The organism is Pseudobacillus wudalianchiensis (assembly GCF_001685015.1).
Lineage (GTDB): Bacteria > Bacillota > Bacilli > Bacillales > Domibacillaceae > Pseudobacillus > Pseudobacillus wudalianchiensis.
The window spans coordinates 55,192-112,395 of record NZ_MAYT01000031.1; the positions used below are offsets into that span (position 1 = coordinate 55,192).

58 protein-coding genes and 1 pseudogene (2 of these 59 cut by a window edge) are annotated in these 57,204 nt (G+C 42.7%); 45 read left to right on the plus strand and 14 right to left on the minus strand.

The genetic code is table 11. The annotated features are described in order from the left end of the window. The 14 genes from A8F95_RS19685 to A8F95_RS19750 form a co-directional block, all read left to right on the plus strand. Positions 1-175: the 3' portion of a DUF6366 family protein gene (locus A8F95_RS19685; RefSeq protein ID WP_065412111.1), read on the plus strand. The gene continues 41 nt to the left of window position 1, outside the view; the window shows 175 of its 216 coding nt (coding positions 42-216); its start codon lies beyond the left edge, outside the window; the stop codon is at positions 173-175. Between the two features lie 253 nt (positions 176-428). Continuing rightward, on the plus strand, positions 429-722 hold the full coding sequence (locus tag A8F95_RS19690; protein WP_065412112.1) for an SAV0927 family protein: 294 nt from the start codon (positions 429-431) through the stop codon (positions 720-722). Positions 723-910: 188 nt separating this feature from the next. Further along, positions 911-2,125, plus strand: coding sequence for an MFS transporter (locus A8F95_RS19695; RefSeq protein WP_065412113.1), 1,215 nt, complete (start codon positions 911-913; stop codon positions 2,123-2,125). 66 nt (positions 2,126-2,191) lie between these two features. Then, positions 2,192-4,123, plus strand: a complete 1,932-nt coding sequence (locus A8F95_RS19700) for a sigma 54-interacting transcriptional regulator (RefSeq protein WP_065412114.1) — start codon at positions 2,192-2,194, stop codon at positions 4,121-4,123. Between the two features lie 202 nt (positions 4,124-4,325). Next, the gene (locus A8F95_RS19705; RefSeq protein WP_065412115.1) at positions 4,326-5,300 is read left to right on the plus strand and encodes a hydroxyacid dehydrogenase; all 975 of its coding nucleotides are present in this window, start codon (positions 4,326-4,328) and stop codon (positions 5,298-5,300) included. A gap of 65 nt (positions 5,301-5,365) precedes the next feature. Beyond that, positions 5,366-5,554 carry a DUF3311 domain-containing protein gene (locus A8F95_RS19710; RefSeq protein ID WP_065412116.1) on the plus strand — a complete coding sequence of 63 codons (189 nt, stop codon included), beginning with the start codon at positions 5,366-5,368 and terminating at the stop codon, positions 5,552-5,554. Between the two features lies 1 nt (position 5,555). Continuing rightward, entirely contained in the window at positions 5,556-7,040 is a 1,485-nt protein-coding gene (locus A8F95_RS19715) for a sodium:solute symporter family protein (RefSeq protein WP_065412117.1), read from the plus strand. A gap of 60 nt (positions 7,041-7,100) precedes the next feature. Further along, a complete protein-coding gene (locus A8F95_RS19720) occupies positions 7,101-8,765 on the plus strand; it encodes a thiamine pyrophosphate-dependent enzyme (protein WP_065412118.1) in 1,665 nt (554 codons plus the stop codon). Between the two features lie 68 nt (positions 8,766-8,833). Beyond that, entirely contained in the window at positions 8,834-10,012 is a 1,179-nt protein-coding gene (locus A8F95_RS19725) for a Glu/Leu/Phe/Val family dehydrogenase (protein ID WP_065412119.1), read from the plus strand. A 91-nt stretch (positions 10,013-10,103) separates the two neighbouring features. Further along, on the plus strand, positions 10,104-11,537 hold the full coding sequence (locus tag A8F95_RS19730) for an amino acid permease (RefSeq protein WP_065412120.1): 1,434 nt from the start codon (positions 10,104-10,106) through the stop codon (positions 11,535-11,537). Between the two features lie 107 nt (positions 11,538-11,644). Next, complete coding sequence (locus A8F95_RS19735; protein ID WP_065412121.1) at positions 11,645-13,087, plus strand: aldehyde dehydrogenase family protein; 1,443 nt, start codon at positions 11,645-11,647, stop codon at positions 13,085-13,087. Positions 13,088-13,144: 57 nt separating this feature from the next. Then, entirely contained in the window at positions 13,145-14,182 is a 1,038-nt protein-coding gene (locus A8F95_RS19740; RefSeq protein WP_065412122.1) for an aromatic ring-hydroxylating oxygenase subunit alpha, read from the plus strand. Between the two features lie 48 nt (positions 14,183-14,230). Further along, a complete protein-coding gene (locus A8F95_RS19745) occupies positions 14,231-15,244 on the plus strand; it encodes an NAD(P)/FAD-dependent oxidoreductase (protein WP_065412123.1) in 1,014 nt (337 codons plus the stop codon). A 284-nt stretch (positions 15,245-15,528) separates the two neighbouring features. Next, positions 15,529-17,121: a long-chain-fatty-acid--CoA ligase gene (locus tag A8F95_RS19750; protein WP_065412124.1), complete on the plus strand. Its 1,593-nt coding sequence runs from the start codon at positions 15,529-15,531 to the stop codon at positions 17,119-17,121. A 57-nt stretch (positions 17,122-17,178) separates the two neighbouring features. On the opposite strand, the gene A8F95_RS19755 is transcribed toward A8F95_RS19750, so the two are convergent. Next, on the minus strand, positions 17,179-18,558 hold the full coding sequence (locus A8F95_RS19755) for an Asp-tRNA(Asn)/Glu-tRNA(Gln) amidotransferase GatCAB subunit A (RefSeq protein WP_065412125.1): 1,380 nt from the start codon (positions 18,556-18,558) through the stop codon (positions 17,179-17,181). Between the two features lie 169 nt (positions 18,559-18,727). Between A8F95_RS19755 and A8F95_RS19760 the strand changes: the two genes are divergently transcribed. The 4 genes from A8F95_RS19760 (at position 18,728) to A8F95_RS19775 (ending at position 21,026) form a co-directional block, all read left to right on the plus strand. After that, the gene (locus A8F95_RS19760) at positions 18,728-19,228 is read left to right on the plus strand and encodes a flavin reductase family protein (protein WP_065412126.1); all 501 of its coding nucleotides are present in this window, start codon (positions 18,728-18,730) and stop codon (positions 19,226-19,228) included. 136 nt (positions 19,229-19,364) lie between these two features. Beyond that, complete coding sequence (locus tag A8F95_RS19765; RefSeq protein WP_065412127.1) at positions 19,365-19,808, plus strand: MarR family winged helix-turn-helix transcriptional regulator; 444 nt, start codon at positions 19,365-19,367, stop codon at positions 19,806-19,808. A gap of 71 nt (positions 19,809-19,879) precedes the next feature. Next, complete coding sequence (locus tag A8F95_RS19770) at positions 19,880-20,281, plus strand: DoxX family protein (protein WP_065412128.1); 402 nt, start codon at positions 19,880-19,882, stop codon at positions 20,279-20,281. 40 nt (positions 20,282-20,321) lie between these two features. Then, complete coding sequence (locus A8F95_RS19775; protein ID WP_065412129.1) at positions 20,322-21,026, plus strand: pirin family protein; 705 nt, start codon at positions 20,322-20,324, stop codon at positions 21,024-21,026. Between the two features lie 217 nt (positions 21,027-21,243). Here the strand turns inward: A8F95_RS19775 and A8F95_RS19780 are convergent, their stop codons facing one another. Next, positions 21,244-22,428, minus strand: coding sequence for an MFS transporter (locus A8F95_RS19780; protein WP_065412130.1), 1,185 nt, complete (start codon positions 22,426-22,428; stop codon positions 21,244-21,246). A 121-nt stretch (positions 22,429-22,549) separates the two neighbouring features. Here A8F95_RS19780 and A8F95_RS19785 point away from each other — a divergent pair, with 121 nt between their 5' ends. Continuing rightward, on the plus strand, positions 22,550-23,434 hold the full coding sequence (locus tag A8F95_RS19785) for a LysR family transcriptional regulator (RefSeq protein ID WP_065412131.1): 885 nt from the start codon (positions 22,550-22,552) through the stop codon (positions 23,432-23,434). Here A8F95_RS19785 and A8F95_RS23260 read toward each other — a convergent pair. Further along, positions 23,431-23,553, minus strand: coding sequence for a hypothetical protein (locus A8F95_RS23260; RefSeq protein WP_281181801.1), 123 nt, complete (start codon positions 23,551-23,553; stop codon positions 23,431-23,433). The two genes, A8F95_RS19785 and A8F95_RS23260, sit on opposite strands and share 4 nt — an antisense overlap. A gap of 99 nt (positions 23,554-23,652) precedes the next feature. On the opposite strand from A8F95_RS23260, the gene A8F95_RS19790 reads away from it, so the two are divergent. After that, entirely contained in the window at positions 23,653-24,345 is a 693-nt protein-coding gene (locus A8F95_RS19790; RefSeq protein WP_065412132.1) for a FadR/GntR family transcriptional regulator, read from the plus strand. A 2-nt stretch (positions 24,346-24,347) separates the two neighbouring features. Beyond that, positions 24,348-25,574, plus strand: coding sequence for a CynX/NimT family MFS transporter (locus tag A8F95_RS19795; protein ID WP_425415036.1), 1,227 nt, complete (start codon positions 24,348-24,350; stop codon positions 25,572-25,574). Between the two features lie 40 nt (positions 25,575-25,614). Here A8F95_RS19795 and A8F95_RS19800 read toward each other — a convergent pair whose 3' ends face one another. Further along, complete coding sequence (locus A8F95_RS19800) at positions 25,615-26,838, minus strand: MFS transporter (RefSeq protein ID WP_065412133.1); 1,224 nt, start codon at positions 26,836-26,838, stop codon at positions 25,615-25,617. Between the two features lie 206 nt (positions 26,839-27,044). Between A8F95_RS19800 and A8F95_RS19805 the strand changes: the two genes are divergently transcribed. From A8F95_RS19805 to A8F95_RS19815, 3 genes are all read left to right on the plus strand, one after another. Beyond that, a complete protein-coding gene (locus A8F95_RS19805) occupies positions 27,045-27,371 on the plus strand; it encodes a PadR family transcriptional regulator (RefSeq protein WP_065412134.1) in 327 nt (108 codons plus the stop codon). Positions 27,372-27,387: 16 nt separating this feature from the next. Then, on the plus strand, positions 27,388-28,251 hold the full coding sequence (locus A8F95_RS19810) for a permease prefix domain 1-containing protein (RefSeq protein ID WP_065412135.1): 864 nt from the start codon (positions 27,388-27,390) through the stop codon (positions 28,249-28,251). Between the two features lie 169 nt (positions 28,252-28,420). Next, positions 28,421-29,233, plus strand: a complete 813-nt coding sequence (locus tag A8F95_RS19815) for a YitT family protein (protein ID WP_065412136.1) — start codon at positions 28,421-28,423, stop codon at positions 29,231-29,233. 71 nt (positions 29,234-29,304) lie between these two features. Here A8F95_RS19815 and A8F95_RS19820 read toward each other — a convergent pair whose 3' ends face one another. Beyond that, the gene (locus tag A8F95_RS19820) at positions 29,305-30,690 is read right to left on the minus strand and encodes a sigma-54 interaction domain-containing protein (RefSeq protein ID WP_065412137.1); all 1,386 of its coding nucleotides are present in this window, start codon (positions 30,688-30,690) and stop codon (positions 29,305-29,307) included. 238 nt (positions 30,691-30,928) lie between these two features. Here A8F95_RS19820 and A8F95_RS19825 point away from each other — a divergent pair, with 238 nt between their 5' ends. The 6 genes from A8F95_RS19825 to A8F95_RS19850 all read left to right on the plus strand — a co-directional run bounded on the left by A8F95_RS19825 (position 30,929) and on the right by A8F95_RS19850 (position 37,687). Further along, positions 30,929-31,954 (plus strand): NAD(P)/FAD-dependent oxidoreductase, encoded by a 1,026-nt coding sequence (locus tag A8F95_RS19825; RefSeq protein ID WP_425415037.1) that lies wholly within the window; start codon positions 30,929-30,931, stop codon positions 31,952-31,954. A 60-nt stretch (positions 31,955-32,014) separates the two neighbouring features. Beyond that, complete coding sequence (locus A8F95_RS19830; RefSeq protein WP_065412139.1) at positions 32,015-32,263, plus strand: ferredoxin; 249 nt, start codon at positions 32,015-32,017, stop codon at positions 32,261-32,263. Between the two features lie 83 nt (positions 32,264-32,346). Further along, the gene (locus A8F95_RS19835; RefSeq protein WP_065412140.1) at positions 32,347-33,429 is read left to right on the plus strand and encodes an aromatic ring-hydroxylating oxygenase subunit alpha; all 1,083 of its coding nucleotides are present in this window, start codon (positions 32,347-32,349) and stop codon (positions 33,427-33,429) included. Next, positions 33,422-34,873, plus strand: a complete 1,452-nt coding sequence (locus tag A8F95_RS19840) for an aldehyde dehydrogenase family protein (RefSeq protein WP_077247469.1) — start codon at positions 33,422-33,424, stop codon at positions 34,871-34,873. The genes A8F95_RS19835 and A8F95_RS19840 overlap by 8 nt, the downstream gene beginning before the upstream one ends. Positions 34,874-34,889: 16 nt before the next feature. Then, positions 34,890-35,963, plus strand: coding sequence for a tartrate dehydrogenase (locus A8F95_RS19845; RefSeq protein WP_065412142.1), 1,074 nt, complete (start codon positions 34,890-34,892; stop codon positions 35,961-35,963). A 179-nt stretch (positions 35,964-36,142) separates the two neighbouring features. Continuing rightward, positions 36,143-37,687, plus strand: coding sequence for a BCCT family transporter (locus A8F95_RS19850; protein ID WP_065412143.1), 1,545 nt, complete (start codon positions 36,143-36,145; stop codon positions 37,685-37,687). A gap of 62 nt (positions 37,688-37,749) precedes the next feature. On the opposite strand, the gene A8F95_RS19855 is transcribed toward A8F95_RS19850, so the two are convergent. Both A8F95_RS19855 and A8F95_RS19860 read right to left on the minus strand, forming a co-directional pair. Beyond that, positions 37,750-38,091 carry a DMT family transporter gene (locus A8F95_RS19855; RefSeq protein ID WP_065412144.1) on the minus strand — a complete coding sequence of 114 codons (342 nt, stop codon included), beginning with the start codon at positions 38,089-38,091 and terminating at the stop codon, positions 37,750-37,752. Between the two features lie 11 nt (positions 38,092-38,102). After that, positions 38,103-38,417: a DMT family transporter gene (locus A8F95_RS19860; protein WP_049664236.1), complete on the minus strand. Its 315-nt coding sequence runs from the start codon at positions 38,415-38,417 to the stop codon at positions 38,103-38,105. Positions 38,418-38,591: 174 nt separating this feature from the next. On the opposite strand from A8F95_RS19860, the gene A8F95_RS19865 reads away from it, so the two are divergent. Then, entirely contained in the window at positions 38,592-39,671 is a 1,080-nt protein-coding gene (locus tag A8F95_RS19865; protein ID WP_065412145.1) for a hypothetical protein, read from the plus strand. 77 nt (positions 39,672-39,748) lie between these two features. On the opposite strand, the gene A8F95_RS19870 is transcribed toward A8F95_RS19865, so the two are convergent. Continuing rightward, entirely contained in the window at positions 39,749-40,636 is an 888-nt protein-coding gene (locus A8F95_RS19870) for a LysR family transcriptional regulator (protein ID WP_065412146.1), read from the minus strand. Between the two features lie 224 nt (positions 40,637-40,860). On the opposite strand from A8F95_RS19870, the gene hpaI reads away from it, so the two are divergent. From hpaI to A8F95_RS19920, 11 genes are all read left to right on the plus strand, one after another. Then, the gene (gene hpaI / locus A8F95_RS19875; RefSeq protein ID WP_065412147.1) at positions 40,861-41,787 is read left to right on the plus strand and encodes a 2,4-dihydroxyhept-2-ene-1,7-dioic acid aldolase; all 927 of its coding nucleotides are present in this window, start codon (positions 40,861-40,863) and stop codon (positions 41,785-41,787) included. A gap of 68 nt (positions 41,788-41,855) precedes the next feature. Continuing rightward, the gene (gene hpaE / locus A8F95_RS19880; protein WP_065412148.1) at positions 41,856-43,370 is read left to right on the plus strand and encodes a 5-carboxymethyl-2-hydroxymuconate semialdehyde dehydrogenase; all 1,515 of its coding nucleotides are present in this window, start codon (positions 41,856-41,858) and stop codon (positions 43,368-43,370) included. Between the two features lie 193 nt (positions 43,371-43,563). Next, on the plus strand, positions 43,564-45,033 hold the full coding sequence (gene hpaB, locus A8F95_RS19885) for a 4-hydroxyphenylacetate 3-monooxygenase, oxygenase component (RefSeq protein ID WP_049664218.1): 1,470 nt from the start codon (positions 43,564-43,566) through the stop codon (positions 45,031-45,033). Between the two features lie 177 nt (positions 45,034-45,210). Next, entirely contained in the window at positions 45,211-46,194 is a 984-nt protein-coding gene (hpaD, locus tag A8F95_RS19890; RefSeq protein ID WP_065412149.1) for a 3,4-dihydroxyphenylacetate 2,3-dioxygenase, read from the plus strand. A gap of 20 nt (positions 46,195-46,214) precedes the next feature. Beyond that, entirely contained in the window at positions 46,215-46,688 is a 474-nt protein-coding gene (locus A8F95_RS19895; protein WP_049664212.1) for a flavin reductase family protein, read from the plus strand. A gap of 26 nt (positions 46,689-46,714) precedes the next feature. Further along, positions 46,715-47,611: a riboflavin kinase gene (locus A8F95_RS19900; RefSeq protein WP_065412150.1), complete on the plus strand. Its 897-nt coding sequence runs from the start codon at positions 46,715-46,717 to the stop codon at positions 47,609-47,611. A gap of 154 nt (positions 47,612-47,765) precedes the next feature. Then, entirely contained in the window at positions 47,766-48,557 is a 792-nt protein-coding gene (locus A8F95_RS19905; protein WP_065412151.1) for a fumarylacetoacetate hydrolase family protein, read from the plus strand. Then, positions 48,554-49,348 (plus strand): fumarylacetoacetate hydrolase family protein, encoded by a 795-nt coding sequence (locus A8F95_RS19910; protein ID WP_065412152.1) that lies wholly within the window; start codon positions 48,554-48,556, stop codon positions 49,346-49,348. Before A8F95_RS19905 ends, A8F95_RS19910 begins: the two co-directional genes overlap by 4 nt. A 15-nt stretch (positions 49,349-49,363) precedes the next feature. Further along, positions 49,364-49,765, plus strand: coding sequence for a 5-carboxymethyl-2-hydroxymuconate Delta-isomerase (locus tag A8F95_RS19915; RefSeq protein WP_065412153.1), 402 nt, complete (start codon positions 49,364-49,366; stop codon positions 49,763-49,765). Positions 49,766-49,983: 218 nt separating this feature from the next. Next, complete coding sequence (locus A8F95_RS23340; protein WP_331457005.1) at positions 49,984-50,097, plus strand: symporter small accessory protein; 114 nt, start codon at positions 49,984-49,986, stop codon at positions 50,095-50,097. A 5-nt stretch (positions 50,098-50,102) separates the two neighbouring features. Continuing rightward, complete coding sequence (locus A8F95_RS19920; RefSeq protein ID WP_065412154.1) at positions 50,103-51,680, plus strand: sodium:solute symporter family protein; 1,578 nt, start codon at positions 50,103-50,105, stop codon at positions 51,678-51,680. 348 nt (positions 51,681-52,028) lie between these two features. Here the strand turns inward: A8F95_RS19920 and A8F95_RS19925 are convergent, their stop codons facing one another. Continuing rightward, complete coding sequence (locus A8F95_RS19925) at positions 52,029-52,544, minus strand: hypothetical protein (RefSeq protein WP_065412155.1); 516 nt, start codon at positions 52,542-52,544, stop codon at positions 52,029-52,031. 308 nt (positions 52,545-52,852) lie between these two features. On the opposite strand from A8F95_RS19925, the gene A8F95_RS22740 reads away from it, so the two are divergent. Then, complete coding sequence (locus A8F95_RS22740) at positions 52,853-53,026, plus strand: hypothetical protein (protein WP_176713770.1); 174 nt, start codon at positions 52,853-52,855, stop codon at positions 53,024-53,026. A gap of 99 nt (positions 53,027-53,125) precedes the next feature. Here A8F95_RS22740 and gsiB read toward each other — a convergent pair whose 3' ends face one another. Beyond that, positions 53,126-53,524 (minus strand): glucose starvation-inducible protein GsiB, encoded by a 399-nt coding sequence (gsiB, locus tag A8F95_RS19930; RefSeq protein ID WP_065412156.1) that lies wholly within the window; start codon positions 53,522-53,524, stop codon positions 53,126-53,128. Positions 53,525-53,621: 97 nt separating this feature from the next. After that, positions 53,622-53,828: pseudogene (locus A8F95_RS19935) on the minus strand (KGG domain-containing protein); the annotation flags it as partial. Between the two features lie 269 nt (positions 53,829-54,097). On the opposite strand from A8F95_RS19935, the gene A8F95_RS19940 reads away from it, so the two are divergent. Continuing rightward, on the plus strand, positions 54,098-55,561 hold the full coding sequence (locus A8F95_RS19940; RefSeq protein ID WP_065412158.1) for a potassium/proton antiporter: 1,464 nt from the start codon (positions 54,098-54,100) through the stop codon (positions 55,559-55,561). Positions 55,562-55,616: 55 nt separating this feature from the next. Here A8F95_RS19940 and A8F95_RS19945 read toward each other — a convergent pair whose 3' ends face one another. The 3 genes from A8F95_RS19945 to A8F95_RS19955 are packed head-to-tail and all read right to left on the minus strand — an operon-like array spanning position 55,617 to position 56,270. Continuing rightward, positions 55,617-55,757 (minus strand): YvrJ family protein, encoded by a 141-nt coding sequence (locus tag A8F95_RS19945; RefSeq protein WP_049664186.1) that lies wholly within the window; start codon positions 55,755-55,757, stop codon positions 55,617-55,619. 60 nt (positions 55,758-55,817) lie between these two features. Then, on the minus strand, positions 55,818-56,036 hold the full coding sequence (locus tag A8F95_RS19950) for a DUF2922 domain-containing protein (RefSeq protein WP_065412159.1): 219 nt from the start codon (positions 56,034-56,036) through the stop codon (positions 55,818-55,820). Between the two features lie 18 nt (positions 56,037-56,054). Beyond that, on the minus strand, positions 56,055-56,270 hold the full coding sequence (locus tag A8F95_RS19955; protein WP_049664179.1) for a DUF1659 domain-containing protein: 216 nt from the start codon (positions 56,268-56,270) through the stop codon (positions 56,055-56,057). 193 nt (positions 56,271-56,463) lie between these two features. Between A8F95_RS19955 and A8F95_RS21845 the strand changes: the two genes are divergently transcribed. After that, on the plus strand, positions 56,464-57,204 hold the 5' portion of the coding sequence (locus A8F95_RS21845) for a polysaccharide deacetylase family protein (protein ID WP_077247470.1). It continues 402 nt past the right edge of the window; 741 of the gene's 1,143 nt are visible here — the first part of the coding sequence; the start codon lies at positions 56,464-56,466; the stop codon falls past the right edge of the window.

Here is a 57,204-nt window from a genome sequence, read left to right on the forward strand (position 1 = left end):
ACTCAGACAAGAAGAATTAAAAAGAAATCCGGCTGGAAATCTGCATGATTCGTTTAATAGGGCTCATGCCGGAAGCCTTGCTGATTTAGTCGGCAGTTTAGGCTGGAAAGGCACTGGCATACTTATTCTCGTTATTATAATAGGGTTTCTCATCGCAGCTATAGTTATAAAGTAAGAAGATTTCTTTTTGAGGTTTTTACTAGCCGTCATTTTCTAGAGGGAAAGTGTCAATAATTTGAACATTCTAATAATTGATTGACCTGCTCAGAAGCCTCTTATAAAATGAGTACATATTAAATGAAACTGATCAATCTATGGGACTTCCCACAAGAAGCCGTTAGTAGATAAATGCCAGTTAACGCCAGTAATCAAAAGGCTGTTAACTGGCTCTTTTGGTTGCTGGAAAAATAAGAGAAAGGGATGATAGAATGGGGATTACTTTGTTAATGGATGAAAGAGAACTGCAATCGAGCCGGTACGTCTGTATCGTGACAGATCATGAGCTATACAATTTAGCGATCATTCATACAAGTCAGTTTTGCGGTAAAAGCCTAGTGTTTTCCATTTTGAATGCACAAATGGTGTTAATGTCTCAAGAGGACATCGAAGATACAGCCTATTGGATGGAGAAATTAGGCGTTGTTAAGGAAGATATTGAGGAAATTCAAGCCTTCTTTTATACGGTATTGGGAAAGAGTGAATCTGTCAGCGTTTATAATTAATAAATTTGTCAGCTGAAGTTTAATGAGAGGCCTGCGCAGCAAAGTGGTTGTATCCACGACTAGCTGCTCAGGCTTTTTTTGGTTTTAGACCATGATCTGATAACAAATTGCTATTAGACATAGAGCCTTATTGACTTTTATAATGAAATTGAAATATTTAAAAAATTACATAATAAAAGGGGGATCCGATGGAGCAGTTAGCAGCAAAAACAGAAATCGCAGTCGCGGAGAAAAAATATTCGCTGATGACATTCGTCTTTTTTTGCAGTGGGTTATTCATCGTTTCGGCTTTATTTTCAACTATTCCGTTAAGTCCAGTATTCATGGGGGAGTTTCAACTTACGGCCGAAACAGCGGCTTTAGCGACAAGTATTTGTTCATTTTGCTATGCGTTAGGAACTGTTTTTTTCGCGCCGCTTTCTGATCGGTACGGCCGTAAGCGTGTCATTCTATTCGGGTTGTTTGCGTTAACTGTTATTTCACCACTGATTGGCTTTTTGAAGAGTTATGAGGCTATTCTGCTGCTTCGAGGCATTCAAGGATTTGTTGCTGCTTCGTTTGCTCCAACAGCGCTTACCTTTATCACTGAATTATATCCTCCTAACAAGCGAGTAACGGCTATTGGTTTTATTAGCGCCGGCTTTTTGATGGCGGGAATAATCGGCCAGGTGTATAGCAGCGTGATTAATGATTTCCTCGGTTGGAAGTATGTGTTTTACATGCTGGGCCTTGTGTATTTAGTGATAGCGATCGGATTTAATGCTGTGATTCCAAGAGGTACACTTCCCGCTTCTGGAGAAAAGAGATCTGTCTTAGGGGCTTTTACTATTGTGTTGTCTCAACATTTCTTTCTCTTTTGCTATTTTATTACAATTTTACTGTTATTAAGCTTCGTGGGAACGTATACAACACTTGAAAATTATTTGCGTGACATCTATACACTTGAAGCGCCCCAAATCTTGCTCGTCCGCTCGGCTGGAATTATTGGTATGCTGCTGGCGCCGTTCGGAGGACGGCTCGCTTCCCGCTTTGGTACTTTTCCGTTAATGCGCGCTGGGCTTGCTGCAGCAGCCATTGGACTTTTCTGTATCGGCATTTCGGGAAATATCGTTGTGATGACAGTGATGAGTGTCGTCTTTACAGCTGGGATTTCTGTTACTGTTCCCTCGTTAGTTTCCTTGCTTGGCCAGTTTGGAGGGAGAGAAAAGGCATCGGCGATGTCATTGTATTCTTTCTTCTTATTTATTGGATCGACGCTTGGACCAGTGCTGGCTGTTTTCTTTATGAAAACAGGAAGTTATGTGCTGGCGTTCGAAGTGATTGCCGCTTTATTAGCGATCGGTTTTTTCGTTACGTTTCCCCTTGCGAAACAGGCGGCAGAGCGTTCTGAAGGATCATTTTAGAAAAATAAACCGTTCCGCGCAGGCTGATCATTGTGCCTGCGCGACGTTTTTTTAGGGGTGAATGTTTTGATTAAAATAAAGCTTGTTGTGCCGCGTAAAGGCTACATTAAACATGCCTTTGAGCGGTTTGAAGAATTCAATCGATTAGAGGAAAGAGAAGAGCATCATCATGAAGAAACCGTAGAATTTGAGTTAGAGGAGGTAGTAGTCGCTGCTGATAAGGTTGCCAAATTAGAATTGGATGCGGATGTCATCATCTCAAGAGGGTTGATGACAAAGCTTTTAAAAGAGCACAATGAATTTATGCCAATCGTTGATATCCCAGTACAAGGAATTGATCTGATCCGTTGTTTATCCGATTGTAAAGCACGCTTCGGAAGAAAAAAAGTAGCGGTGATTGGCGCACTCAATATGATTTATGGAGTGGAAAACTTGGCGGATATTGTTGATTTGCCTATTCAATCTTACATTTTAGAGGATATAGAAAAGTCGGCGAGCTTAGTAGATTTAGCTGCTAGTGAAGGATGTGAAATCGTCGTCAGCGGATTGAGTACGACAGAATATGCCGAGGCTACCGGCTTGGGAGCAGCTATTGTAGAAACAGGAAAAGAATCTTTTCGGCAGGCTTTAATTGAAGCGAAAAGGCTCGCGCTCGTTAGTTTAAGAGAACAGGAAAAAGCCGAGCGATATCAGACGATTTTGAACCATGCGTACGAAGGGGTCATTGCTATTGATTTAAAAGGGCAAATCTCGGTGTTTAACACTGCAGCTCGGGAGATTTTATCTATCTCGCAGAAAAGTCTAATTGACCATTCTATCTATGAAGTTTTGCAGAAGGGGAAATTTCGGGATTTGTTGCTGAGTGAAGGCGACTATCGGGAGGAGATCGTTTCTTACCAGTCTATTCAGCTTTCCGTCAAGAAAGTCAGCAATTTTTTAAAAGGGAAGAAAGTCGGGAATATGATGGCCTTTCAAGATGTGACAGGCATTCAAGAGATGGAAGGAAAGATCCGTAAAAAAATTCATTCCCGCGGACATGTGGCGAAGTATACATTTGAAGATATCCTGTTCCGCAGCACTGAAATTGAAAAAACGATTGAGACAGCGAAGCGCTATAGCGAAGTGGATTCCAATATTTTAATTATTGGGGAAACCGGAACCGGGAAAGAAATATTCGCGCAGAGCATTCACAACCACAGCAAGCGGAGAAACAATCCATTTGTCGCCATTAACTGTGCTGCTCTTCCTGAAGATTTATTGGAAAGTGAGCTGTTTGGTTACGCAGAAGGAGCGTTTACAGGAGCGATGAAAGGCGGGAAACAAGGGTTTTTTGAGCTGGCCCATCGCGGAACTATCTTTTTAGATGAAATTGGCGAGATCTCAGCTAAACTCCAAAGCCGGCTGCTCCGTGTGCTTCAAGAAAGGGAAATTATGCGCATTGGAGACGACAAGATTATTCCAGTCGATGTGAGGATTATTGCTGCCACAAATAAAAATTTGATCCATATGGTCAAGAAGGGAGATTTCCGGGAAGATCTTTATTACCGTTTAAGTGTGTTAGACCTTCATTTACCGCCTCTTCGGGAACGGAGGGCGGATATCCCTGTATTAGTGAATGCTTTTATTAGCAAGGCGTTTCCTGGACAAAGCCAGGTGATGATTACAGATGCAGCCAGTCAAAAATTAAGTGAAGCGAGCTGGGAGGGGAATGTACGTCAATTACAAAACTTTTGCGAGCGATTAACCGTTCTTTGTAAAGGAAGAGTGATTGACGTCTATGATATTGAGAAATATTTGCTGGGTGTACAGGAGGAAAGAGCCCACCCATCACAACAGGAAAAAGAGACAGTGGCGAGGGGATCGCACATATCCGAAAGGGAGCGGATTTTACAAGTTTTAAAGAGCTGTCATTATAGCAAAGGAAAAGCAGCAGATGAGCTGGGAATGAGCCGGACGACGCTATGGAGAAAGATAAAGGAATGGGGAATTGAAACATAATGAAACAATTTGGAACATTTTGTTTCATAGAGAAACAAAATGTTAACGATTTGTGTCTGATAAAAAGGGCTGAAAACGGCTTTTTAACGAATAAAAAGACATTTTTTAATATTGGCACAACTCTTGCAAATATATCATCAAAAGGATAAGGTAGACTTTCCTGAAGAATGAAATATCATTTTAAGACGAAAGAGGGGACAACGTGAGCTACCTGGTATATATTCCTCAAGATATTGAGCAAGAGGGAAAAGATTATCTATTAGAAAGAGGCTACAACCTAAAAATAGGCTCTGATTTGTCTCAGGAAATTCTAATGAAGGAAGTTAAGGATTGTGATGCTATCTTAACAAGGTCAATCGCTGTCATCAATGAAGCAGTAATCCAGGCAGGCAGAAACATAAAAGTGATTGCTAAGTATGGAGTAGGCTTAGACAATATTAATGTGAAGGCGGCTACAGAAAGCGGCATTTATGTAACGAATACTCCACAGGCAAATGCAAACGCTGTCGCGGAACATGTGATGGCTTTCATCCTAGCATTGTCTAAACAGCTTATCGCAGCTGATAAAGAGCTAAGAGGTGGAAACTATGGAGCTCGCCATCAACTTCCTAGTATGGATTTGGAAGGAAAGACGTTGGGCGTGATCGGCCTCGGGAGAATCGGTACACTGTTAGCACAAAAGGCAGCCAGAGGATTTGGGATGAATGTGATTGGCTATGATCCTTATTTAACGACAAGCCCGAGTGACGCTTTGGAAATCGTAACAGATATAGAATGGCTGTTCCGGAATGCCGATGTTGTGAGTCTCCATTTGCCGTTAACTGAAGCAACAAAAGGAACAATAGGAAGCCGGGAATTTTCCTGGATGAAAAAGTCGGCGTATTTTGTTAACGCTTCCAGAGGAGGAATCGTAAAGGAGGCCGACTTAATAGAAGCTTTGAAAGCAGGTGAAATTGCTGGAGCGGGAATCGATGTCTTTGAAGCAGAGCCGCCTCAGCGGGATAACCCTCTCTTTCAATTAGACAATGTGATCGTTAGCCCACATAGTGCAGCTTTAACGAAAGAGGCCTCCGTACGGATGGCAGTTCATGCTGCGATGCAGGTCGATCAAGCATTGAGAGGGGAGCATCCAGAATGGGCTGTGAATGATGTGCTGAATAGGAAAGTCTCTATTTAATAAAAAAGCGGAATCCTATTCTTTGAGAAGTAAACAAGTTTTAAAAAAACAAGGATGGTGAATGGATGAAAAAATTAGCGTTTGTGACCAGCATAATACCAGCGCTCGGCTCGCTTGTTGTCATTAATCGTGTAGAGCCCTATGTTCTTGGTATGCCATTTGTACTTTTTTGGGCGATTTGCTGGGTTTGCCTGACATCTTTGTTTCTGATCATTACAAACAAAATAGATCCTGCCAATAGGGAGGAGGAATAAGATGAATTCGGCCCTTCTTGTTATTCTTTTCTTTCTAGTATTGTGTATTTGGCTGGGACTTCAAGCGCGCAAAGGCAAAGATATGAGTTTAGAGCAATGGGCTGTCGGCGGGCGCGGTTTTGGAGGTGTGCTTGTCTTCTTCTTAATCGCCGGTGAGATGTTTACTACTTACACCTTTTTAGGAGCAAGCGGCGGTGCTTACCGGTCAGGTATTCCCCCTGCTTTATACGCTTTCAATTGTTTTTACTTTGTAATTGCATACTGGCTGCTGCCACCAATATGGAAGTATGCCAAAGCGAACAATGTCATTTCTCAATCTGATTTTTATGATAAGAAGTATAATAGCCCGGCGTTAGGAGTTCTAGTGGCCATTATTAGCGTTGTTTCTATTATTCCCTACTTGATCATGCAGCTGAAAGGGTTAGGAATTATTGTGGCAGAAACCTCGTATGGCACGATCTCTCCGAGCATGGCCATTGTGGTCGGTGTCATTGCCATTACCATTTACGTAACGGCTTCAGGTATGCATGGGGTAGCGTGGACAGCTATTATTAAGGATATTATGATTTTAGCAGTTGTCGTCTTTATGGGAATTTATTTTCCGCTTCATTATTACGGCGGCATGCAGCCGATGTTTGAATCTATCAATGCAGCTAAAGAAGGGTTCCTGATTTTTCCTAAAGAAGGACTGAGTATTTCCTGGTTTGTTTCTGCTACGATTATGACTGCACTGGCATTCTATATGTTTCCTCATATGCTGGCAGGAGTTTTCTCAGCGAAAAGTCCGAAATCGCTTCGCTGGAATGCGGGAATTATGCCAATTTATCAAGTTATTATTGTTTTTTCATTATTTATTGGCTTTTCGGCGGTTCTTCAAGTCCCTAATTTGCAAGGAGCAGATACAGACTTAGCGTTGTTTAAGATGGCAAAAATGTCATTTGACCCTTGGTTCGTAGGTGTTATTGGTGCCTCAGGAGCAATGGCTGCACTCATACCGAGTTCATTGGTACTAACGGCGATCGCTACTATTCTTTCTAAAAATATATACAAAGTGTGGAAGCCAAACACGTCAGATGATCAATTAGCAAGGTTAAGTAGAGTATTAGTTCCTGTTATTGCTTTAGTGGTCCTTTATTTTACATTTAATGGTGGTAATTCAATTTTTACTCTATATCTAATGGCTTACAGCTTCATGGCACAGTTGTTCCCGGCCCTGTTTTTCAGCCTGTGGAAGAAGAATCCAGTTACTGTGCAAGGTGCTTTTGCCGGAATGATTGTCGGGATTTTAATGGTTGTCTACTCTACGATTTCAGGAACAACACTCGCTACGCTATTCCCATCATTCCCGCAAGTAATTAAAGATCTCGATGTTGGCTTAGCAGTCTTGCTCGTTAATGTTGCCGTGACACTCAGTGTAAGTGTCATTACTAGAAAACCGGGTGTTAAGGGAGAAGAAAAAAACGAATGGACTGATTTAGCAAACTAACAAAATAGATTTTAAGATTAACAATATAACTTACTAGAGATAGAAACAGGAGGAGTACTTATGAAAGTTAGTGGAGGCAAAGCCGTTGTAGATGTCATGGTGAAAGAGGGGGTGAAGAAAGCGTTTTGTGTACCGGGAGAAAGTTATCTGGGTGTTATGGATGCCTTGTATCAGCACCCTCAGATTGAGTTGATCTCGACCCGTCATGAAGGAGGAGCCTCTTTTATGGCAGAAGGGTATGCAAAAGCGTCAGGCGAAGTCGGTGTTTGTATGGCAACGAGAGGTGTAGGGGCTACAAACTTGGCGATCGGTATTCATACGGCTGCGCAAGATTCTACTCCACTCGTAGCGCTCATTGGCCAGGTGGAACGTCCTTTTAAAGAAAAGGAAGCCTTTCAGGAGGTAGACCTTGCCGGATTTTTTAGTCACTTATGTAAATGGACGGTAGAGATTGACCGAGTTGAAAGAATTCCGGAATTGCTCCACCGGGCGTTTCATATTGCTCGCTCAGGCAGACCAGGTCCTGTTTTAGTGGCGCTGCCGCATGACATGCTGGAGGACGAAGCGGTAATGGCTGAGTATGCGCCATACATTTCAAGCCGTCCGCGTGCCCACAGGGAAGATGCTGAACGAGTAGTGGAAGAAATCCAAAAAGCCAAGCGGCCAGTGCTAATTGCAGGCGGCGGCGTAATCCATGCGAAAGCACAGCCGTTGCTTGTCCAGTTCGCTGAGAAAATGAGCCTGCCTGTTGTGACTGCTTTCCGCCGGTTCGATGCTTTCCCTAATACACACGCTTGTTATGCCGGCTGGCTCGGTTTTGGAACTCCTCGCGGTTTGCTTGATGAGATTAAAGAGGCAGATGTGGTGGTTGCTTTAGGGACGAGGTTTTCTCAAGTAGGAACACAGGATTATACTTTGCTCTCTGAACAGACAAAGTTAATTCATATCGATATTTGTCCTGATATTTTCGGAAAAGTCTATGCTCCTTCCCTTGCCATTGAAGCAGATGCTAAAAGCTTCCTAGAGCTGGCAGTAGAAGCTGCAGGTTCACAATCTATTCATACAGGTAAAGAGAGAACAGAAGAGTTACACAGAAAATATACGGAATTTTCTGAAACGAAATCAGACTATACAGAAGAGTTCACCGATATGGATGGATTCATGCATGATATTGTTGCACAGCTTCCAAAGAACACCATCATTACAAATGATGCCGGTAACTTCTTCGGCTGGCTATCTCGCTATTATCGATTTGAACAAGAAAACACTTATGTAGGGCCAACATCAGGAGCAATGGGATACGGACTGCCTGCAGCGATCGGGGCAAAACTTGCTCATCCTGATCGTCCAGTTGTTTCTTTTTCAGGAGACGGCGGCTTCATGATGACGATGCAAGAGATTGAAACAGCTGTACGGTATAAAGTGCCAGTTATTGCGATTGTCGTAAATAACAACATTTACGGAACGATTCGCGCTCATCAGGAAATACATTTCCCGGATCGAATGATTGGGACTGACTTAACAAATCCAGACTTTGCTGAGATGGCTCGTTTGTTTGGAGCTCACGGAGAAAGAGTCGAACGAAACGCTGAATTTGTGCCAGCGCTGCAGCGAGCAATCGCTTCAGGACTGCCGGCTCTCATTGAAGTAGTCACAAATCCTGAAATTATTTCTGTAAGCCAAGATAAGACGAAAGTACAAGGAAGACTCGTATCCAGTAAGTAATATTCATCGTAGGTATACCTTTAAAAAACAATCAATCTATTTTAAGAAGATCTTTAGGAGGTTTCATCATGTCAAAACCATATTTAGTCGTAGAGTGGAATGATACAGAAACAGATGCACAAGGCTGGCTTGTTGTTCATAATTTCGTGAAAGGCTATACAGGCGGCGGTACAAGAATGCACCCTTCCGTAACAAAAGAGGAAGTTGAAAGATTGGCTGAGGCAATGGCTTACAAGTATGTAGCCTGCGAGTGCGGTACGACTGGCGGTTGTAAAGCAGGTATCGCTTATGATTACAAAGCACCGGACGCTTACGCTGTGTTAAGAAGATTCTTAATTGCGATGATGCCCTATATTGATATCGGTGTGTCCTTGGGCAGTGATTTAGGCACGAAATATGAAGATGTCCTAAAAGTATTCAATGAATTTGGAATTGATATTCCGTTGACTAAATCAATGAAACAAAATCCAGCCGTTTTACAAGGAATAAAGGATTTTGATGAACTGTTGTCTACAAGAATTGACGGCTTGCTTTTAAATGATGTAGTCACAGGTTATGGGGTAGCCTTTTCAGCGGATGAAGCTTGGAAGTTCAAAAGTGGAAAAGAAGGAGCGAAGGTGGTCATTCAAGGCTTCGGCTGTGTAGGAGCAAGTTGTGCGTTGAAAATGTCTCAATTAGGCTACAAAGTTGTCGGAATCTCTGATGCTAACCTATTGGTAACGTGTGAAGAAGGGTTAGATATCCAAAAGCTGATTGACCATAAAAATGTATACGGAGAGATGGATCCAGCCTACTTTGAGCCTCACTACAAGGTAAGACCAAATACAGAATGGCTTGATGTAGACTGTGACATTTTAATTCCATCCGCGCTAGAAGATGTGATCAACGTATCCAATGCTGAAAGTGTAAAAGCAAGTTTAATTGTAGAAGCAGCCAATATTCCGATTTCTGCTGAAGGAGATGCCATCATCAAACGCAGAGGAATTGATATCGTCAATGATTTCGTTGCCAACCTAGGAGCGATCCGATTCTATGATGCGGTCATTTTCGGTCTAGTGGAACCAAATCCACAAGCAGTAATAGATGATATTGAAAAGCTATGCCGCAAAAATACAAACCGCTTGTTCACAGAAGCCAAAAATCAAACCAGATATCAAAGAGAAGTAGCGTACGAGATTTTCAAACCAACGATTAGCGACTTATTAGAATATGAAGAGCCTTCCGAAGCAGTAACGGCTCAACAGTGAAAATATCATTCGGAATAATAGAAACATTGGTGTGAACTTCCAAGCACAAAAGTAAGAGAATAAGTGGAAGGTTAGAAACGGGGGGAATGGAATGCACATAGAGCAAGAGAACCAACCAAAAGAGTTGCAGCGTTCGATGAAGAGCAGACATTTATTTATGCTTTCCTTAGGTGGAGTAATTGGAACCGGACTTTTCTTGGGATCGGGCTATGCAATTGGTGAAGCAGGTCCTGCTGGAGCTATTGTAGCCTATTTAGTCGGTGGTTTATTAATGTACCTGGTCATGGTTTGTCTCGGAGAATTATCCGTCATCATGCCGGTATCGGGTTCTTTTCAAGCCCATGCAGCGAAGTTTATCGGACCAGCCACCGGATTTGTCATCGGATGGACGTACTGGATGAGTTGGGCCCTTTATGTCGGGTTAGAATTTATAGCAGCAGGTTTGCTCATGTCTAGGTGGTTCCCTGACACACCGGTTTGGGTATGGTGTACGGTTTTTGCCTTGCTTTTATTTGGCATCAATGCTTTGACAACGAAGAGCTTTGCAGAAACAGAATACTGGTTCTCGGCTATTAAAGTGCTTACCGTTATTTTGTTTATCATTATTGGTGGGGCAGCTATGTTTGGGATCATTCCTATGAAGGATAATTCTGCTCCGTTTCTTACTAACTTTGTCGGTGACGGATTATTTCCTACCGGATTTACTGGCATATTTATCTCGATGATGACAGTGGTCTACGCCTTCCAAGGCTCAGAAATTATGGGTGTTGCAGCAGGAGAAACAGAAGAGCCAGAAAAGAACATTCCGCGGGCGATCCGCAGTATCGTCATCCGCATCTTGCTGTTCTATGTTCTTGCTACTTTCGTTCTTTCAGCTATCGTTCCGTGGAAAGAAGCAGGCGTATTGGAAAGTCCCTTCGTTACTGTATTTGAAATGACGGGCATTCCTTATGCTGCAGACATTATGAACTTCGTTATCCTAACAGCCGTTCTTTCTGTAGGAAACACAGGACTGTTCGCTTGTACGAGAATTCTTTTCTCGCTTTCTCAAACTGGAATGGCGCCTGCTGCCTTTGGAAAAGTCAATCGTCGCGGTGTTCCGATGAACGCTTTGCTTGTCACACTTGCTTTTGCCTTGTTGTCCTTGCTTACGAGTGTAGTAGCAGAGGAAACACTGTTTGTTGTGTTGCTTGCGATCAGTGGAGTGGGCGGCGTGCTGACTTGGATGGCCATTGCCTTTGCACAGTATAGATTCCGTAAGCAATACATTAGAGAAGGCGGGAAGGTGGAAGATTTAAAGTTCAAAGTCCCTTTCTTCCCATTCGTCCCGATTCTTTGTCTGATCATGTGTACAGGAATTTTCGTATTCACTGCTTATGATCCGACACAGCGAACGTCGCTATATTGGGGCTTCGGCTTCGTTGCTGTTTGTTATCTCTTTTACTACTTTAGATTCACAAGGAGAAAGGTGGAGGCACCCGCTCTTACAACAGCAGCGGAACAGCCTGATAAAATCGTTCATTAAAAAGTCGATAAGAGGGGACTCTTGGATCCCATAGCGATAAAAAGAGTCCCTCTTTCATAGAGAAAGATTATGCAGAATCAGAAAAACAGATTGCAGGGGGAGAAGGCATGCGTTATTTAAATTACATTAATGGCCAATGGAAAGAACCATCTACGGGTGAATATAGAGAAAATCTTAGTCCTCATAACGGAGCAAAGTTGGGAGAGTTTCCTTCCAGTGCAGCGGCAGATCTACAAGAAGCGGCAGCAGCTGCAAAACAAGCTTTTCCTGCATGGAAAAAACTTTCATTCCAACAGCGGGCTGCCTATTTACAAAAAGCAGCTGCTATTTTAAAAGCTAATATACAAGAAGTCGGGCAAGATCTGATAAAAGAAGAAGGAAAAACATTCACAGAAGGAATGGGAGAAGCAAATCGTGCGGTCAGCATTCTGGAATACTTTGCGGCAGAAGCAAGACAACCGCTCGGGCAGGTGATTCCTTCCGCAAATGCAGAAACCTTTTTATATACTTCGCGCACGCCTCTTGGACCAGTTGGGTTGATCACCCCGTGGAACTTTCCAATTGCTATTCCTGTTTGGAAAATGGCACCGGCTCTTATTTACGGAAACACAGTAGTGATTAAACCAGCTGATTTGACACCAAAGTCCGTCTACCACGTAATGAAAGCATTCGATGAAGCAGGCCTTCCAGCAGGTGTTGTGAACTGTGTATTTGGAAGAGGTTCGGTCATTGGCAATGAACTAGTCAAGCATCCAGATATAAAAGCCATTTCCTTCACGGGATCCAATCAAGTGGGACGGCAAATCCAAATGCAGGCGATCGAAAGCGGCAAGAAAGTGCAGATGGAAATGGGAGGGAAAAATCCGCTTATCGTTCTCGCTGATGCTGATCTTGAAAGAGCGGTTGAAATCGCAGTAGGCGGCGCTTTTAAATCAACAGGACAAAAGTGTACGGCAACGAGCCGTGTCATTGTTGAAGAAGGAATCTATGAAGCCTTCCGTGACCGCCTTGTAGAGCGGGCGAAAGGATTAAAGATTGGTGATCCTCTCGATGAAACAAATTATATCGGGCCGGCTGTATCCAAAGCACAGCGTGATGGCGTTCTAGAAATGATTGAAGTGGGAAAAGCGGAAGCGACACTTCTATGCGGAGGAGAAATTCCAGCAGAAGAGGAATTGCAAAATGGCTTCTATGTGCAGCCAACTGTGTTTGAAAATGTTCCACAAGACGCCCGTATTGCCCGCGAGGAAATCTTTGGACCTGTTATCGCTCTTTTTAAAGCGAAGGATTACAACGAAGCGGTTAAGATGGCCAACGATACAGAATATGGTTTGAGCGCGGCGATCTGCACGAATAATTTAACGATGGCGCACCGCTTTATCGAGGATGCTGAAGTAGGACTTGTCCACGTGAACTCCGAAACAGCTGGAACTGAACCGCAATTACCGTTTGGCGGGAATAAAAACTCAAGTACCGGCAGCCGGGAACAAGGGAAAAGTGCTATTGAATTTTATACAGAAGTGAAGACGGTTTACATGGATCGGATGTAATCCGCAAAAGAGAGAAAAAAATTTAATTGATTACGAATAATGAGAGGGGTCTTTACGATGACAGCAACAGAAAAATTAGAATTTAATTCAACACAGCCTTATTCACGTTATGTGGATCCAGCAGTATTCAAAGAAGAAAGAGAAAAGATTTTTGCGAAAAACTGGATCTTTATCGGGCATACGAGCCAGCTAGAAAAGCCGGGAGACTTTTTAACGATGGAGGTCGCTGGAGAGCCGATTATCGTTACACATGATAAAGATGGAGAACTAAGAGCTTTTTACAATATTTGTCCACACCGTGGAATGAAGGTAGAGCAGCGTGATCATGGCAACAAAAAAATACTGCAATGTAAATATCATGGCTGGACGTTTAAATTAGATGGAACAGTCAATCGAGCACCTAACTTTAAAACAACGGAGCTAGGAGCGCATAGCTGCATGAAACCAGTTCGTTTGGAGGTACATCATTCTTTAGCGTTTGTTAATTTAGATGAGAAAGCTCCGTCGATGTCAGAAGCTTATCAAGAGTTTTTAGAAGAGATGTCCAAGTATTCCTTCTTTGATTCTGTAAAACTCATTCGAGAAACGCGTCGTGTCGTAAAAGCGAACTGGAAAGCGGTCATTGATAATTATCTTGAGTGTGACCACTGTGCAATCGCCCATCCAGGGTTTGCAAAGTCTTATGATCTGTCCAATTTCTGTACAACAGCACATGATAAATTTACTCATCAATACATGGCAGCAAGCCAGAGCACGGATGAAAGTGAACTTGCTCGTTTTTACTGGATCTGGCCAAATATGATGATTAATGTGTATCCGGGAGACGGAAATGTCAACACCATTCAAGTAGTTCCGTTAGATGAAGAGACTTCACTCGGAATTTACCGTGATTATTCCCTTGATGAAACGATTACGGCAGAAAAAGAAGAATACTTCAAATTTGTCGATCAAGTAAGATTGGAAGATTTCGAATTAGTGGAAGAACTGCAGAAAGGTTTAGGATCGAAAGCATTCGCAAACGGAATCTTTTCCCCTACTGAAAATGCGGAAGAGTACTTTCACCAACTCGTTGACACAGCTTTAAAGGGCGAATAAGCTATTACTATACTAGTTAGGCTTTATGGAATCGGAGGATAAGAAATTATGGATCAAGGCAATAAAATTTACGACGTAACGATTATTGGGGGAGGGCCGGTTGGATTATTTACGGCTTTCTATGCAGGGATGAGACAAATGTCTTGTAAAGTTATTGAAAGCCTTCCGCAGCTCGGCGGCCAGCTGTCCGCTCTCTACCCTGAGAAATATATTTACGATGTAGCCGGCTTTCCAAAAGTGAGAGCACAGGAGCTTGTTGATAATTTAAAAGCACAAATGGACCAATTTAGCCCAACCATCTGCCTCGAAGAAGCGGTAGAAGAAGTGGAAAAACAGGAAGACGGTGTTTTCAAGCTCACAACGAATGCGGGCACTCACTTTACGAAAACGATTATTATTACAGCCGGAAACGGAGCGTTCCAGCCGAGAAAGCTGGAGCTTGCAGGATCAGAAAAATACGAAGGCCAAAACCTTCATTATTTTATCAATGATTTAAACCAGTTTGCTGGAAAAAAAGTACAAGTATTCGGCGGCGGCGACTCCGCTGTCGATTGGGCTTTGATGCTTGAGCCGATCGCGGAACAGGTCACGCTTGCTCACCGCCGTGATAAATTCCGCGCGCATGAACACAGTGTGGAAACGCTGCAAAATTCTTCCGTGAACATTAAGACGCCGTTTGTGCCGACTGAACTGATTGGCGAAGAGCGCATTGAACAGGTTGTCCTTCAAGAGGTAAAAGGGGAACAAAAAGAAGTCATCGACGTGGATGATGTAGTCGTGACGTACGGCTTCGTGTCTTCCCTCGGCCCGATCAAAAACTGGGGGCTGGAAATCGAGAAAAACAGCATCGTCGTCAATTCCAGAATGGAAACGAACATTCCGGGCATTTACGCAGCCGGCGACATTTGTACGTATGAAGGAAAAGTAAAATTGATTGCGAGCGGCTTTGGCGAAGCGCCGACTGCCATCAGCAATGCCAAAGTGTACATTGATCCAAAAGCGAAGGTTCAGCCGCTTCACAGTACATCTGTGATGGGGGAGAAAGAAAAAGTTTTAAATTAATGAAGGATATATCATGACGCGGAAGTGAGTTCCGCGTCATTTTTTGTGTGAAGGTTTTTTTCAAAAGGATGATTGTTTTTTAACTATTTATGGGGAAGTAACCTGTTGATAAAGAAGTTGATTAGACTGGAAATCAATAGCCCTGATCTACAAGCGCATAAAAAAAGGCTGTATGAATAGTCTTTGTTTAATTGGAGAAGTTTAACAAATATTGATTTTAATTTTCTGAAAAATCTATTAAGATAAAGGAGTAGGGACAAATACACTATCAGGGGATGAGAGAAATGAATGTACCACTTGTAGTCACGCAATTTCTTGATCGAGCTGTTACGTATTATGGAGAAAAAACGGCAGTTATTACTCAAACAAGTTCTCTTACTTATAAAGAGTTATTTGCCAGAGTTCAGCAATTGTCGCGTGGTTTAAGAGCAGAGGGCGTTCAAAAAGGAGATCGAGTCGCTTATCTTGCTCCTAACTCGCTGGAAATGCTAGAAGGATTTTATGGCGTCTTTCAATTAGGAGCAGTTATGGTGCCACTCAATATCCGTCTCAAACCAGAAGATTATTTATTTATCCTTAATCATAGTGAAGCGAAATTGCTTTTCGTTGATGATGAGCTTTATTCACTAATTGTACCAATTAAAGACAAGTTAACGACGGTAGAAAAAATTATTGTTCATGATAAAAAGAAGGATTGTCAGGAAACAGGCTATGAAGAATGGCTGTCACGCTTTTCTGAAACCGCTTTCGAAAGAGAAGAAGTTGAAGAAGATGACCTCGCCAGTCTTCTCTATACGAGCGGAACGACCGGTAATCCAAAAGGTGTCATGCTCACACATCGCAACAATTATTTACATGCGCTATCTTCTATGCACGCTATTCGTGTATCGGACAGAGACGTATATTTGCACGTTTTGCCGATGTTTCATGTAAACGGATGGGGAGCGCCATTCTATTATACAGCGAATGGAGCCACTCATATTTGTCTGAAGAAAACAGATCCGAAAACAATTTTTGAAGCCGTTGCCGCTCACAACGTCACGGTCATGCACATGGCGCCGACCGTGTTGAATAGTTTGCTTCAATACAATGAGGAATACGCTCCTGCTATTCAACAAAAGCTGCGGGTCGTCATTGCGGGGTCTGCCCCGCCGCCGGCCTTTGTTGCTCGTGTAGAAGAAGAGCTTGGCTGGGAATTTCTTCAGGTGTATGGAATGACGGAATCTTCACCGCTTAGCACCTATTCTGTTATTCGCCCTCAGTGTGATGACTTACCTTTAAAAGAAAGATATCGAATGAAAGCCAAAGCCGGCTTTGCAATGATTGGCAACGAAGTGCGCGTCGTGAATGAGTTTGGCGAAGAGGTCGCTCACGATGGACAGGCCATCGGCGAATTAATCGTTCGCAGCAACGGTGTTATGAAGGGGTATTGGAAAAATGAACAAGCAACGATGGAAGCTATCCAGAACGGCTGGCTGCATACAGGAGACATGGCAACGGTAGATGAGTATGGAAATATCGATATTGTCGATCGAAAAAAAGACGTCATCATTAGCGGCGGTGAAAATATTTCTTCCATTGAAGTGGAAGGCACCTTATATGAACATAGTAACGTATTAGAAGCAGCAGTCGTAGCGGTTCCTCACGAAAAGTGGGGGGAGACGCCACACGCTTTTGTTGTTAAGCGCCCATCCTCCGACTTAACCGAACAAGAACTCATTGATTTCTCAAGAAGCCGGCTCGCCCATTTCAAAGCGATTACGGGAGTGACGTTTGTAGAAGAACTGCCAAAAACAGCCTCTGGAAAAATTCAAAAAGTTCATTTGCGAAACGAATATTGGGAGTCTACAGGAAAATCTGGCCGTTTCGTTAATTAATAACGGTAAAAAAGAGCTTGCCGCCGGCTGATTGATTAGCAGGCGCAAGCTCTTTCCTTAGTTAGTTAACGATCCTTCCAGTGCCTCTCTTGTTTGGTAGAACTCTTGGAGGAAGGCTTGTTCATAAGCGTAGCCTGCACGGATCAGCAGCTTTTCATTAAAAGTAGCGGCTGCCAGCTGCAAGCCGGCTGGAAGTCCATTCTTAGTCAATCCGATTGGGAGGGATAGAGCCGGCTGCCCAGTGAGGTTAAAGACGGACGGATAGCGGATCATCGCATCAAAGGTCGGCTCCCTCCTGCCATCAATTTCAAATTCTTCAACGCCGATTTTTTGAGCAGTGGCCGGCAGTGTTGGAGATGCCATCACGTCAATTTGCTGGAACAGCTTTTCAAATTGCTCTGTGATTTCAGCTTTCCGCTTCAATGCTTTAATATAATCTAGAGCGGAGAAAGTGCGGCTTGCTTCCACAGCAGCACGGACATCGAGGCCGAATTGATCGATTGCCGTGTTGAGGCTCTTCTCATGAACGAAGCCGGCTTCAGAAATAGCAAGAACAGAGACTAAAGCAAGATCACTCTCTGTAAATGGGATGTCAATTTCAATGAGCACAGCTCCTAAAGACGCTAGATGGTTAAGGGCCTCTTGATAAAGAGCTAATATTTCTTTATCTATATGTTCATTAAAATAATGAACAGGTACACCTACTCGTAAGCCGCGAATATCCTCCTGTAAATAGTCCGAATAGGAGAGCCCCGTTAAAGCCTCCATCATCATAGCTAGATCGTCCACGTTTCTTGTAAGCGGCCCAACATGGTCAAGTGACCAGGAAATATTCGTAACCCCCGTAGCCTCCACTAAGCTATAGGTAGGTTTTAACCCTACAATGCCACAAGAAGCAGCTGGAATACGGATGGATCCGCCTGTATCAGTGCCAATTGACGCCATACATAAGGAGGCGGCCACAGCCGCTCCAGATCCGCCGCTCGATCCACCTGGTGTATACGCCTTATTCCATGGATTTCTGACTGGTCCATAGAAGGGATTGTTCGATGTTATTCCAAACGCATACTCATGCAGGCCTACTTTGCCAAGATTAATGGCTCCTTCTCGTTGAAGAGTGTGGACAGCGCCAGCGTCAGTTTCTGGAATAAAGTTCTCTTCAATTTTCGATCCGCTCGTTGTTCGGATTCCTTTTGTATATAAATTATCTTTGTAGGAAAGTGGAATGCCTTCGAGAAGGCCTGTTACGTCATTGGCTAAAAATTTTTTTTCGGAAATTTCTGCTTGCTTCAACGCCTGATCAGCGCACACTGTAATATAAGCGTTTAAATCTTTGTGCTGATTGATCCGTTCTAAATAAGAGTTCGTCACTTCAACTGGAGATAGCTCCTTTTTTTGATAATGAGCCTTTAACTCACGAATTGTTCTATTCTTCATTGCTTGTCTCCCCCTTTATAGTCCTGATCTCACTTCCTTATCTTACCATGAAATAATAAAAAAGATTGAATATTAAAAATTAATGTACGAAAAGCGAACTTTTTTGCCCAGTTTTTGTTCATTTTTTGATACAGTAGAGATACATACATAACAAGGGAGATGATGAAAAATGGAAAAAGCAGAACAGCAAACGTTGTTTAAAGAAGTGATGGGGAATTATCCAACAGGCGTTACGATCGTAACAGGGGTAACGGATGATGGAACGCCAGTTGGATTGACAGTGAATTCATTTGCTTCTGTATCACTTGATCCGCTCATGGTCCTATGGTCAATTGATCATGGTGTCTCGACTATTAAAGCTTTTACGGAAGGCGGCAAGTTTGCTGTCCATGTGCTTGCAGGCGAGCAGCAAGAGCTCTGCAAAACGTTTGCTACTAAAGGGGTAGATCGCTTCAGTCAGTGTAAATGGGAAATGTCTGAAAATGGGCTGCCAATTATTGATGGGGCCTTTGGTGTATTTGAATGTGAAACGTTCAAGGCAATAGAAGCGGGTGACCATACGGTTCTGATTGGCAATGTAACGAACATTCGTCTCGATAAAGAAAAAGATCCGATGTTATATCATCGCCGCTGCTTCGGCCCAATCCCAGCTGAATTTTATACAGAGTAATCTTCGCTCATCCGCTGTCCAATGGCAGCGGATGATTCTATTTTAATAAAATTCTAAGAAACCTGTTTGACTTTAAAAATGAATCATTATATAATAAATCTCGAATTCGAGATAATTTATAAAAGGATGGATGACGATGGCTTCAGCTAACGAACAAGACTTGTCTTTAAAACTATTCGTTGTACTGTCTCGAGCTGTGCAATCGGTAATGAAACGGGTAGAAGAAGATATAAAAAATTATGGCTTGAATCCTACTGAGTTTGCAGTACTTGAGTTATTGTTTAATAAAGGGGACCAGCCTATCCAGAAGATTGGCGAAAAAATCTTACTTGCAAGCAGCAGCATTACGTATGTAGTAGATAAATTAGAAAAGAAGAAATATCTCATACGGAAGCCATGCCCGAAAGACCGCCGCGTCACATACGCGTCTATTACCCCAGAAGGTCAGGAGTTAATGAGTACTATTTTTCCTGAACATAAAGAAGCCCTTCAAGAGATATTTGGTGGATTAAATGCCGAAGAGAAAGAAAACATGATAAAAAAATTAAAAAAATTAGGTTTTCATGCTCAAGAGCTGTAACTAATTTTTTTGAACAAATATCTCGAATTCATAATATATTAATTAGTGATAAAAGTTAAGGAGGAAGTAATATGATTGATATAGGTTTATTAGTGATCCGTTTAGTAATTGGCATCAGTTTTGTCGGACACGGGGCACAAAAGTTATTCGGCTGGTTCGGAGGACATGGCGTTAAAGGAACGGGCGGTTTCTTTGATTCCATTGGCATAAAGCCTGGTGTCACCATGGCTGTTTTAGCGGGTTTAGCTGAATTAATTGGCGGGGCTCTTTTTGCTTTAGGATTGCTGACACCGTTAGCAGCTGTAATGATTGCTGGAACGATGGCAGTCGCTATTATAAAAGTACATGGAGCTAACGGATATTGGGCCACTGAAAATGGGTATGAATATAACTTAACGATCATAGCTGTCGCGATTGGTATTGCTTTAACCGGGGCAGGACAATATGCACTAGACGCCATTATTTTCAATTAAAATAGGGATAACACAATAAAGAGAAAGAGGTGTTGTTGAAATGATAACAATTTATCCAGCAAACGCACGATACACAGCCGACCATGGCTGGCTTAAAAGTAACTTTAGTTTTTCTTTTGCAGAATACTATGATCCAGAAAATATGAGTTTCGGTCCGATGCGCGTCTTAAATGATGACATTGTTAAGCCGCTTCGGGGATTTGGCGCTCATCCACATCGAGAAATGGAGATAGTCTCGATTGTGTTGGAAGGCTATTTAAAGCATGAAGACAGTGCAGGGCATTCGGAGACCACAACCTTTGGCGGCGTCCAACGAATGTCTGCGGGTACAGGAGTTGTCCATTCAGAGGTCAACCCGTCTTCCACAGAGAATGTAAATTTTTTGCAGCTTTGGTTCGAGCCGGAACAACACCGTTTGACCCCATCCTATGAGAAAACCAGCTTTGATGTCGAGAAAATGCAAAATCATTTGCTCCCGGTTGTAAGTAAAGAGCATGCCTCTGATCAGACCGCTTACATTCATCAGGATTTGACGATTTATTTATCTGATTTAGAAAAAGATCGAAAAATCACATTTACTCAAAGAGAAGGACGTCGTATTTTCTTATTTGTAATCGAAGGAGACTTATTACTGGATGGTGAAACCGTCTTAAACAAACGGGACTCAGCCCGTATAACGGACATGAATAGGCTGCAGTTAGAAACAGAATCAGGTGCACGTTTTATGTTAATTGATTTACCTTAAAAAGAAGGGTGGCCGCGGGGCCATCCTTCTAATTTGTTGGCAAACGTTCATTTTTTTCGTTGCTCGCCTGACTGCGGTGCTCATGACCCATCTGGTCACGCCGCACGTTATCAGGTTTCGCGCCTCGAAAGCCAAGCGTTTTCATTCAACTTGGGGTAGGGCAAGGAGACTTTGTTTACACACTCGAAGAATGACCGCAGGACTATCCTTTGTTGTTCTATGCAGCTGTACGGATCTCTTTTTTTTCATTTCCAGAGACAGCGAAAAATTGAACGATCATACATAACAAGTTGATGAGGATAAGCCCTAGAATGGAAAACAAAAACCCTCCCGTTACATCATGAATCCAGCCAATAAGGATAGGCCCTGTCGCACTAATAACATAACCGGCTGCTTGGATCATCGCTGACCAGGCAGCCGCTTCTTGTCCATTTGCTGTAGCATCCATTGGAAGCAGCAGATTAAGTGAGAACAATGACGCTGCACCGATTCCGAGGAAGATAGCGGCGACCCAAGGAAAAGCAGAAAAATAAATCATGACAAAGCCCACTAGCTCCACGAACGAGAAAAATAGCAGCAACAAGAGTCTTGATGGAAAACGTCTAATCATAAAAGGCAGCGCTAAGTTTGCCGGGATTTGAGCAATGGCAAAAGTCGTTAGAACGTTACCGGCATATCCTTCTCCATAACCGAGGCCTTGGATAATGGGCGGAAGCCAGGCTGTGATCGAAAAGAAAATGATTCCTGACAGTCCGAATGAGAACGTCAGCAGCCAGGCTTTCGGATTTTTCCAAGGCAGCACAGTTAATGATTTTGAAGAAGCTGTAATCTTTGGTCGTTCTACTCCTCGCAGAACGAAAAGCCACCACAGAGGAATAGCGATAAAGGCTAAAACAGCCCAGATGGCAAGAGCCGCCCGCCAAGAATGCAGGCTGTTTTGCAATGGTGCGGCTAACCCAGACGCAAGAGCCGCACCCATCGTCATCGCAACAGAATATACACTAATCATCTTTGGTACTTGATTCGGAAAATGTTTTTTAATAAATCCAGACAGCAAGGGCCCCATCACCGCTGCCCCAATGCCTGTTAAAAACGCGGTACAAAGCAAGAAGAAAGCGGAATGTATAAAAAAGCGTAAAAACGTGCCAATACCAACTAGAATAAGAGCGCCGCCTAACATTTTTTCAATTCCGAGGCGATTTCCTAGCTTCGCAGCTGCCGGAGAAAAAATGCCCATGCAAAGCACAGGAATCGAAGTAAGCAAACTAGCTGTTGATGCATTAATCCCTAAGTAGTGCCTTAATGTCTCTAATAAGGGAGAAATCGAGTTGATCGCAGGGCGCAGGTTTAAAGACGCCGTAAATAGAGCGATGATCATAAGTGTGGCCCTAGAATTTTTCATGTTCTTCATCCTTTTTGTTCCTCATTTGAATTCAAGATTACCTGAAGACGAATGATTGAACAATTCAATAAAAACTATTATAATCATTGAGAAAAACAATGATTAGAGGAGAAGGGCTGTCGTGGAACTTAGGCAATTAGAATATTTTATGGTGCTTTGTGAGGAACTTCATTTTACGAGAGCATCAGAAAAAATAGGCATTTCCCAGCCGACACTTAGTTTGCAAATTCGAGCGATTGAACAAGAATTAGGTACGCCTTTGTTTGACCGGATTGGAAAGCGGATTGCTTTAACAGAAGCAGGGAGGATTCTTCTTGAACACGGCAGAGAAATCTTTCACAGCCTTGAAAATGCCGTCCATAAAATTGAGGAGCTTCGCGAATATCAGGGAGGACATGTATCGGTAGGTGTTTTGCCGGCAGAGCTGGATTACCGATTTACTCCATTATTCATCGATTTTCATAAAAGTTTTCCTGCTATTCACTTGAATTTATCGGCTTCTACTGTCGAAATTACGAAGCAAGTACTTGATAATGAGGTGGATGTCGGCATTACAATGCTTTTGCTGCCGGACAGCCGATTAGTCAGCATTCCGCTTTACTGTGAGGAATACGTTTTAGTCGTATCAGAAAATCATCCCTTAGCTCGTTATGAATCGATTTCTTTAGCAGAATTAAGAGACATGCCGATGGTGATGTATGCAAGGCAATTTTTAGGAAGAAAGCTGTTAGAGAATCATTGTCAAAAACACGGGTTTCAATTGAATGTAGTAGTCGAAACGACAACAGGCCCCTCCCTTTTCTATTTCGTAAAAGAAAACATCGGAGCCACTCTCCAGCCGCTGCCGCTATCTCAAGCTTTAAAAGATCCTGCTTTGCGGTTAATTAAGATTCATGACCACCCCCCTGAGCGTGAGATCGGTATTATCTACAGAGCAGATAAGCATCTAGGATTTGCCGTGCAAAAGTTTATTGAAACGGTAGAGGAGAAATTAAAACATAATTAACGATCTTTATTTCCAAGCGAGCCGGTTGTTGCGGCTGGCTTTTTTATTTGAGGTGCTTTCATAAATAAAAGGGAGTGGTTGATTTCCACTACAGGATGCTCGCACTTTCCGTTCATCATAGTTCTAAAATTTTTTATTTCTTATAGGGCATTTACAGAGATCACTCTACATGATAAATTAACCAATAAACCAATCATCCTACAAATTTGAGGTGAAAAATGAAAATCGAAAGAACGAACCGTATGTCGCTTGTCGATCAAGTGGTTTTACAAATAGAAGAGTTGATTGAGTCGGGTACTTGGACGGTTGGCACCCGGCTTCCTTCTGAAATGGAACTAATGGAACAATTTGATGTAAGCCGTAATACATTGCGTGAAGCCATTCGTGCCCTTGTACATAGCGGCCTTTTACAGACAAAGCAGGGAAGCGGCACCCATGTCTGTTCGACGAGCGCTCTCGGCGCGGCCATTGAGCGCCGGGTGAGTAAGTCACGCTTGCAGGAAACATTAGAGGTCCGGCATGCGCTTGAACGAGAAGCCGCCCGGCTTGCGGCTGCCCGCCGGAGTGAGGAGGATGTCGGGAGGCTGCGGCTGTACTTGGATAACTGCCGACAGGCGAGCGCGGTACGAAATCAGGAGGCTTATGCTGAGGCGGATATTCAGCTGCATCAAGCAGTTGCCGCAGCTACCCGTAACCATCTGCTTATTGAATTATACGAGCACATGACCGAGGCTTTGCATTCGTCTGTCCGTAATCTCGTTGAACTTTCTTTTTGCACGGATGTTCATGAGTATATTCATGAAAAGCTGGTGGAAGGCATTGCTGCACAAAATGAGGAGGCAGCAGCAGAGGCGGTTAATGAATATATGGCTTACTTAAAAGACTTGCTATCTACTAGTTTGGAGGAATGAAAATGGGGGAACCACAAGCAATTAAGCCTTTAGAAGAGGTAGACACAGCGAAAAAGTGGAGGGCGGCGGCTTTAATAGCCGGTATCCTATTGATCGGCGCAAATCTAAGAGCACCTTTAACCTCTGTCGGTCCTCTAGTGCCAGCGATCCGGGATAGCCTAGGGATAACGAATGCTGTTGCGGGTACGATTACAACGTTGCCTTTGCTTGCTTTTGCTCTTTTATCGCCATTTGCTCCGAAGATCTCCCGGCGGTTCGGAATAGAGTGGACTCTATTCGCTGCTTTGATCGCTCTGGCGGCGGGAATCGGGCTTCGTTCTTCTGGAGGAGTAGGAGCATTATTTGCAGGAACTGTTTTACTAGGGTTGGCTATTGCCATTGGCAATGTGTTGCTGCCTGGTTTTATTAAGCAGCATTTTGCCAAGCGGCTCGGTGTGATGACAGGTGTTTACTCTGTTTCGATGAATTTGTGCGGGGCGGTGGCCTCTGGCCTTAGCGTGCCGCTTGCCTCCGGTGCCGGCTTTGGCTGGTCAGGTGCGCTTGGAGTATGGGGAGGATTAGCGTTGATTGCTATTCTCTTTTGGCTGCCTCAGCTGCGCAGGAAGAAACAAACGGCCGTACTAGGCGAGAATCGTCCTAGCAGCCGGTTATGGCATTCTCGTCTAGCTTGGCAAGTCACCTTATTTATGGGGTTACAATCGTTGATCTTCTATGTAGTCATTACTTGGCTTCCGGATATTCTCCAGCAAAAGGGAATGGACGCTGGCTCAGCCGGCTGGATGCTGTCGATGATGCAATTTTCTGTTTTGCCATTTACCTTCATTGTTCCAGTGCTAGCCGGGCGGCAGGAGTCGCAGCGCGGCATGGCTGCTGCAACGGCAGCTTTATTTACGATCGGTCTTGTCGGTGTTCTGTTTGATAGCGGGATGCTTTTGCCCTTATGGATTATTTTAGTTGGGATCGGAGCAGGGTCCGCGTTTAGTTTGGCGATGATGTTTTTCAGCCTGCGCACGCAGAGCACACAGGAGGCGGCAGAGCTATCGGGAATGGCCCAATCATTCGGTTACCTTCTAGCCTCTATTGGACCTGTTTTGTTCGGCGGGCTGCATGATATGACAGGAAGCTGGACCCTTCCTTTAGCTACGCTTGTCGCTGCTTCGGTGCTGATTTTTATCATTGGATTATCGGTTGGAAAAAAAGGATATGTTACCTCGCCTGCTGAGAAGTAGAGAAGATATGACCGTTAAAAAGCGGATGATGACCAGTTTGTTAAAGGGTCTCATCCGCTTTTTTATTGTAGTGGCGTTCAGATATCCAGAGCCATGCAGCCCCTGTCAAAACGAAGAAAGCCAGCAGGAGCAGGGGGAGGGTATATCCAGAAAAATAATCGACAAGCCAGCCAAATAACGATGGAGACAGCATAATCCATAGTTGATTTAGCGTTAAAGCAAAGCTAACGGTCAACGTAGCAAAGTGGGGATTTGATTTTTCTGAGACAAGCACGACAAAGAGACTAAACCACCCGATTCCTAGAAAACCGATCCAGAAGCTTAAAAGGCTAATCCCCCAGCTAGAGAGATGAGGCGGCAGGAAAATCAGTCCCAGTATGGCAAGAGCAGAGGCCAGCATCGTCAATTGCAACGGTTTGCTGCGATTGCCTTTAAATACCCGGTCACTGATCCAAGCTAGAATAATTCGCCCAAACATCCCGCCAGCAAGGGCAAAGCTTAAAAAGGATCCAGCTGTACTAAGTTTTACGTGCAACGTGTTTGTAAAGTAACTCATGAAGTGGGCGATGATGATAATTTGCAAGGAAACCATTATCATCCCGATAAAGAATACAGGATAAAGAGCGGAGTTGCTTTTTATTTTGTTTAATTTTTCAATAAAGCGCTGCTTTTCCGTTTGGGATTGCTTTTGCTTGACATCTTTATAGAAAAGAAGAAAAATGATTCCTCCTATAATAGCGACCGTACCTTGTACAGTAATAGCGGCGATTAGACCGCTAGAGTGAAAGAAGAAGGGGAGCACTGCTGAAGCGGCCGCACCGCCAAGAGGAATGCCGGTTTGGCGGATGCCCATCGCCAATCCGCGATGCTGCTGTGGAAACCATTTCATAATGGCACTGCTTCCACCAGGCTGGGCCGTTCCGTACCATAGGCCGACAAAGGCTAAAATGAAAAGGAGCAAGGTATACTGATTGGTCAGGGAAGCGGATAAAATGCTTAATCCAAGAAAAACAGAGCCTAACCCGACGACCCACTTTTCCCCATGCTTATCCATTAAATCACCGAAGAATAACATTGAAAAGATCGGGCCTATATTGACGGCTGACACTAACAGACCAACCTCAAATTGTGAAAGATGATGCTCTCTTTGATAAAAGGCTGCCAGCGGTCCGATGCCGTACGTGACGAACGTAGCACATGCCTGTGAAAAAGTAGCAATTAACAGAATGATCCACTGATAGTTTTCTCTTTTTACAAGGAACATAGATTTCTCCTTTGAAAATGAGAGATTTGAATGCTGTCTTCATCATACCGCATAAAAAATGGAAGGACTATTTTTTTAAGGGTTCGGTCATCATTCTTACAAATGAAAATGACTGAACCTGTCTTTTTTATATGAAAAATGTCTGAGACATTACTTTGACAGACAAAGTAATGTGAAGTATAGTGTACTTGTAGGAGGGACGCATAATGGGTGCAAAAATATCATCAGATTTAATTAGAGGCCACACAGACACGATTGTCCTTGGAATCTTAAAGGAAGGGGACAGTTACGGATATGAAATTTATAAAAAAATCATTGAGAAAAGCGAAGGGCAATACGAATTGAAGGAAGCCACTCTATACTCTAGTTTTAGAAGACTTGAACAAGAGGGGTGTGTCACCTCTTATTGGGGGAGTGAGACGCAAGGAGGAAGAAGGAAATATTACAGTATGACGGCTTCTGGTGAAACACTTTATAAACGAAATCGTGATGATTGGGAGTTTACTAAAGAAGTCATCGATAAATTATTATAGAAAGGCTGTGAAAAAAATGAAGAGTCGCGTAAAGCAGTACATCGAGCAAGTATTTGCTGACTTTCCTCCCTCCAATCAATTAACAGAGCTGAAGGAGGAAGTAGAGGCTAATCTCCAAGAGAGGATTCAAGAATTTACTCATCAGGGGATGAGTGGGGAAGAAGCATTTCAGAAAGCAATCAGTCAGCTTGGAGATATCACAAAGGTGGCAGAAGACATCGGTATAAAAGCTCGCTATGAAGTGATTGATCATATGTACAACAAAAAGTCGCTTCCAAAAGTTCACGTCTTTGGATATGTTATCAGTATTGGTGTTCTTCTGTTCGGGATCATCACTGCACTGCTCGTCCATTTGCGAATGGAGGAATACTATATTACGGTTTCTACCTTATTTCCATTTGCCTTCGTTTCGATTAGTGCGCTCGTTTATCTAGGATTGACTCAAGAAACCCCTCATCACTTCGGAATGAAACCAATCCGGGCGGCAGGCTACACAGCAGCGACAGCACTGTTGTTGTTCGGTTTATTCACGGCTGGTATTGTTTATTTTCAGGGACAGGCGGAAAATGGCGAGTGGGTTGCTACTCTTCTTCCTTTTTCCATTCCTTCTATCTGTCTTTACGTTTTTCTTGGTCTGACAGAAAAGGATCGCAGAAAGCAAGATCAAGAGTGGATGCGATATACCGCTAAATATTATAATCCTGAATATCAAATGGTCCGGGGGAGTATCTCTGGTGCACTATGGATTTTTGCCTTTGCCATCTTTCTTATTCTCGGCTTTGCTGTTAGCTGGAAGTATGCATGGATCGTGTTTATTTTCGCAACAGGTATAGAAGTGCTCATTGGAATCATTCCTTTCAAGCAGAAGAGAGCTTTATAAAAGAAACGTACTTTATAGTGATTAAAAAGGAGAAGAGAAGTTAGGCATCTCTTCTCTTTTTTCTAAGTGGGCGTCTGGCTTTTCAGAAAAAACAATCATTTCGGCAATCTCCATTTTCTCCCTTATAATAAAAATAATTAAATAGTGGATGGGAGAAAGGGGAGATTAGATGCAAAATGTTCTGTTGATTTTGTTTGGCTCATTTTTAGTAGGGGTAGCCTATAACTTTTTTTTAATCCCGCATGAGATCCTGAGCAGCGGGCTCAGTGGAGTCGCTATTATGTTTGGTCTGATCACTCCTTTAAATACCGGCGTAGTGAACTTGCTTCTCAATTTGCCGCTTTTGATTATCGGTCTTATTAAACTTGGAAAGCGCTTTATTAGTTATACTATTTTAGCGGTAGCGGCTATCTCCTTTAGCCTCTATGCGATACCGATCGTGGAAGTGTCAACGGAGCCTGTTTTATCTGCTCTATTTGGCGGTGTGATGACAGGAGTTGGCATTGGGATGATATTTCGATCTTCGGGTTCATCCGGCGGGTTTGACATCATCGCGATGCTGTTGACAAAGAAAAAGGATTTTCCGCTTGGCTCGATTTTAACAGCTATGAATGCCGTCGTTGTATTAGCATCGGGGTTTATTTTTAGCTGGGACGCTGCGCTCAACACAATGATCGCCATCTATGCGACTGGAAAAGTAGTGGATATGATTCATACGAACCATGTGAAGCTGACGCTGATGATCATTACAGCTAAAGGGGAAGAAGTAAAAGAAAAACTTTTGGCGAATTTGTATCGAGGCGTGACGATGATGAACGGAGAAGGGGCTTATACAGGTGAAGGCCGGGCTGTGCTCGTCACTGTGATTACTCGTTATCAATTGACCGATGTGAAAAGAATGATTCATGATGCCGATCCGGGAGCATTCGTGAACGTTACTCAAACGGTCGAAGTCGTCGGTTCCTTCCATCGAGCTTCGTAAAAAAGCAAGCCTTTTCCCAGCAGGAAAAGGCTTGCTTTTTGATGTATCGACCACTTCAGCTGAATACAGCTCTAATCCTGAGGCTTGCTGCCCACTAAATCTTCACAGTATTCACGAATGAGCCGCGATGCTTTCGTTTGGCTGATGCCAAGATCATCTGCCACTTTTCTTGATGATTTATGCATTTGATAAGATCTGCGAATAAGACTCCGCTTCGTTTGATCAAGCGCTTCATCGAGTGTGTGGGGGAGGGATAATTGGGTAACAGTCCCTGCGTTTTCCGTAATGACAGCTGGCAGATCAGATACTTGAATAATTGAGTCGCTCGTCACGACTAATCGTTCAATTAAATTTTCGAGCTGACGTACGTTGCCTGGCCATGGATAATGAATCAAGATGTTTAGACATTCCTCTGAAATAACCTTATTCGTATGATATTTCTTATTAAATGTGTTTAAGAAGTTGTATGTGAGTGGAATAACGTCTTCCTTCCGCTCTCGCAGCGGCGGCAGATGAATGTCGATGACGTTAAGCCGGTAAAATAAATCTTCCCGGAACTTTTTATCTTTGACCATTTGCACTAAATTTTGATTCGTCGCTGCCACAATGCGAATATCTACTTTTTTTGTTTCACTGCCGCCAACTGGGATAAATTGCTTGTCTTGAATAACTTGAAGCAGTTTAGCCTGCAATGCGAGCGGCATTTCCCCAATTTCATCAAGAAAAACAGTGCCCCCATCGGCTGCTTCAATTAGGCCCGGTTTTCCTGCTTTGTTAGCCCCTGTAAAGGCGCCTTTAGCATAGCCGAACAACTCTGATTCCAGCAGCTCCTCTGGAATAGCTGCACAATTGATCGTTAAAAAGGGCCCCTTTTTCCGCTGGCTGATCTGATGAATAAAATGGGCGAACACGCCTTTCCCCGTACCGGATTCTCCTTCAATTAAAACAGTGGAGTCGGTTGGTGCCACTTTTTCACAAAATGAAATGATCTGCTTGATTTTGCCGCTATTTGTCACAATCCGATCTGCTTCTTCTTCGATGTGAGTTGAATTTGACTCGTTTGCATTTTCGTTTGCCTTCACCATTTTATAGGTCTGTGATTCTGTAGATGTAATGACGACTAATTCAATGTCTCCTGCCTCATTTAAAAGAGGGACAGCCGCTGTGAGCAGTTCTGCTCCAATATAGGTTTGCTGCTTCATATAACATGGCTTTTTTCTTCTATACACCTCTGGAACGATAGAAGGTCTCCAATAGCCTTTTTCAAATAATTCAATATTGTATTTGCCAATGACATCTGTCGGTTTTAATCCATAGTGTCGTTCGCACGCCTGGTTTACATAGAGAATGCGCTTTTCGCCGTCTAGTACGAAAATTTCATCGGAAGAGTGGTCGAGGATTTTCAATAAAGTTTTTAATGTCATCTCAACGCTGTTTTTGTCCTCTGTATGTTTCATGAAATAATCCTCCTTTTTGAAGCCTGTGAGTTATTTTTGACTAAATATTGGCTGTTTTGAGTTAAATATAACTCAATAATAGTTCCTTTTGAAAGAATTTTCTTTATTTTTTTATTAATTGCGCTACTTATAAACGTTGGCATCGTAATTGCATATATAAGAGCGACAGGCAATAAAACAACTTGTCTTAAGAATCAGTTAAAGGTTCAAGGAAATCACTTTCTACATCAAAGGGGGAATGATGGTGAAGCAGCAGTCTGAAGTATTTGACATTACGATTATCGGCGGCGGTCCGGTCGGGTTGTTTACCGCTTTTTACGCGGGTATGCGCCAGGCTTCAGTAAAAATTATTGAGAGCCTTCCTCAGCTCGGCGGCCAGCTGTCCGCTTTATATCCTGAGAAATATATTTATGACATTGCCGGTTTTCCAAAAGTACGTGCCCAAGAGCTGATTGATCAGTTAATGGAGCAAATGAACCAGTTTGCGACGACGGTTTGTCTTGAACAATCGGTAGAGAGTATTGTGAGAACAGCGGATGAAGTGTTTGCGATTACAACAAATGAAGAAACACATTATTCGAAAGCCATTATTATCACAGCTGGAAACGGTGCTTTCCAGCCGCGTAAGTTAAAAATGGAAGGGGAAGAAAAGTTTGAAAACGCTAACCTTCATTATTTTGTTCAGAACTTAAATCAATTTGCCGGAAAGAAAGTAGTCGTATTTGGCGGAGGAGACTCAGCCGTTGACTGGGCGATGATGCTAGAGCCAATTGCAGAAAAAGTAACGCTCGTTCACCGCAGAGATAAATTCCGTGCGCATGAGCATAGCGTTGAGCTATTAAAACAATCAAAAGTTGACATTCTAACACCGTATGTACCAGTGGAACTCATTGGGGACGAAAAAATTGAAAAAGTTATTTTATCAGAAACAAAGAGCAGCGAAACATTTGAACTCGAAGTCGACGACGTACTAGTGAACTATGGATTTGTTTCTTCCCTCGGTCCAATTAAAGACTGGGGACTTGAAATACAAGGCAACTCAATCGTTGTGAATTCCCGCATGGAGACCAACATTAAAGGAATTTATGCTGCGGGGGACATTTGCACATATGAAGGAAAAGTGAAACTCATTGCGAGCGGTTTTGGAGAAGCGCCGACTGCTGTCAGCAATGCCAAAGTATATATTGACCCGAGTGCAAAAGTACAGCCGCTTCATAGCACAAGCGTGATGGGTGAAAAAGATAAAAGTACCCAGTCGGTGTGATGCCGAGGGGACTCGATCCATTAGGAAGTGAACTAGGGTAACAGGAAGGAGGCAAGCAGTATGGCTAAATATACAATGGTAGATCAAGAGACATGCATTGCCTGCGGTGCCTGTGGAGCAACAGCACCGGAGCTATTTGATTATGACTTAGAAGGACTTGCCTTCGCTATTCTTGATAATAATGAAGGAGCTACAGAAGTTCCGGAAGAGCTGGAAGAAGATTTAGAGGATGCATTTGATGGCTGTCCGACAGACTCTATTAAAGTAGCAGAACAGCCTTTTTCATGTAATAAGGCAGCAGTCAGCTAAAACGAAAGCGCTTTATCACATCAACTATTCTATTTGGCAGTGCCAATATCAATTTAGCACAATTTTGAGGGGGAGAATGAATCATGGCTTATAATAAAGTGGAAAACGCGACAAACCGGACATTTGAAAGAACGATGACGTATGATTTGTATACAGATCCAAAAGTATTGGACAAGGAAATGGACCTTATTTTCTCAAAATCCTGGCAGCTTGTGGGCCATGTCAGCCAATTAGAAAAACCAGGCTCTTTCTTTACAACAGAAGTAGCGAAAGAACCAATCATTGTGATCCGCGGCCAAGATGAAGTGATCCGCGCATTTTACAACGTTTGCCCGCACCGTGCGACAAAGCTTGAGAAAAGTGACGCGGGCAAGAAGAAAATTCTTCAATGCGGCTATCATGGCTGGACGTTCAAATTAGATGGAAAATTAAATAAAGCGCCGAACTTCAGAGGGGAAGACGTTGCTTGTGTGCAAGATGCTTGCTTACGATCTGTTCGTATGGAAATCTTGGAATCTTTGATTTTCGTGAACTTAGATGATAACGCGAAGCCGCTTAGCGAGTCCTACGGTGATTTCTTTGAAAGATTAAGCAAGTTCCCATTCTTAAGTGAGTTAAAAAGAACAGGTCAAAAAACGCGTGTCATTAAAGCAAACTGGAAAGCGTTTATCGACAACTATTTAGAATGTGACCATTGTCATGTTGCTCATCCAAGCTTTGTTGCTACACTAGATATGGATGATTATCAAATTATTACATGTGAGAACTACTCCATCCAGGGATCAATCGTGAAGCCTGATAAAAATTATGGAGAAGTGGATTTGAACAACGCTGAAATGCAAGGCGGCACTTTCTATTGGTTATGGCCAAACTTGATGGTAACGATTTATCCAGGACCAGGAAACATGGCGACGATTCAAATGCTGCCAATCGATCATGAAAATACATTAGCTGTGTACACTTACTATTTCCGCGATGAAAACTTAACGCAGGAAGAAAAAGATTTAGTTGCTTTTGCAGAACAAGTTCGTCAAGAGGATGTGGATTTAGTAGAGCTTGAACAAATTGGTTTCCGCTCTCGTGCCTTTAATAAAGGTGTGTATTCTTCTTCAGAAAAAGCGATCGTTCAATTCCATGAAATGGTACTGGAGGCCCTCAATGAATAAAATAACGAGTGAAACAAAGTCTATCAAACAGTTTCTTTTGATCAATGGTGAAAAAGTAGAAGGTCCGGCCTATGCGCCCCTTTACTCTCCTTATTCAGGAGAAGAAATTGCTCAGATTGCCATGGCGGATAAAGAGTTGACAAAGCAGGCCATCACAGCTGCATACAATGCGCGTGGAGCCATCAGTAAAATGCCTGCTTATCAACGGGCAGAAATTTTGGAGAGAGTAGTCGCCCTTTTGAAAGAAAGAGCAGATGAGGCGGCTGAAATTATCTCTCGTGAATCAGCGAAGCCAATCGTATTTGCTAAAGCAGAAGTAGCTAGAACGATTGAAACCTATAAATTTTCTGCTGAAGAAGCGAAACGAATTCACGGTGAAACGATTCCTTTTGATGCGGCTGCAGGCGGCGTTGGCCGAATTGGTTATACAGTGAGAGAGCCGATCGGGGTGATTGGAGCGATTACGCCATTTAACTTTCCGCTCAATCTCGTGGCGCATAAAGTAGGGCCTGCTATTGCAGCAGGGAACACGGTTGTCTTAAAGCCGGCTTCACAAACGCCGCTTTCCGCTCTCTTTATTGCGGAGCTATTTGTAGAAGCGGGTCTTCCAGCTGGTGTGTTAAATGTGGTAACAGGGCCAGGCGGAACAGTCGGAGATGCCATTGTGGAAGATGACCGCGTCAGCATGGTAACGTTCACAGGCAGTCCAAGTGTCGGCATTGGCATCCGCAGCAAGGCTGGGTTGAAGAAGACAACACTGGAGCTAGGCTCTAATTCAGCCTTGATCATTGACAAAGATATTCAGATTGAGGACATCATTGATCGCTGCATTATAGGAGCTTTCTCCAATCAAGGTCAAGTTTGTATCTCACTTCAACGTGTATATGCTCATGAACAGGTGTATGATGAGTTCATTAAAAAGTTTACGGAAGCAGCGAAAAAGCTGAAAGTCGGTGATCCGCTTGATCCTGATACGTATATTTCTGCTTTGATCGCCAAAGGAGAAGCAGAGCGTGTGCTGGGGTGGATCGAAGAAACGAAAGAAAGCAATGCCCAAATAGCGACAGGGGGCAAGCTGCAAAATGGTATTTTAGAGCCAACGATTGTTACCGGTGCAGACAGTGAGCTAAAGGTATCTTGTCAAGAAGCGTTCGCTCCGGTTGTCGTCGTAAACAAAATAAGCAGCATCGAAGAAGCGGTAGAATTAGTCAATGATTCCCGCTACGGTTTGCAAGCAGGAATTTACACAAACAACATTAAAAATGCTCTATATGCTGCCCAGGAGCTGCATGTAGGTGGTGTCATGATCAATGACGTGCCGACATACCGCGTTGACCAAATGCCATATGGCGGAGTCAAAGAAAGTGGAACAGGGCGTGAAGGCATTAAGTATGCAGTCGAAGAAATGACTGAAATGAAATTAGTTGTTTGGAATCAAAGCTAAAAAAGAGGAGATTATTGTGGAGACATTTAAAATAGCGGTTATTGCCGGCGACGGCATCGGCCCGGAAGTCATTAACGAAGGGGTAAAGGTTTTAAATAAAGTAGCTGAGCTTGATTCAGGTTTTCAATTTGAGTTTACGTACTTTCCATGGGGATGCGAATTTTATACGAAGCACGGTAAAATGATGGATGATGACGGAATTGAGCAGCTAAAAGAATTTGATGCTATTTACTTAGGAGCTGTTGGGTTCCCGGGCGTTCCGGACCATATTTCACTCTGGGATTTACTGTTGAGAATTCGTAAAAGCTTTGACCAGTACGTCAATATCCGGCCTGTTACTTTATTAAAAGGCGCTCACCTGCCGCTTGTCGATGCTAAGCGTGAAGACATTGACATGCTCTTTATTCGCGAAAACAGTGAAGGCGAATACTCAGGTGCCGGCGACTGGCTGTTTAAAGGACAAGAACATGAAGTGGTATTGCAAAACAGTGTGTTCTCTCGTAAAGGAACAGAGCGGATCATCCGTTATGCATTTGAAATGGCAAAGAAAGAAGGAAGATCACTAACGAGTATTTCCAAGGCCAATGCTTTAAATTACTCGATGGTTTTCTGGGATCAAGTGTTTGAAGAGGTGAGTGCAGACTATCCGGAAGTGGACACCGCTTCTTACCTCGTTGATGCAGCAGCGATGCTCATGATCAAAGATCCAAAGCGCTTCGAAGTCGTGGTGACGTCTAACTTATTCGGAGACATTTTAACAGATTTAGGTGCTGCGCTGGCGGGAGGTATTGGGCTTGCGGCGGGAGCAAATATTAACCCTGAGCGTAAGTTCCCGTCCATGTTCGAACCGATTCATGGATCGGCTCCGGATATTGCAGGGCAGGGAGTAGCAAATCCGCTTGCATCTATTTGGTCCGCAAGCCAAATGCTCGACTTTTTTGGCTATGAACAGTACGGACGAACTGTCTTGGAAGCGATGGAGCATTTGCTTGTAGAAGGAGAAGTGCTGACGCCTGACATGAATGGTACAGCTTCTACTTCTGAAGTCGGCGACCGAGTCGTGCATATTATTGACTCGCTGATTAAATAATAAAATGATGTAACATTTGGCAACAGATGGAGGCATGGATCTTCATCTGTTGCCAATTAAATTAATTGAAATTTCGAATTATTTACAAGTTTTACCATTAATTTAATATATAGTAACCGCTTACATCGATAACGAAGATTTCGCTATAAAAAGTAACTCAACCTTATAGGAGTGATTGGATGAATAGCAAAAAAGCTGTCTTTTATACTTCTTTAGCGGCCAGCTTATTATTAATTAGTATTGGTGTATTTGCCCCTAAACAATTAGAAAAGTTCTCTAACTCATCACTGAGTTTTATTTATAACAACTTAGGATGGTTTATTCTTGGAAGTGTATTTATTTTCTTTGCTTTTTGCATGTATATTGGATTGTCTAAGTTTGGGCAAATTCGTCTAGGAGACGATGATGACCGGCCTGAATATAAAACAGCTACCTGGATTGGCATGCTTTTCAGCGCTTCTATTGGTATCAGTCTTGTATTCTGGGGTGTAGCAGAACCGGTTTCCTATTATATTGACCCTCCATTTGGCAAGGCCTCTTCTGAGCAGTCAGCAAAGCTCGCGATGCAATTTGTTTACTTGCATTGGGGCGTATCGGCTTGGGCCTGTTATGCTCTCGTAGGAGTTTCCTTGGCTTTCTTTCAGTTTAGAAAAAAACTTCCGTCCTCATTGAGTTCCGTTTTTCATCCTCTTATTGGAGATAGAATTAGTGGTTCAGCAGGTAAAGCAATTGATGTGATGGTCATTCTTTCGATTGTGATTGGAATCGCTACTTCACTTGGCTTTGGAACATTGCAAGTGAATAGCGGCATGAACTTCCTGTGGGGAATCCCAATGAATATTACAACACAAGCGATCATTGTGATTGTCGTTACTTTTATTTATGTAGGTTCCACCGTTTCAGGGCTGCAAGGAGCGATGAAGAATTTATCCAATCTGAATATGATTCTTGCGTTTGCTTTATTGGGCTTTGTGCTTTTTCTTGGGCCGACTCAATCAATCTTTAAGATTTTCTTCCAAGGAGTTGGCGACTATGTTCAAAATTTTATTGGAATGTCATTTCGGACAGAGCCGTATAATGATGGTTCCTGGATTGCCAGCTGGACGCTCTTCTATTTTGGCTGGTGGATTGCTTGGGCACCGCTTGTCGGCAGCTTTGTTGCCAGGATTTCCAGAGGCAGAACGATCAAGGAATTTATGATGGGGGCCGTATTCATTCCTGTTCTTGGTTCCTTCTTCTGGTTTGCGGTAATGGGCGGATCGGCTATTCACCTCATTCAAAACATGGGGGAAAAGGCGCTCGCCACGGCAGTATCAACGGATGTAACGTCTGCTTTGTTTAAGTTTTTCGAGTATTTTCCAATGAGTTCATTCCTCAGTATCCTGGCGATGGTTCTTGTGCTTGTCTTCTTTATTACATCAGCTAACTCGGCAGTTTTCGTATTAGGCATGATCAGTGAGAATGGAAATCCAAACCCAGCTCATCGGACGAAAATTATTTGGGGAGTAGTCATCGCGGCTATTTCAGTCGTCTTGATCATGACGGGCGGTTTATCTGGATTACAGTCAGCTCTAGTAGCAACGGCTGTCCCGCTTGCTGTTCTTATGCTCGTCATGTGTTACTCCACCTATAAAGGATTGAATGAGGAACTGTTCAACATGTCCGAAAAAAAAAATAAAGAGTTAAAAGAAAAAAAAGCCATTCCTGAAAAAACGGCTTTATAGAAGGAATTTAAAAGCGGACTTATTAAAGTCCGCTTTTAAGTTTATTTACTAACTAGTATAAGCTACCCTTCATCTTGTGCCGCTTTTTGGGAAGAGGCATTGAGCAGAGTGATACCAAAAATAATAAGAAACAATCCGCTGATTTTTAAGGCGCCAAAGCTTTCGCCGAACACCAGCACACCGATGATAGCAGTGAGGGCCGTACCCGCACCAGACCAAATCGCATAAGCGACAGACAGAGGGATGCTCTTCAGTGCGAAGCTAAAGAGAGTAAAGGCAGAAAGAAAGCCGACAGCTACCCCGATAGATGGAACAAGATTAGTAAATCCATCTGATAGTTTCAACATAGTAGAACCGAATATTTCAAGCAAGATTGCAAGTGTTAAAAATAGCATTCCTTTCATTTTGAAGCTCCTTAGCCATTTAATAGAATGAGTCCAACCACTAGCAGCCCTATTCCTAATACGCCTTGTCGATTGATCTTTTCTTTGAAAAATAATACACCTGCCACTGCTGTGAGAATCGTTCCACAGCCGCTCCACGTAGCATATACCACTCCTAGAGGCAGCGTTTTCAAAGAGATGGATAATAAATAAAAGGCAATCCCGAATCCGACGATGACGCCTGCTATTGGAGATAAACGTGTGAAACCATTTGAAAGTTTCAACATGGTTGAACCGAATACTTCTGACACAATTGCGATTCCTAAAAGTATGTAAGGAAAAATCAACTTCGAGCCCTCCGTATAAGTAAAAACTTTATCGTTATTTTAACACAGTTTGTTCCCTTTCTTGATAAAAAAGGAAACGTAGGAATTTTGTCACATTTCAGATGAAACAACGGTCTGTTTTTTTATAAAATGGAAGTAATTACATAATAGGAAATCAGTTAAAGGAGGGTTTTTATGAATACTGCCCGTTTGTCATCCACACAATGGAAATGGTTTTTAGCGTTGACTGGGATCATTGTGCTCGCTAACTTTTCTGCTCATCACTTAATCCCCCTTCCTGCCCATGAAATGAAATTCGTTACGATGGGATCTTTACTTGATTTTATCATTGTCATTCCGCTCCTTGCTTACTTCTTCGTTTTTAAGAAAAAAGGGCAGATAGCTCCTGTCATTGGCGTGGCGCTGCTCGGCTACTTTGTTGGAAAGTCGATCATTCCCAATGGAAGGCTTGCCGGAATGGAATGGGTTGGCTGGTTGTTAGTTGCAGGGGAAGCCGCTCTGTTTATAGCTGAGATTTGGATTGTCGTTCGTCTTGTGAAAACAGTACAGACCATCCGGCGAAAAGTAAAAGCGAACAAAGAGGAAGCTGCACTGACACTAGCTGTTTGGCAGCAAGCAGACGCTGCTTTTTCAGAGAATCGCTTTGCTAAAGTAATGATTTCTGAATGGATGATGTGGAAATTTGCATTGGCCAGCTGGAAGCAAAAAACACCAGAATCCAATCGGTACTTTACGGCCCATCGTCGCACGAGCGTCATTGCTTTTAATATCATGCTTATTCATGCGGTTGTACTGGAGACCATTGGGGTACATTGGCTCATTCATTCGATGAATCCCGCAATTGCGTGGGTTATGGTCATATTAAACATATATACGGTGTTCTTCTTTATCGGTGAAATCCAAGCGATTCGTCTTAATCCGATTATCGTGGAGCCCGACCAAATTACAGTTCCCATTGGATTAATGAAGAGGGTCACGGCTGTAAAAGGAAATATTCTCTCAATTCGCCGCGTAGTGCCTGGAGAATATAACGAGAAGGACAAAACAGCTTTTCATGGTATGTATGCCGATATAGAAAAAGGGGAACCGCAAATCGTGATTGAGCTAGAAAGCCCGGCAACCGTTCAGTATATATATGGATTCACTAAAAAAGCTGAAAGGATATACTTGCGCCTCGATCAGCCGGAGGAATTTATGGCGGCAGTAGAGGCGGAGGGGTTAAGCGAAACAAAGAGAAGAGACGAGCAAAACTAGCAAAGAAGTGAACAAAACTTCTAGAGTAACGACGATCAATAAACAAAGGAGACCGTGCATCACGGTCTCCTTTTTCATTAATCAATCAGGGTTTCAACCGGGTAGAACGTTTCGAGAAACCGCTCTGCTTTTTTAGATAAGTAGCGGTCTTTGAGCCAGATGATGGCAGATTCTGATTGAGTGGTACAGTCTTCAATTTCAATTACCTTCAAACCATCCGTTGGAAAGGAGAGGAGGGTTGATTTAGGCAGAAGAGCCGTTCCTAAGCCGGTCCGGACGAGCGATAATAACATTGCAGCGTCAGGGCATTCACAAATAATATTAGGGCTAAATCCATGTCTTTTACACTCATTCACGACGAGTTCATAAAGGCCCACACCACTGACCCGGTGCAATAGCATGAGTGGCATGTCCTTCAGATCATTCATCTGGATGACAGCAGGGTGATCCCATTTCTCCGGCATAACAGCAACAAATGGATCTGGCGGCAGAGGAAGATAAGAGAACTCATCCATTTCAAGCGGAAGCCGCACGATGGCTAATTCCACTTCACGTTGTTTTAAATAATTCGCTAATAAGAAAGAATCGCCTTCTTTCAAGCGGAATTTGACATGTGGGTATTTCTCTCTGAAATGAAGAAAGCGTTCTGGGATGTAAGAGAAGCAGGTTTTAACAGAGCCGATGGATAATACCCCTTTTAAACCGTCTCCGACTTCTTTGACTTCGATAACAGTTTCCTCCATCTTTTCTAAAAGATATTTCGCTTTCTTGTATAAAACTTCTCCTGCTTCTGTTAATTCAAGACTTCTGCCTTTACGTTCCAATAGCAAGACACCAAGTTCTTCTTCTAACGCTTTTAACTGCTGACTAAGAGGTGGTTGGGCCATATGAAGTTTTTTGGCAGCTTTTGTAATTTGACCTTCTTCTGCAATGGTGGCGAAATAGCGAATTTGTCGAATATCCAACTTTGGAACCTCCTTACAACTATGTATACTTTTAAAATATACCTAACCAATATTTTTAATATTTTTAATATTTTAATTCCTATGTTAAGTTATTTATGTAAACGATTCCACTATTTTTTCTAAATTTTTAAAACTTTCTTATTTAGTGAAAAAGGAATCCATAGAACGAATGAAGAAGTAGAATCGTTACTTCTTCGTGATGATGAAAAAGGAGCGAAGAAAACATGTCAAAAGTTCAGGAAGCGAAAGAAAAATTAAAAGGGTCGATTGCACCGGTCATTACTCCTTTTAAGCAGGACGAGAGTTTGGACCTTGATACATTTAAGAGCTTAATCAATTGGCAGATTGAAAGCGGCAGCCACGGAATTTCCGTTACGGGTACATCCGGAGAGCCAAGTTCCCTAACAGTAGAAGAGAGAGAGCTTGTCATGGAAACAGCGATCAAAACAATCGATGGCCGCGTGCCGTTTGCGCCGGGTACAGGCTCTGTTAATTTCAATGAAGCGCTTCGCTTAACGAAAGCAGCACAGGAAATGGGTGCTGATGCGGCAATGGTTATTGTTCCTTATTACAACAAACCTTCCCAGCATGCTCTTTACAATCACTATAAAACGATTGCGGATGCGGTCGATATTCCAATCGTCGTCTATAACATTCCAGGACGTACAGGGGTCAACCTAGAGGTCAAAACGCTAGCTCGTTTAGTGGAAGATTGCCCGAACATTATCGGTGCTAAAGAGTCCAACAAAGACTTTGAACATGTTAACCGTGTCCTGCTGAATTGTGGCAGAGATTTCAAATTATTCTCCGGTATTGAACTGCTTTGCTATCCGATGCTGACGATCGGCGGTGCTGGTTCTATCAGTGCAACAGCAAACGTTGCCCCAGCTCAAGTAGCAGAAATGCACAACGCTTGGATGGAAGGAAATACAGAAAGAGCACTTGAGCTTCACTACGAATTAATGCCGTTAAATGACGTTCTCTTTAAAGATACGAATCCGGCACCAGTAAAAGCAGCCCTCGGCATGATGGGCAAAATCGAGCCAGTTCTGCGCAAGCCAATGGCCTTGCCAACGCAGGAATTACAGGATGAAATTCGTGAAGTGCTAAAATCATACAATATTTTGCCAGAAGGCGTTTCAACTAACTAATTAATTGAACAAAAGAACGAATCAGCCTCTATGAAAAAGGTGGAGGAAATGGAAAAGGAGTGACCATGATGCAAGTACAAGCAGCTGGACAACAAGAGCTAACCCATAAACGAGTAGAGGATGTAAAACTCTATATTGATGGCCAGTTTACAGATGCCGAAGCAGGTGCCACATTTGAAAACATCAATCCATTTACGAATAAGGTAAATAACGTGGTGGCTGAAGGACGTGCTGAAGATATCAACAAAGCAGTAGCAGCTGCAAAAAGAGCGTTTGAAGAAGGGCCATGGGGAAAGATGAAAGTGGCAGAACGCATGAAGTATATCGAACGAATCGCTGATTTGATCGAAGAAAATGCGGAAGAAATTTCTTATTTGGAATCTCTTGATACGGGTCTTCCGATCAGCCAGACGAAGAAACAGGCAGCTCGCGCAGCAGAGAACTTCCGTTTTTATTCTCGCATGGTGCAATCGGTACTGCATGGAGAATCGTACCCAATGGATGATGAATTCATTAATTACACTGTATATAAGCCGCTTGGACCAATCGGGCTCATTACACCATGGAATGCGCCATTTATGCTAGAAACATGGAAAGTTGCTCCGGCTTTGGCAACGGGTAATACAGTGATCCTAAAACCGGCGGAACTATCCCCTTTGACAGCGAACAAACTGGCAGAAGTAATTGATAAAGCGGGCCTTCCAGAAGGTGTGTTCAACATCGTTCACGGCTTCGGAGAAACAGCAGGCGCAACGCTTGTGGCACATCCAGATGTAAAAGCCATTTCCTTTACTGGAGAAACAACAACAGGCTCTGTCATTATTAAGAATTCGGCAGATACGTTAAAGAAAACATCGATGGAACTTGGTGGCAAGTCCCCGCTAATCGTGTTCGATGATGCGGATCTTGACCGCGCTCTTGATGCAGCGGTATGGGGAATCTTCTCCTTTAATGGGGAACGCTGTACAGCGAACTCTCGTCTGTTCCTTCATAAAAACATTAAAGATGAGTTTGCAGAAAAATTAAAGAAACGTGTCATGAATATTAAGATCGGCGATCCAATGGATTCCAAAACACAGCTTGGACCGCTAATTGAAAAAGAACATTTTAATAAAGTTAAAAGCTACATTGAATTGGCTAAAGAAGAAGGCTGTGAAGTGATTCAGGGAGTAGTGCCTGAAGAAGTGAAAGCCGGCAACTTTGTGCCGCCAACACTTTTATTAAATGCCAAAAATGAGATGAGAGTGTGCCAGGAAGAAATCTTCGGGCCAGTTATGGCGGTCATTGAATTTGAAGACGAAGCAGAAGTGGTTAAAGCAGCAAATGATGTGCGTTATGGCCTTGCTGGATACGTGTGGACGAACGACATTAAACGCGGGCATCGTGTAGCCCAGGCAGTAGAAGCCGGCATGATATGGATCAATGCACAAAACGTCCGTGATTTAAGAATTCCATTCGGCGGAATGAAAGACAGCGGTGTCGGTCGAGAAGGCGGACGTTATGCACTCTTTGAATTTTATACAGAACCAAAAATCATTCACGTGGCCATTGGCGATCACCATATCCCGCAATTCGGAAAGTAAACAGAATAATTAAAAGAGAGGGCGCTAAGCCAGCGCCTTCCACTTTGAAGATTGTCTAGTTACAGGCGCTAACGGCTCGAGGTCGTAAGCCAAGCTGACTGCATGGCTGAAAAACGCCAATTCATCAGCCCGTCTTATGCTGGTCGCCGCTGACCGAGCGCCTTCCACTTTCATTAAAAAAGGAGAGAGTTATATGCCAGCTAAAACAGGTAAGGAATACATCGAAAGAGTCGATCAGGCTCAAGCGAACGTCTGGATTGATGGAGAGCAAGTAAAAGGAAAAATCTCCGAGCATCCTGCCTTCAAAGGGGTTATGAAAACACAGGCTGAGTTGTATGATATGCAGCATGATCCAAAGAAAAAGGATTTCATGACGTACGAGTCGCCAACGACTGGGGATCGTGTTGGTACGTCTTTTATCCAGCCAAGAACGAAAGAAGATTTGGAAATGCGCCGCAAAATGATGCAGGAGTGGGCGCGTCATAACAACGGAATGATGGGGCGTTCACCGGATTACATTAATGTTGGAATGATGGCCTACGGATCAGCATCTGAAATGTTCGGCAAGCAAGATCCTTTCTACGCTCAAAATATGTCGAAATATTATGAATACTGTCGAGAGAATGATTTGTCTTTAACGCATACACTTATCCAGCCGCAAGTAAACCGTGGTGTGAATGCTGCTCAGCTGCCAGATCCTTATATCGCAGCCCGCATTAAAGAAAAAACGTCAGAAGGCGTTGTGATTAAAGGAGCTAGATTACTGGCTACTCAAGGCGGCATTACAGATGAAATCATGGTATTCCCGTCTACCTTGTTAAAACAAGCGGAAGAAGAAAACCCTTATGCTTACGCTTTCTCTATTCCAAATAATACGCCTGGGTTAAAGTTCATCTGCCGTGAATCCTTCGATTACGGAAAGTCTAATTTTGACCATCCGCTTGGCTCACGCTTTGAGGAAATGGATACGATCGTTGTCTTTGACGATGTGGTAGTTCCGTGGGATCGCGTCTTTGCACTCGGTGATGTTGGCGTTTGTAACCAGGCCTATAACGAAAGTAATGCGGTCGTTCATATGACGCACCAAGTCGTTTCGAAAAACGTGGCAAAAACAGAGTTTATCCTCGGCTTAGTTCAGCTCATGATTGAAACGATTAACATTGGCCAATATCAGCACGTTCAAGAGAAAGCTTCTGAAATCATTATAGCGTTAGAAACAGTCAAGTCTTACGTAGCAGCGGCAGAAGCGAATGCCAAAGTTGATAAATGGGGTATCATGACACCGGACTTCACGCCATTGAACATTGCTCGCAACTACTATCCGAAGATCTACCCGCGCTTTAGTGAAATTATGCAATTGCTCGGTGCCAGCGGCTTAATGGCGATTCCAAACGAAGCAGACTTTAATTCAGAGCTCCGTCCGGATCTCGATAAATACTTACAGTCCGCTACTGGAAACGCTTACGATCGTGTGAAGTTGTATCGTCTAGCATGGGATGTCTGCATGAGTGCCTTTGGTACAAGACAAACATTGTATGAGCGCTTCTTCTTCGGAGATCCAGTGAGAATGGCAAGTGCCTTGTATAACGGCTATGACAAGCAAGAGTATGTAGATCGCGTAAAAGAGTTTTTAGACCGTTCTGAAGAGCTTGTTCAAAAATAATTCGCAAGCAAATTCTGCTGTACACAATGTCAGGCTCGTTGAGAAGGCTTTTCTTTCAAGACGAAATCTGGATGAGAATCAGGATGATGCAGATAGGTGAAGAGGGAAGAAAGCATGTTTCAACAGCCTGAATAAAAGATGACGATTCTTACAAGTGAAAAAAGGGAGGCAAGGGCAATGGATTTTAATATTATCCGCATTGCAAGAACAGTACTGAATGTAAAGGATCTTGAGCGCTCAAGAAAATTCTATGTAGATGCTTTAGGATTTATTGAAACAGAAACAAAGGATGACTGCATCTATTTAAGAGGCTTAGAAGAGCATGTTCATCACAGCTTAGTGTTGAAGAAGTCTGAAAAAGTCGGTGTTCACGCACTTGGTTATAAAGTAGAGAAGGAAGAAGATCTTGACAAGCTGGCAGCACTTTTCCAATCAAAAGGATTGAAAACAAAGTGGCTAGAAGAAGGTACACAGTATGCACTTGGACGTGCGCTTCATGTACATGACGTATCTGGCCTGCCGCTTGAATTCTTCTGCAAAATGGATAAAGCAGAGCGTCTGCTTCAGCGTTATGACCTTTATAAAGGAGCAAGAATTCAACGGATCGACCACGTGAACTGTGCTGTGGCGGACGTTCAAAAGGCATACGATTTCTTCATTAACGAATTAGGATTTGCCTGCTCAGAATATACAGCAACGGAAGATGAAAGCATTTGGGCAGCTTGGCTGCATCGCAAGCCAAGCGTTCATGACCAGGCGTTCATGAATGGAGAAGGTCCGCGGCTTCACCACTTTGCTTATTGGCTGCCAGATCCTTTAGCTTTGATTCATTGCTGTGACGTTCTTGCTTCCCTTGGATATGCGGACAGTATCGAACGCGGACCAGGCCGTCATGGTTTGTCTAACGCTTTCTTCTTATATTTAAGAGATCCAGACGGTCACCGTATTGAACTGTATAACGGAGACTACTTAACAAGTGATCCTGATTTTGAACCAATTCGCTGGGATTTAAATGATCCTCGCCGCCAAACATTCTGGGGAGCTAAAGCACCGGATAGCTGGTTCAATGAAACATCTCCATTCTTAGATATCGAAACAGGAGAATATGTGAAAACAGAAGCAGCGAAGCTTGAACAAAAGAAACCTGAATTTATCATTTAACGTAACGGGAGGAACACAGGATGGATGATCGTTTATTTCGCAACGCCATGGGGAAATTCGCGACAGGCGTCACAGTGATTACGACCGAGTTGGATGGAGAAGCACACGGCATGACGGCGAATGCCTTCATGTCCGTGTCACTCAATCCGAAGCTCGTCTTAATTTCAATTGGTGAAAAAGCAAAAATGCTTGAGAAAATCAATGAATCTGGCAAATTTGCTGTCAACATTTTAGCGGCGGAGCAACAGGAAGTGTCTATGCTGTTCGCTGGCCAGATTAAGGAAAAGCGCGAGGCAGAATTTGATCGCATTCAGGATGTGCCAGTCATTAAAGATGCGCTTGCCAATGTGGTTTGTAATGTTTATTCAAAGCAAGTAGCCGGAGATCATACACTGTTCATCGGTGAAGTGCAGGACATTGTCTTACGGGAAGGGTCACCGCTTACTTTCTTTGAAGGAAAATACGGCCAGCTTGCAGAAGGCCAGCTTGCTTAAGTAAAACGAAAGGGGACGTGCAACTGATGGAAACGATTCACATTGAATATCCAAACCAAATTCCCACACAAGCTGGATCAGCTCCTTGTGTACTGGCACTCGGTTTTTTCGACGGAGTCCATATCGGGCATCGCGGCATTCTTGAGGCAGCAAAAGCAGCAGCAAGAAAAAAGGGATATCAATTCAACGTTATGACTTTTTTTCCTCATCCGAAAGATATTCTCTTTCCGGACCAGGGGCCTATGACTTACTTGACGCCGCTGCCAGTAAAAGAAGAGCGTTTTCAGGAACTTGGTGTTGATCAATTATTCATTGTGAAATTTACTCCGGACTTTGCAAAGTTATCCCCTGAAGATTTTATTGAACACTATATTATGGGGCTTCACTGCAAACATGTAGTGGCCGGATTTGACTATCACTATGGCCATAAAGGAAAAGGCAACATGGAAACACTCACCGAAGCAGGACGAGGCAAGTTTGAAGTGACAACAGTTCAGAAAATTGAACAGCAAGCTCAAAAAATCAGTTCGACAGCGGTCCGTGAGTTGTTAGCTGCTGGGAAAGTAGAGTGTGCTTCAGAGTTGCTCGGCTATGCTTACGAGGTGAGAGGTGAAGTAAAGCAAAACTCTTTATTCTATAAGAACCATCAATTTATCAAGGCGGATATTGCGGAAGAGTACCGCTTGCCAAAGCTGGGTGTGTACCGCGTGGAAGCAGAAATAGAGGGCCGGGTGTATGAAGGTGTTTGCCATCAGATGTCTATAACAGACCGTCAGCCGTCTTTGCTTATTCAGCTGAAAGATTGTTTCACCGATACGTACGGAAAAAAAGTAAACATCAAATGGCTGAAATACATGTTTGGCAAGCAAAGTGAAACCTCTGAAGTGAGTGACTATATTCAACGAGATGAAATGGTCATTTAATGGCCGCTTGGTTAATAAATAAAAGAGAAACTAGGGGAGCAGTCATATGTCTCCCCTTTCACCCTGTCCAGAATTTCTTTATAAAAAAGTTCTGTTCACAAAGTTCCATGAAGAAAAGGGCTAGAAAGAATATTGCCAAAGGAGTGGAAGAAAGATGATAACAGCAAACGTGAAATTTCAAGGCACGCTGCAATCAGATGAAATTAATGTGAAACTGACGGAAGGTGTCATTGAAAAAGAAGGTCAGTCATTCAGCTTTGAACAATTAGCTGTTGATGCACCGGTTTCCGGAACGGTTTATGGCACGCTTTTAAACTATAAAGGAGCTTTGGAAGCACTGGGAGAGGCGGTGAATGAAGCGCCTTATAAAGCAGCTCCTAAAGCACCTATTCTTTACATTAAGCCAGCTAACACGATTAATAGCCATAATCGGCCGATTCTACTTCCAGAAGGAGTTGAAGCGCTTGAAATGGGAGCGGCACTTGGTATTGTTATTGGCCGTACAGCTACACGGGTAAGTGAAGAAGAGGCACTGGACTATGTAGCGGGCTATACGGTGGTGAATGACGTCAGCATTCCACATGAAAGCGTCTATCGCCCGGCAATCCGCCAAAAAGCACGCGATGGCTTTTGTCCAATCGGCCCATGGATCGTAAAGCGGGAAGCGGTTCAACATCCTGATCAGGTACATACACGCGTATATATTAATGGAGAATTGCGTCAAGAAAATACAACAGCAAACTTAATTCGCCCAGTTGCTAAATTATTGGCAGACGTAACAGATTTCATGACGCTGCGCGTCGGGGATACGCTTCTTGTAGGTGTTCCTGAAGAGGCACCGCTTGCTAAAGCGGGAGATGTTGTCCGTATTGAAATAGAGGGAGTAGGCGTGCTAGAAAATACGATTGTACCTGAAAAAGAACCAGCAGAGGGGGGCTTAAAATGAAGAGAGCGAAAGTGGCTTATGCAGGAGCGATTCATGAAGCTGTGGAGAAAGACGGCCGCTTACAGCTAAATGATGGCCGGATTGTCGAAGAACAAAATGTTGTATGGCTTCCGCCAGTAGAACCGAGAACTGTCTTTGCTTTAGGGTTGAATTATGCCGACCATGCTGCGGAGCTTTCTTTTAAAGCACCAGAAGAGCCTCTTGTTTTCTTAAAAGGGCCAAACACCTTTATTGGACATCGAGGACAGACGCGGCGGCCAGCAGACGTTGACTACATGCATTATGAATGTGAGCTTGCTGTTGTCATTGGCCGCCCGGCACGGAATGTGAAACGAGAAGAGGCCTATGAATATGTATCAGGTTATACCGTCGCTAATGATTACGCCATCCGCGACTATTTAGAAAACTACTATCGTCCAAATTTACGAGTGAAAAACCGGGATACATGTACACCAATTGGCCCTTGGTTCGTTGATAAAGCAGCTGTTCAGGATCCAATGAATTTGACATTGAGAACGTATGTAAATGGAGAGCTCACGCAAGAAGGCAACACGAAAGATATGGTTTTTGATATTCCTTATTTAATTGAATACTTGAGCAGCTTTATGACATTGAATGAGGGAGACATCATTTTAACAGGTACACCGAAAGGGTCGGTTGATACAAAAGTTGGGGATGAAGTCATTACGGAAATCGAAGGGATCGGCCGCCTGGTGAATACTATTGTTGGAGATGAAACCTTTGGCATCAAGGAGACTTCTAAAAAGGTAACGTCTCAGCAGACAACATAAAAGGGGGAGACCTGCATGCCGCATTTCATTATTGAATATACGGATAATATTAAAGCAGAGGCGGATATTCCGGCTCTGCTCAAGAAAATCAATCAAACGCTTATTTCCTATGGTGATGTGTTTCCAATTGGGGGCATTCGTTCAAGAGCTATTGAACTGCAAGATTATTTCATTGCTGATGGGACAGAAGATGATGCCTTTGTCCATGCTGCGTTGAAAATTGGCGCAGGCCGCTCTGAAGAAGTAAAAAAAGCGGTGTGTGATGAATTGTTTGCCGTTATAAAAAAACATTTCGCTGATCTTTTCGCTAAGCGTTATTTAGCACTGTCTATGGAGCTAATCGAATTTAGTGAGGCGGGCACGTATAAACAGAATAATATCCATGCTCGTTACAAAAAAACAGCTTCAGGAAAGTAGAATGAGACACATACGAAAGAGCTGAGAGCGCAGGCAGAGTGATCAGGCTGATTGATAGTTGTCTTTCGAGATGCAAACCTAACGAATAGCAGAGTGCCCATGAGGAGCATAAGCATGGCAGGCGAGCAAGGAAGAAAGCGGGCATTTATCAACAGCCTGAAAGCTTATTATAGCTTCTTTTCATTTTCGAAGAGGCAGAATAAAAGGAGGAAGTCGTCATGTTTGGTATGGAAGATCCAATCATTGCTTTTGCTTGGATTGGCACCATTTTATCGATGGTTGGCTGTGTTGTCTTTGGGGCAGTTATGTGGAATCGCGGAGAAGAGGAGTGAGGTAAGTGAATTTTGCTATATTAATCCCGATACTTTTACTTTACTTGGGCATCATGTCGGCACTTGCCTATTATGGTTATAAAACAACAAGGTCGGAAGCGGATTACTTAGTCGGAGGAAGAGGCATTAATCCTACTGTTATGGCGCTTTCTTACGGAGCCACTTTTATCAGTACTTCTTCTTTAATTGGTTTTGGCGGTGTAGCATCCTTATATGGCTTTGGTCTGCTATGGCTTTGCTTTTTAAATATTGTGTTCGGTGTTTTTGTTTCCTTTGTCTTCTTTGGGACGCGCATTCGAAAAGTGTCTGAGCAGCTGGAGGCTTACACATTTGCTGAGCTTTTAGGAAAGCGCTATCAGTCGAAATTCATCACTGTTTTTTCTGGTATTATTATTTTTGTCCTAATGCCGGCTTATACGAGCATTGTTTTAGTTGGGGGAGGGCGCTTTCTGCAAGAAACCCTTTCGATGAATTATAATGTGGCACTGTTGGTATTAGCCGTTATTGTCGGTTTTTATGTGTTAAGCGGCGGGATTAAAGCCGTTATGTATACCGATGCTTTTGCAGCCATTGTTATGTTTGTTGGGATGGCTATCTTCTTGTTTATGGGCTACAAAGCAGTAGGGGGCGTCATAGCTGGACATGCCGGCTTAACGGCAATGAAGGATCTCGTTCCCCAGTCCTTAGTGGAACAAGGACACCGCGGCTGGACTTCGATGCCGGAACTGGGTTCTCCCATTTGGTGGACGTTAGTCAGCACAATTGTTATGGGAGTGGGAATTGGTGTGTTGGCGCAGCCTCAGCTTGTCATGCGCTTCATGACGGTTAAGAATAATCAGGCTCTATACCGTTCAGTCATTGTGGGCGGAGTCTTCATTTTCTTCATGACGGGTGCCGCTTTTATGCTTGGACCGATCAGTAATCTTTACTTCCACGAGCATGTAGGAAAGCTTTCTATAGAGGCAGCGAAAGGAAATGTAGACCTCGTGATCCCTGCTTTGATTAATCACTTAATGCCAGAATGGTTCGTTTACTTATTTACTTTGACATTGTTATCAGCAGCCATCTCAACGATCAGCTCTCTTATACACTTACAAGGGTCTGCCTTTGGACAAGACATTTTGAAGAGTTTTGGGGTTACATCATTTTTTGGAATCGATGCTTCCCGCATTGGTGTATTAATTGGGATTGTAGCAGCTGTTGTGTTGTCTTATGTATTGCCGGGAGGGGTTATCGCACAGGCGACGGCTTTCTGGTTTGGCATATGTGCAGCCGGCTTTTTACCTGTTATGATTGGAGCGTTCTTTTGGAAAGGTTCCACAAGAGCAGGAGCAAAAGCAAGTATGATCGTTGGTTTCGCCATCAGTATTTTAGGATTTATCTTCTTGCATGAAAAGGAAGCAGCTGTTCTAGGGCTATCCAAAGCTTTATTCGGAAAAGATACGCTATTAGCTTATCCGATGACACATGTTGACCCTTTATTTTATGCGCTGCCGTTATCTGCTATCGTCTTCGTCATTGTAAGCTTGCTTACGAAAAAAGAAACAGCAACAGGAGAACAGCACGAAGAACAAGCTGGGTAATAGTTCAATAAATAAGATAGAGTAATCCCCTTTAAGTAGAATGCAACACTACTTGAAGGGGATTTAATTATTGATATGGCAAACTTGGAGTGTAAAGCAAGCGGTGTAGAAGGAGGAGGCCTTTAGCTAAAAGCTCTGTTAATGGTAAATGTTATTTTTTAGTTTTAATAGTTGATTAGAGTGGAAGGCGGCGATTTTAGCGGGAAAAACGTCTGCCTGTAGCAAAAATCAGCAACCAACTGCAAAAGAGCCTATCTAAAAGACGACCAGCCCTTTTATAAAAAGATCTGATCGTCATAAAGAAGGAATGGTATTAATGAGTAACAATAACGATTTTAGAAAAAGTTCTTATTTCACTACTTTTTTAAGAACCTTTGTTTTAATACTTGTTCTAATATTGCCCATTTTTTGGGTGCTGCTTTTTGGCATCGAAGTCTTAATAGATGAAGCTTTGCTGTCCCACTCTTTAACTGAAATTAAACCATCTTGAGTAAAAACGTGAACCTTTTTATTTTTTTTAGCTAATTTTTCAATTTTTTTAGCAGCTTGTTGAGATTTTACAGTTTCAGCTACTCCTACTCCTGTGATAAAAGGCCCGACTCCCGGAATAAAACCTGCCGCCGCCCACGCAACAGAAGCTTTCCAGCTAGAATTTAATTTAGAAGCATAAATGGCTGCATCTTTTGGACCCATAAATAAATCAATCCCGCGAGACTTACTGCTGTGTCCACCACCAGAGTATACAGACTCGGCTGCTACATAGGCTTTTTTAGGGCTTGCTGCTTCTGCTGAATGGTTGCTGACAAAAGAGAAGCAGAGCATAAATAAACTTATGATACAAAGAACCTGAAGGGTTTTTTTCATAGAAATGTACTCCTTTTTTCAAAGTTTAATAGGAAAATATATTCTTCTTGATGATGACGAATTTTATCATTATTGTAAATATTGCTAAAACAAAATGATAGAATCATACTAAAAGAGCGAATAAATTTTATGAGAAGAGCTTGATTATTAGTAATAAAGTGCAGTTTCCTGAAACTTCTTTTTTTGGTTTAATATGAAAAAGGATAATAAGATAGGTATTAGTTACTTGGTGAACTAAAAATGTAGAAGCATGAAATATGCAAGTGAAATGGAACAGACCATTGTGTTAAGGAGGGGGAGAAAGACAAATGGATAAGAAAAAATATTTTATTCTTTTGCTGCCAGCACTTATATTGCTAATCATACTAGTTTGTTATCTGCCTGCTGGAATGAAGCAGTATGCGATCATGGTACCTTTAGTATTTTGGGCTATTTATTACGGCTGGATACATATGGAGAGAAAGCATAACAGATCGTCATGAGATGTTGAGAACGAAATAGGAATGAAAAAAACGAGTGAACCTATTAAGGTTCACTCGTTTTTTGATTATTCACTTCTAGCTTTTCTAACTAAAAGTTAATTAGTCATTATCGCGTTGCTGAGCGCGGGCATTTCCGCCTTTTTCACCGATTTCTTCATAGAAATCCCGGTCGTGGTTTTCAGAAGTAGCTTCTCCACCTTTGCGTCCAATTTCTTGGTAGAATTCTTTATCATGATTTTCAGAAGTAGCTTCTCCGCCTTTACGTCCAATTTCTTGATAGAAGTCTTTATCATGGTTTTCAGCCGTAGTTTCTCCGCCCTTGCGTCCAATTTCTTGATAGAATTCTTTATCGTGGTTTTCGGCAGTAGCTTCTCCGCCTTTACGTCCAATTTCTTGGTAGAATTCTTTGTCATGGTTTTCAGCAGTAGCTTCTCCGCCTTTACGTCCAGCTTCTTCTACACTCATTTTTCTTTCGTTGTTTTCATTGTTGTTTGCCATTTTATCCAGCTCCTTTTTTAATTTAATGAATCATGTGGTTTATATTACCTTTTTATAAACTAATTAAACATTTATTTTTTTAATTTTATTCGTTAGATTCTCTTTGTTCAGCGCGGGCATTTCCGCCTTTTTCGCCAATTTCTTCATAGAATTCTTTACCATGTTTTTCAGCCGTGGCTTCTCCGCCCTTGCGTCCGATTTCTTGGTAGAATTCTTTATCATGGTTACGGGCAGTAGCTTCTCCGCCTTTGCGTCCAGCTTCTTCCACACTCATTTTCTTATCGTTATTATTGTTGTTTGCCATTTTGTATCCTCTCCTTAAAGTGGAATATTTGTTGTACGCTTCTTATATAGCCTCTTTAAATTAGTTAAAAACATATAATTATATAAAACGTAAAAACTCCTACTTTTAGCGTGAGTAAAAATATTTGTTTCCTTAAAATGTATAAATATATGTTTGGGATGAAAGGAATGGTGGTAAACACCAATTTCTTTTTGATAGGTTTATTTTAGGGGAAATGTGGATGTATTATAAGGTAAGAAGAGATATTATTTTCTGAAAAGGAGAGTGCGATGAATTTTACGATTGAAAACATTGTGTTAGCTTTTTCTATTCTTTTGTTAGTTGGTGTCATAAGTGCTAAGTTTTCTACTAGACTCGGATTGCCATCACTCGTGTTGTTTATTGCGGTCGGCATGGTATTAAACCAGTTTGTCTTCTTTGATAATGCCTGGCTCGCGCAATTGATTGCAACGGTGGCGCTCGTCATCATTTTATTTGAAGGCGGTTTGCAGACAAAGTGGAAAAGCGTGAAGACGGTGTACAAACCATCTTTATCGCTTGCTACCCTTGGGGTGATTGCTACTACAATCACAATGGGAATGGCCGCAAAATTTGTGCTTGATTTAACATGGGCAGAAGGTATTCTCGTCGGTGCGATTGTTGGATCGACTGATGCCGCCGCTGTTTTTAGTGTTCTTGGAAGTAAAAATGTGAAGCCTAAGTTGACAACCGTGCTTGAAGCAGAGTCAGCCTCTAATGACCCAATGGCGATTTTCTTGACAATTAGTTTAATTCAAGTGATTCAATCTCCTTCATTTGAACCTCTTACCCTCATTTTAAGTTTTTTCTGGCAAATGGGGCTCGGACTCATCCTCGGTATTTTGTTCGGTGTCATCTCTGTTTGGTTGATTAATAAGATTAATCTCGACTCCTCTGGTCTTTATCCGGTTTTATCTATCGCTCTATCTATTTTTGCGTTTAGTACGGTTACCATTATGAATGCGAGCGGATTCTTAGCTGTTTACGTAATGGCCATTGTCATTGGAAATGCTGATTTAACTTATCGCCATTCTATTCTTGGGTTTAATGAGGGAATGGCATGGGTGATGCAGATGGTCATGTTTATGATTTTAGGTCTTCTTGTTTTTCCGAAGGATCTGCTTGATGTGGTATGGCAAGGGATCACATTGGCTATTTTCCTTATGGTGGTAGCTCGTCCAGTCGGGGTTTTTGTCAGTTTGCTTTTTTCAAAAATAAATGTAAAAGAAAAGCTCTTTATTTCCTGGGCTGGTTTGAAAGGGGCCGTTCCGATCATTCTTGGAACCTATCCCTTGGTGGAAGAACTTGAGCACGGGCAGCTCATGTTTAATGTTGTTTTCTTCGTTGTGCTTTTATCCACTGTCATTCAAGGAACGACCATTTCTAAAGCGGCTGAACTGCTCAGGGTGGCTGGAGCAGGAAAGAGGTCACAGTCACCGCATAGCCTAGAGTTGATTTCAATCGGTAAAACAAATAGTGAAATGGTAGAAGTACGCATCCTGGAAGAATCGCCGGCAGCTAATAAACCAATTCAGGAAATTGATTTGCCGCCAAAAACATTAATTACAGCCGTCATACGTGACGATCAGCTGATTACTCCAGAAGGCGCTACAAGACTTTTTCCGGAAGATGTCCTATATGTATTAGTAAAGAAAGATAAGAAAAGGGAATTGAAGAAAGTGATGGTGAAAAGAGAAGAAGGCCAACACAGATGAGTGAGAAGGTTGGCCAGGACGAAAAGGACAGCATGCTTTTGCACGCTGTCCCTTCTTATGAGCCCCGCATTTTCTCAGGCAATGTTTGGATTGATTGAATAACGCCGTCCAGCTTTGTCTCAATTCGATATAACAAATAAAAGGTAACGGCAACCGGAAATCCTACCTCCTGAATAAAAGGCATAATTTGCTCCATTTTTTCTCCTCCTATAGAAGAAAGGAAAGCCAGTCTTCTAGCTTTCCTTTCTTCTGCTCATTAGCTGATGGGAATGGTTTCGACGCTTCGATCGACGAGGCTAGCGCCTTTAATGCCTGTGAAAGCTCCCGATGTGGAATTAAATACATTTGCTTCCACTATCGCTGCCATAGACTGTTTCACGATTAAAGGATCAATCGGCTCTTTCGGATTTTCAATGGATAGGCTAGCTGTTTTTCCAAGCTCTGTCGTAAATTGCAGTTGAAGTGTTTTGGCCATCGCTTATTTTCCTCCTAATTAATAGATTTCAAAATAATCATTTCGGGCAATGGTGACAAGCGGGGTGTCAGTTAAAGCGGCAATAGCTGCTCCGGCTGTTTCTAATTCGTCGGCCGTTGCTTTTTCATCCACATTAGTAAACGTTTTTGTTTTATAAAGCGGTTTTCCATCGCGATTGAATCCATGGTCGAATACAAGACTTAAGGTAGATTTGACTAGTATTGTTTGTGCCAACGGGATCACCTCCTTTCACTCTTTACATACAGAAAAAGAGTGATAAGGGTCACTTTTTTGCATAAACTTTATTGAGTAATATTTTTAATATTTTTGTAACAAAAGAAAAAGATGTGTATTATAATGGAGAAAAATAGAAAAATAGAAAAATAGAAAAATAGAAAAACCTTAGTGGGGAAAAAGGGGTAAGAGGATGAAAAGAAGATTCATGCTTATGTGTAGTTTGGTGTTGTTCTTTATTTGTGCAGGCGGCATGCCAGCTTATGCAGCTGAAAAGAAAAATATCTATATAGGACTTCATGATAAGATGCTTCCGTTTACTACCGGAGAAGCGTTTATGATTAAGGGGCAGGCGGTTGCTCCATCAGAAAAACTAGCGCACTACTTATATATCAAACAGACGGTTAATGAGAAAGAAGGAGTTTACACATTTGAAAAAAACGGACAGCAATTAAAAATTAACACCAAAACGAACACAGCCTTGCTGAACGGAAAAGCGGCTGCTCCCGCTGTTACCTATACGGAAAATGGGCGTTTTTATATCGGTATTCGTTGGCTTGCGGAGCAGTTTGGCTTTCAAGTAGATTACTTGAGCCAGCGCAGCACTGTCCGAATTTATACAAAGGTTGGCGCGAAGCTATCCAATCAAGAGTTTTTAACAGAAAATCAATCGTTTTTTGATCGATTTAACAGCGATTCGCCAGCTAAGACTCCAACGGTTTATGTTACATTTGATGATGGTCCTAGTCCTCAATCGGCCAGTATTCTAAACACCCTTGCTTCTTATCAAGTAAAAGCGACGTTTTTCTATGTCGAGCCTAATATTGCAAGATATGGAGTTGCTGCTAATAGAGCAGCAGCAGAAGGGCACTATCTTGGTTTACACAGTGTAACGCATAAAGTAAATCCGCTGTACAATTCACCTCAAAGCTTT

What these genes read in the sequence shown, in the direction of transcription:
- hpaB (WP_049664218.1), top strand. Translation starts at nt 43,564, where the DNA reads ATGCCAGCTAAAACAGGTAAGGAATACATCGAAAGAGTCGATCAGGCT.
- A8F95_RS19730 (WP_065412120.1), top strand. Translation starts at nt 10,104, where the DNA reads ATGCACATAGAGCAAGAGAACCAACCAAAAGAGTTGCAGCGTTCGATG.
- A8F95_RS19750 (WP_065412124.1), top strand. Translation starts at nt 15,529, where the DNA reads ATGAATGTACCACTTGTAGTCACGCAATTTCTTGATCGAGCTGTTACG.
- A8F95_RS19905 (WP_065412151.1), top strand. Translation starts at nt 47,766, where the DNA reads ATGATAACAGCAAACGTGAAATTTCAAGGCACGCTGCAATCAGATGAA.
- A8F95_RS19925 (WP_065412155.1), bottom strand. Translation starts at nt 52,544, where the DNA reads ATGAAAAAAACCCTTCAGGTTCTTTGTATCATAAGTTTATTTATGCTC.
- A8F95_RS19695 (WP_065412113.1), top strand. Translation starts at nt 911, where the DNA reads ATGGAGCAGTTAGCAGCAAAAACAGAAATCGCAGTCGCGGAGAAAAAA.
- A8F95_RS19835 (WP_065412140.1), top strand. Translation starts at nt 32,347, where the DNA reads ATGGCTTATAATAAAGTGGAAAACGCGACAAACCGGACATTTGAAAGA.
- A8F95_RS19945 (WP_049664186.1), bottom strand. Translation starts at nt 55,757, where the DNA reads ATGGAGCAAATTATGCCTTTTATTCAGGAGGTAGGATTTCCGGTTGCC.
- A8F95_RS19810 (WP_065412135.1), top strand. Translation starts at nt 27,388, where the DNA reads ATGAAGAGTCGCGTAAAGCAGTACATCGAGCAAGTATTTGCTGACTTT.
- A8F95_RS19915 (WP_065412153.1), top strand. Translation starts at nt 49,364, where the DNA reads ATGCCGCATTTCATTATTGAATATACGGATAATATTAAAGCAGAGGCG.
- A8F95_RS19790 (WP_065412132.1), top strand. Translation starts at nt 23,653, where the DNA reads ATGAAAATCGAAAGAACGAACCGTATGTCGCTTGTCGATCAAGTGGTT.
- A8F95_RS19735 (WP_065412121.1), top strand. Translation starts at nt 11,645, where the DNA reads ATGCGTTATTTAAATTACATTAATGGCCAATGGAAAGAACCATCTACG.
- A8F95_RS19805 (WP_065412134.1), top strand. Translation starts at nt 27,045, where the DNA reads ATGGGTGCAAAAATATCATCAGATTTAATTAGAGGCCACACAGACACG.
- A8F95_RS19725 (WP_065412119.1), top strand. Translation starts at nt 8,834, where the DNA reads ATGTCAAAACCATATTTAGTCGTAGAGTGGAATGATACAGAAACAGAT.
- A8F95_RS22740 (WP_176713770.1), top strand. Translation starts at nt 52,853, where the DNA reads ATGGATAAGAAAAAATATTTTATTCTTTTGCTGCCAGCACTTATATTG.
- A8F95_RS19825 (WP_425415037.1), top strand. Translation starts at nt 30,929, where the DNA reads ATGATGGTGAAGCAGCAGTCTGAAGTATTTGACATTACGATTATCGGC.
- A8F95_RS19815 (WP_065412136.1), top strand. Translation starts at nt 28,421, where the DNA reads ATGCAAAATGTTCTGTTGATTTTGTTTGGCTCATTTTTAGTAGGGGTA.
- gsiB (WP_065412156.1), bottom strand. Translation starts at nt 53,524, where the DNA reads ATGGCAAACAACAATGAAAACAACGAAAGAAAAATGAGTGTAGAAGAA.
- A8F95_RS19715 (WP_065412117.1), top strand. Translation starts at nt 5,556, where the DNA reads ATGAATTCGGCCCTTCTTGTTATTCTTTTCTTTCTAGTATTGTGTATT.
- hpaI (WP_065412147.1), top strand. Translation starts at nt 40,861, where the DNA reads ATGTCAAAAGTTCAGGAAGCGAAAGAAAAATTAAAAGGGTCGATTGCA.
- A8F95_RS19765 (WP_065412127.1), top strand. Translation starts at nt 19,365, where the DNA reads ATGGCTTCAGCTAACGAACAAGACTTGTCTTTAAAACTATTCGTTGTA.
- A8F95_RS19755 (WP_065412125.1), bottom strand. Translation starts at nt 18,558, where the DNA reads ATGAAGAATAGAACAATTCGTGAGTTAAAGGCTCATTATCAAAAAAAG.
- A8F95_RS19770 (WP_065412128.1), top strand. Translation starts at nt 19,880, where the DNA reads ATGATTGATATAGGTTTATTAGTGATCCGTTTAGTAATTGGCATCAGT.
- hpaD (WP_065412149.1), top strand. Translation starts at nt 45,211, where the DNA reads ATGGATTTTAATATTATCCGCATTGCAAGAACAGTACTGAATGTAAAG.
- A8F95_RS19840 (WP_077247469.1), top strand. Translation starts at nt 33,422, where the DNA reads ATGAATAAAATAACGAGTGAAACAAAGTCTATCAAACAGTTTCTTTTG.
- A8F95_RS23340 (WP_331457005.1), top strand. Translation starts at nt 49,984, where the DNA reads ATGTTTGGTATGGAAGATCCAATCATTGCTTTTGCTTGGATTGGCACC.
- A8F95_RS19710 (WP_065412116.1), top strand. Translation starts at nt 5,366, where the DNA reads ATGAAAAAATTAGCGTTTGTGACCAGCATAATACCAGCGCTCGGCTCG.
- A8F95_RS19940 (WP_065412158.1), top strand. Translation starts at nt 54,098, where the DNA reads ATGAATTTTACGATTGAAAACATTGTGTTAGCTTTTTCTATTCTTTTG.
- A8F95_RS19895 (WP_049664212.1), top strand. Translation starts at nt 46,215, where the DNA reads ATGGATGATCGTTTATTTCGCAACGCCATGGGGAAATTCGCGACAGGC.
- hpaE (WP_065412148.1), top strand. Translation starts at nt 41,856, where the DNA reads ATGCAAGTACAAGCAGCTGGACAACAAGAGCTAACCCATAAACGAGTA.
- A8F95_RS19690 (WP_065412112.1), top strand. Translation starts at nt 429, where the DNA reads ATGGGGATTACTTTGTTAATGGATGAAAGAGAACTGCAATCGAGCCGG.
- A8F95_RS19850 (WP_065412143.1), top strand. Translation starts at nt 36,143, where the DNA reads ATGAATAGCAAAAAAGCTGTCTTTTATACTTCTTTAGCGGCCAGCTTA.
- A8F95_RS19800 (WP_065412133.1), bottom strand. Translation starts at nt 26,838, where the DNA reads ATGTTCCTTGTAAAAAGAGAAAACTATCAGTGGATCATTCTGTTAATT.
- A8F95_RS19780 (WP_065412130.1), bottom strand. Translation starts at nt 22,428, where the DNA reads ATGAAAAATTCTAGGGCCACACTTATGATCATCGCTCTATTTACGGCG.
- A8F95_RS19760 (WP_065412126.1), top strand. Translation starts at nt 18,728, where the DNA reads ATGGAAAAAGCAGAACAGCAAACGTTGTTTAAAGAAGTGATGGGGAAT.
- A8F95_RS19830 (WP_065412139.1), top strand. Translation starts at nt 32,015, where the DNA reads ATGGCTAAATATACAATGGTAGATCAAGAGACATGCATTGCCTGCGGT.
- A8F95_RS19910 (WP_065412152.1), top strand. Translation starts at nt 48,554, where the DNA reads ATGAAGAGAGCGAAAGTGGCTTATGCAGGAGCGATTCATGAAGCTGTG.
- A8F95_RS19950 (WP_065412159.1), bottom strand. Translation starts at nt 56,036, where the DNA reads ATGGCCAAAACACTTCAACTGCAATTTACGACAGAGCTTGGAAAAACA.
- A8F95_RS19865 (WP_065412145.1), top strand. Translation starts at nt 38,592, where the DNA reads ATGAATACTGCCCGTTTGTCATCCACACAATGGAAATGGTTTTTAGCG.
- A8F95_RS19820 (WP_065412137.1), bottom strand. Translation starts at nt 30,690, where the DNA reads ATGAAACATACAGAGGACAAAAACAGCGTTGAGATGACATTAAAAACT.
- A8F95_RS19720 (WP_065412118.1), top strand. Translation starts at nt 7,101, where the DNA reads ATGAAAGTTAGTGGAGGCAAAGCCGTTGTAGATGTCATGGTGAAAGAG.
- A8F95_RS19740 (WP_065412122.1), top strand. Translation starts at nt 13,145, where the DNA reads ATGACAGCAACAGAAAAATTAGAATTTAATTCAACACAGCCTTATTCA.
- A8F95_RS19855 (WP_065412144.1), bottom strand. Translation starts at nt 38,091, where the DNA reads ATGAAAGGAATGCTATTTTTAACACTTGCAATCTTGCTTGAAATATTC.
- A8F95_RS19775 (WP_065412129.1), top strand. Translation starts at nt 20,322, where the DNA reads ATGATAACAATTTATCCAGCAAACGCACGATACACAGCCGACCATGGC.
- A8F95_RS23260 (WP_281181801.1), bottom strand. Translation starts at nt 23,553, where the DNA reads ATGATGAACGGAAAGTGCGAGCATCCTGTAGTGGAAATCAACCACTCC.
- A8F95_RS19900 (WP_065412150.1), top strand. Translation starts at nt 46,715, where the DNA reads ATGGAAACGATTCACATTGAATATCCAAACCAAATTCCCACACAAGCT.
- A8F95_RS19745 (WP_065412123.1), top strand. Translation starts at nt 14,231, where the DNA reads ATGGATCAAGGCAATAAAATTTACGACGTAACGATTATTGGGGGAGGG.
- A8F95_RS19795 (WP_425415036.1), top strand. Translation starts at nt 24,348, where the DNA reads ATGGGGGAACCACAAGCAATTAAGCCTTTAGAAGAGGTAGACACAGCG.